The sequence below is a fragment of the Vibrio proteolyticus NBRC 13287 genome, from assembly GCF_000467125.1.
In the GTDB taxonomy this organism is placed as follows: domain Bacteria; phylum Pseudomonadota; class Gammaproteobacteria; order Enterobacterales; family Vibrionaceae; genus Vibrio; species Vibrio proteolyticus.
The window spans coordinates 173015-230685 of record NZ_BATJ01000002.1 but is presented as its reverse complement, the minus strand read 5'-3'; the positions used below and the strand labels follow the sequence as shown (position 1 = coordinate 230685).

The 57671-nt window shown below is 50.9% G+C and carries 55 protein-coding genes (2 of these 55 running past the window's edge); 25 read left to right on the top strand and 30 right to left on the bottom strand.

Features of this window, described 5'->3' with window-relative positions; translation table 11 throughout:
* Positions 1–238, bottom strand: the beginning of a protein-coding gene (yoaA, locus tag VPR01S_RS03655; protein ID WP_021703952.1) for a DNA repair helicase YoaA. The gene continues 1691 nt to the left of window position 1, outside the view; 238 of the gene's 1929 nt are visible here — the first part of the coding sequence; the start codon lies at positions 236–238; its stop codon lies beyond the left edge, outside the window.
* A gap of 296 nt (positions 239–534) precedes the next feature.
* Between yoaA and purU the strand changes: the two genes are divergently transcribed.
* On the top strand, positions 535–1368 hold the full coding sequence (gene purU, locus VPR01S_RS03650; RefSeq protein ID WP_021703951.1) for a formyltetrahydrofolate deformylase: 834 nt from the start codon (positions 535–537) through the stop codon (positions 1366–1368).
* A gap of 58 nt (positions 1369–1426) precedes the next feature.
* On the opposite strand, the gene VPR01S_RS03645 is transcribed toward purU, so the two are convergent.
* Positions 1427–3430: an NADPH-dependent 2,4-dienoyl-CoA reductase gene (locus VPR01S_RS03645; protein WP_040902255.1), complete on the bottom strand. Its 2004-nt coding sequence runs from the start codon at positions 3428–3430 to the stop codon at positions 1427–1429.
* 204 nt (positions 3431–3634) lie between these two features.
* Between VPR01S_RS03645 and sppA the strand changes: the two genes are divergently transcribed.
* Both sppA and ansA read left to right on the top strand, forming a co-directional pair.
* Positions 3635–5485 carry a signal peptide peptidase SppA gene (sppA, locus tag VPR01S_RS03640; RefSeq protein ID WP_021703949.1) on the top strand — a complete coding sequence of 617 codons (1851 nt, stop codon included), beginning with the start codon at positions 3635–3637 and terminating at the stop codon, positions 5483–5485.
* 117 nt (positions 5486–5602) lie between these two features.
* The gene (gene ansA / locus VPR01S_RS03635; protein ID WP_021703948.1) at positions 5603–6616 is read left to right on the top strand and encodes an asparaginase; all 1014 of its coding nucleotides are present in this window, start codon (positions 5603–5605) and stop codon (positions 6614–6616) included.
* A 59-nt stretch (positions 6617–6675) separates the two neighbouring features.
* Here ansA and VPR01S_RS03630 read toward each other — a convergent pair whose 3' ends face one another.
* Complete coding sequence (locus tag VPR01S_RS03630; RefSeq protein ID WP_021703947.1) at positions 6676–6960, bottom strand: YeaC family protein; 285 nt, start codon at positions 6958–6960, stop codon at positions 6676–6678.
* A 101-nt stretch (positions 6961–7061) separates the two neighbouring features.
* Between VPR01S_RS03630 and VPR01S_RS03625 the strand changes: the two genes are divergently transcribed.
* Positions 7062–7880 carry a DUF2989 domain-containing protein gene (locus VPR01S_RS03625; protein ID WP_021703946.1) on the top strand — a complete coding sequence of 273 codons (819 nt, stop codon included), beginning with the start codon at positions 7062–7064 and terminating at the stop codon, positions 7878–7880.
* Between the two features lie 115 nt (positions 7881–7995).
* Here VPR01S_RS03625 and msrB read toward each other — a convergent pair whose 3' ends face one another.
* Positions 7996–8415 (bottom strand): peptide-methionine (R)-S-oxide reductase MsrB, encoded by a 420-nt coding sequence (gene msrB, locus VPR01S_RS03620; RefSeq protein WP_021703945.1) that lies wholly within the window; start codon positions 8413–8415, stop codon positions 7996–7998.
* A 337-nt stretch (positions 8416–8752) separates the two neighbouring features.
* Here msrB and gap point away from each other — a divergent pair, with 337 nt between their 5' ends.
* The 11 genes from gap to VPR01S_RS03565 all read left to right on the top strand — a co-directional run bounded on the left by gap (position 8753) and on the right by VPR01S_RS03565 (position 20570).
* Entirely contained in the window at positions 8753–9748 is a 996-nt protein-coding gene (gene gap / locus VPR01S_RS03615) for a type I glyceraldehyde-3-phosphate dehydrogenase (protein ID WP_021703944.1), read from the top strand.
* A 129-nt stretch (positions 9749–9877) separates the two neighbouring features.
* Complete coding sequence (locus VPR01S_RS03610) at positions 9878–10762, top strand: D-hexose-6-phosphate mutarotase (protein ID WP_021703943.1); 885 nt, start codon at positions 9878–9880, stop codon at positions 10760–10762.
* Positions 10763–10988: 226 nt separating this feature from the next.
* Positions 10989–13025: a methyl-accepting chemotaxis protein gene (locus VPR01S_RS03605; protein WP_021703942.1), complete on the top strand. Its 2037-nt coding sequence runs from the start codon at positions 10989–10991 to the stop codon at positions 13023–13025.
* A 93-nt stretch (positions 13026–13118) separates the two neighbouring features.
* Positions 13119–13940, top strand: coding sequence for a 23S rRNA (guanine(745)-N(1))-methyltransferase (gene rlmA, locus VPR01S_RS03600; protein ID WP_021703941.1), 822 nt, complete (start codon positions 13119–13121; stop codon positions 13938–13940).
* Positions 13941–14014: 74 nt separating this feature from the next.
* Positions 14015–14941: a ChaN family lipoprotein gene (locus VPR01S_RS03595; RefSeq protein WP_021703940.1), complete on the top strand. Its 927-nt coding sequence runs from the start codon at positions 14015–14017 to the stop codon at positions 14939–14941.
* A gap of 132 nt (positions 14942–15073) precedes the next feature.
* A complete protein-coding gene (locus tag VPR01S_RS03590; protein ID WP_021703939.1) occupies positions 15074–15568 on the top strand; it encodes a hypothetical protein in 495 nt (164 codons plus the stop codon).
* A gap of 33 nt (positions 15569–15601) precedes the next feature.
* On the top strand, positions 15602–17224 hold the full coding sequence (locus tag VPR01S_RS03585) for an ABC transporter ATP-binding protein (RefSeq protein WP_021703938.1): 1623 nt from the start codon (positions 15602–15604) through the stop codon (positions 17222–17224).
* Between the two features lie 304 nt (positions 17225–17528).
* Positions 17529–17888 carry a hypothetical protein gene (locus VPR01S_RS03580; protein WP_021703937.1) on the top strand — a complete coding sequence of 120 codons (360 nt, stop codon included), beginning with the start codon at positions 17529–17531 and terminating at the stop codon, positions 17886–17888.
* 211 nt (positions 17889–18099) lie between these two features.
* A complete protein-coding gene (locus tag VPR01S_RS03575; protein ID WP_021703936.1) occupies positions 18100–19677 on the top strand; it encodes an alkaline phosphatase in 1578 nt (525 codons plus the stop codon).
* A gap of 116 nt (positions 19678–19793) precedes the next feature.
* Positions 19794–20099 (top strand): ribbon-helix-helix domain-containing protein, encoded by a 306-nt coding sequence (locus VPR01S_RS03570; RefSeq protein WP_021703935.1) that lies wholly within the window; start codon positions 19794–19796, stop codon positions 20097–20099.
* Positions 20100–20171: 72 nt separating this feature from the next.
* Positions 20172–20570, top strand: coding sequence for a glyoxalase superfamily protein (locus VPR01S_RS03565; RefSeq protein ID WP_281169116.1), 399 nt, complete (start codon positions 20172–20174; stop codon positions 20568–20570).
* A gap of 46 nt (positions 20571–20616) precedes the next feature.
* Here VPR01S_RS03565 and VPR01S_RS03560 read toward each other — a convergent pair whose 3' ends face one another.
* The 9 genes from VPR01S_RS03560 to VPR01S_RS03520 form a co-directional block, all read right to left on the bottom strand.
* Positions 20617–22290 carry a mechanosensitive ion channel family protein gene (locus VPR01S_RS03560; protein ID WP_021703933.1) on the bottom strand — a complete coding sequence of 558 codons (1674 nt, stop codon included), beginning with the start codon at positions 22288–22290 and terminating at the stop codon, positions 20617–20619.
* 175 nt (positions 22291–22465) lie between these two features.
* Positions 22466–23740 (bottom strand): 4-aminobutyrate--2-oxoglutarate transaminase, encoded by a 1275-nt coding sequence (gabT, locus tag VPR01S_RS03555; protein ID WP_021703932.1) that lies wholly within the window; start codon positions 23738–23740, stop codon positions 22466–22468.
* 15 nt (positions 23741–23755) lie between these two features.
* A complete protein-coding gene (locus tag VPR01S_RS03550) occupies positions 23756–25183 on the bottom strand; it encodes an NAD-dependent succinate-semialdehyde dehydrogenase (RefSeq protein ID WP_021703931.1) in 1428 nt (475 codons plus the stop codon).
* Between the two features lie 84 nt (positions 25184–25267).
* A complete protein-coding gene (gene aguA / locus VPR01S_RS03545) occupies positions 25268–26350 on the bottom strand; it encodes an agmatine deiminase (protein WP_021703930.1) in 1083 nt (360 codons plus the stop codon).
* Between the two features lie 11 nt (positions 26351–26361).
* Positions 26362–27228 carry an N-carbamoylputrescine amidase gene (gene aguB / locus VPR01S_RS03540; RefSeq protein WP_021703929.1) on the bottom strand — a complete coding sequence of 289 codons (867 nt, stop codon included), beginning with the start codon at positions 27226–27228 and terminating at the stop codon, positions 26362–26364.
* Between the two features lie 36 nt (positions 27229–27264).
* The gene (locus VPR01S_RS03535; protein WP_021703928.1) at positions 27265–28542 is read right to left on the bottom strand and encodes an NAD(P)/FAD-dependent oxidoreductase; all 1278 of its coding nucleotides are present in this window, start codon (positions 28540–28542) and stop codon (positions 27265–27267) included.
* A 31-nt stretch (positions 28543–28573) separates the two neighbouring features.
* Entirely contained in the window at positions 28574–30058 is a 1485-nt protein-coding gene (locus VPR01S_RS03530; protein ID WP_021703927.1) for an aldehyde dehydrogenase, read from the bottom strand.
* 28 nt (positions 30059–30086) lie between these two features.
* A complete protein-coding gene (puuR, locus tag VPR01S_RS03525) occupies positions 30087–30641 on the bottom strand; it encodes an HTH-type transcriptional regulator PuuR (protein WP_021703926.1) in 555 nt (184 codons plus the stop codon).
* Positions 30642–30658: 17 nt separating this feature from the next.
* A complete protein-coding gene (locus VPR01S_RS03520) occupies positions 30659–31405 on the bottom strand; it encodes a gamma-glutamyl-gamma-aminobutyrate hydrolase family protein (RefSeq protein WP_021703925.1) in 747 nt (248 codons plus the stop codon).
* A 339-nt stretch (positions 31406–31744) separates the two neighbouring features.
* Here VPR01S_RS03520 and VPR01S_RS03515 point away from each other — a divergent pair, with 339 nt between their 5' ends.
* On the top strand, positions 31745–33088 hold the full coding sequence (locus tag VPR01S_RS03515) for a glutamine synthetase family protein (RefSeq protein ID WP_021703924.1): 1344 nt from the start codon (positions 31745–31747) through the stop codon (positions 33086–33088).
* An 18-nt stretch (positions 33089–33106) separates the two neighbouring features.
* Positions 33107–34582, top strand: a complete 1476-nt coding sequence (locus tag VPR01S_RS03510; RefSeq protein ID WP_021703923.1) for a Na+/H+ antiporter NhaC family protein — start codon at positions 33107–33109, stop codon at positions 34580–34582.
* Between the two features lie 128 nt (positions 34583–34710).
* Here VPR01S_RS03510 and VPR01S_RS03505 read toward each other — a convergent pair whose 3' ends face one another.
* Together VPR01S_RS03505 and VPR01S_RS03500 are read right to left on the bottom strand one after the other, a co-directional pair.
* Positions 34711–35211: a GNAT family N-acetyltransferase gene (locus VPR01S_RS03505; RefSeq protein ID WP_021703922.1), complete on the bottom strand. Its 501-nt coding sequence runs from the start codon at positions 35209–35211 to the stop codon at positions 34711–34713.
* A gap of 221 nt (positions 35212–35432) precedes the next feature.
* Entirely contained in the window at positions 35433–35873 is a 441-nt protein-coding gene (locus VPR01S_RS03500; RefSeq protein WP_021703921.1) for a YcgN family cysteine cluster protein, read from the bottom strand.
* Between the two features lie 174 nt (positions 35874–36047).
* Between VPR01S_RS03500 and VPR01S_RS03495 the strand changes: the two genes are divergently transcribed.
* The 3 genes from VPR01S_RS03495 (at position 36048) to aqpZ (ending at position 37562) form a co-directional block, all read left to right on the top strand.
* Positions 36048–36296: a GlsB/YeaQ/YmgE family stress response membrane protein gene (locus VPR01S_RS03495; RefSeq protein ID WP_021703920.1), complete on the top strand. Its 249-nt coding sequence runs from the start codon at positions 36048–36050 to the stop codon at positions 36294–36296.
* A gap of 137 nt (positions 36297–36433) precedes the next feature.
* A complete protein-coding gene (locus tag VPR01S_RS03490; protein ID WP_021703919.1) occupies positions 36434–36682 on the top strand; it encodes a YkgJ family cysteine cluster protein in 249 nt (82 codons plus the stop codon).
* 184 nt (positions 36683–36866) lie between these two features.
* Complete coding sequence (gene aqpZ / locus VPR01S_RS03485) at positions 36867–37562, top strand: aquaporin Z (protein WP_021703918.1); 696 nt, start codon at positions 36867–36869, stop codon at positions 37560–37562.
* Positions 37563–37628: 66 nt separating this feature from the next.
* Here aqpZ and recR read toward each other — a convergent pair whose 3' ends face one another.
* The 7 genes from recR to VPR01S_RS03450 all read right to left on the bottom strand — a co-directional run bounded on the left by recR (position 37629) and on the right by VPR01S_RS03450 (position 43303).
* Positions 37629–38228, bottom strand: a complete 600-nt coding sequence (gene recR, locus VPR01S_RS03480; RefSeq protein WP_021703917.1) for a recombination mediator RecR — start codon at positions 38226–38228, stop codon at positions 37629–37631.
* 15 nt (positions 38229–38243) lie between these two features.
* On the bottom strand, positions 38244–38573 hold the full coding sequence (locus VPR01S_RS03475) for a YbaB/EbfC family nucleoid-associated protein (RefSeq protein WP_021703916.1): 330 nt from the start codon (positions 38571–38573) through the stop codon (positions 38244–38246).
* A gap of 76 nt (positions 38574–38649) precedes the next feature.
* A complete protein-coding gene (gene dnaX / locus VPR01S_RS03470) occupies positions 38650–40785 on the bottom strand; it encodes a DNA polymerase III subunit gamma/tau (protein ID WP_021703915.1) in 2136 nt (711 codons plus the stop codon).
* A 7-nt stretch (positions 40786–40792) separates the two neighbouring features.
* A complete protein-coding gene (gene apt / locus VPR01S_RS03465; protein WP_021703914.1) occupies positions 40793–41338 on the bottom strand; it encodes an adenine phosphoribosyltransferase in 546 nt (181 codons plus the stop codon).
* A gap of 146 nt (positions 41339–41484) precedes the next feature.
* Positions 41485–41850, bottom strand: coding sequence for a YbaN family protein (locus tag VPR01S_RS03460; RefSeq protein ID WP_052035725.1), 366 nt, complete (start codon positions 41848–41850; stop codon positions 41485–41487).
* Positions 41851–41904: 54 nt separating this feature from the next.
* Positions 41905–42036, bottom strand: coding sequence for a hypothetical protein (locus tag VPR01S_RS23135; RefSeq protein ID WP_021703912.1), 132 nt, complete (start codon positions 42034–42036; stop codon positions 41905–41907).
* Between the two features lie 166 nt (positions 42037–42202).
* Positions 42203–43303, bottom strand: a complete 1101-nt coding sequence (locus VPR01S_RS03450) for a response regulator (protein ID WP_040902232.1) — start codon at positions 43301–43303, stop codon at positions 42203–42205.
* A gap of 283 nt (positions 43304–43586) precedes the next feature.
* On the opposite strand from VPR01S_RS03450, the gene VPR01S_RS03445 reads away from it, so the two are divergent.
* On the top strand, positions 43587–44462 hold the full coding sequence (locus VPR01S_RS03445; protein ID WP_040902254.1) for a LysR family transcriptional regulator: 876 nt from the start codon (positions 43587–43589) through the stop codon (positions 44460–44462).
* 49 nt (positions 44463–44511) lie between these two features.
* Here VPR01S_RS03445 and VPR01S_RS03440 read toward each other — a convergent pair whose 3' ends face one another.
* The 3 genes from VPR01S_RS03440 to fadI all read right to left on the bottom strand — a co-directional run bounded on the left by VPR01S_RS03440 (position 44512) and on the right by fadI (position 48624).
* On the bottom strand, positions 44512–45060 hold the full coding sequence (locus tag VPR01S_RS03440) for an NAD(P)H nitroreductase (RefSeq protein WP_021703909.1): 549 nt from the start codon (positions 45058–45060) through the stop codon (positions 44512–44514).
* A gap of 142 nt (positions 45061–45202) precedes the next feature.
* A complete protein-coding gene (fadJ, locus tag VPR01S_RS03435) occupies positions 45203–47317 on the bottom strand; it encodes a fatty acid oxidation complex subunit alpha FadJ (protein WP_021703908.1) in 2115 nt (704 codons plus the stop codon).
* The gene (fadI, locus tag VPR01S_RS03430; RefSeq protein ID WP_021703907.1) at positions 47317–48624 is read right to left on the bottom strand and encodes an acetyl-CoA C-acyltransferase FadI; all 1308 of its coding nucleotides are present in this window, start codon (positions 48622–48624) and stop codon (positions 47317–47319) included. The genes fadJ and fadI overlap by 1 nt, the downstream gene beginning before the upstream one ends.
* A gap of 517 nt (positions 48625–49141) precedes the next feature.
* Between fadI and VPR01S_RS03425 the strand changes: the two genes are divergently transcribed.
* The 4 genes from VPR01S_RS03425 to VPR01S_RS03410 all read left to right on the top strand — a co-directional run bounded on the left by VPR01S_RS03425 (position 49142) and on the right by VPR01S_RS03410 (position 53554).
* Entirely contained in the window at positions 49142–49705 is a 564-nt protein-coding gene (locus tag VPR01S_RS03425; RefSeq protein ID WP_040902231.1) for a sigma-70 family RNA polymerase sigma factor, read from the top strand.
* Entirely contained in the window at positions 49698–50423 is a 726-nt protein-coding gene (locus tag VPR01S_RS03420; RefSeq protein ID WP_021703905.1) for a DUF3379 domain-containing protein, read from the top strand. The genes VPR01S_RS03425 and VPR01S_RS03420 overlap by 8 nt, the downstream gene beginning before the upstream one ends.
* Positions 50424–50667: 244 nt before the next feature.
* Complete coding sequence (locus tag VPR01S_RS03415) at positions 50668–51963, top strand: outer membrane protein transport protein (RefSeq protein ID WP_021703904.1); 1296 nt, start codon at positions 50668–50670, stop codon at positions 51961–51963.
* 292 nt (positions 51964–52255) lie between these two features.
* Complete coding sequence (locus VPR01S_RS03410) at positions 52256–53554, top strand: outer membrane protein transport protein (RefSeq protein WP_040902230.1); 1299 nt, start codon at positions 52256–52258, stop codon at positions 53552–53554.
* Positions 53555–53598: 44 nt separating this feature from the next.
* Here VPR01S_RS03410 and VPR01S_RS03405 read toward each other — a convergent pair whose 3' ends face one another.
* The 5 genes from VPR01S_RS03405 to VPR01S_RS03385 form a co-directional block, all read right to left on the bottom strand.
* Positions 53599–54354 carry an MlaA family lipoprotein gene (locus tag VPR01S_RS03405; RefSeq protein ID WP_040902229.1) on the bottom strand — a complete coding sequence of 252 codons (756 nt, stop codon included), beginning with the start codon at positions 54352–54354 and terminating at the stop codon, positions 53599–53601.
* Between the two features lie 73 nt (positions 54355–54427).
* Positions 54428–55645: a c-type cytochrome biogenesis protein CcmI gene (ccmI, locus tag VPR01S_RS03400; protein ID WP_021703901.1), complete on the bottom strand. Its 1218-nt coding sequence runs from the start codon at positions 55643–55645 to the stop codon at positions 54428–54430.
* Positions 55642–56127, bottom strand: a complete 486-nt coding sequence (locus VPR01S_RS03395) for a cytochrome c-type biogenesis protein (RefSeq protein ID WP_021703900.1) — start codon at positions 56125–56127, stop codon at positions 55642–55644. Before VPR01S_RS03395 ends, ccmI begins: the two co-directional genes overlap by 4 nt.
* Positions 56124–56678, bottom strand: coding sequence for a DsbE family thiol:disulfide interchange protein (locus VPR01S_RS03390; RefSeq protein ID WP_021703899.1), 555 nt, complete (start codon positions 56676–56678; stop codon positions 56124–56126). The genes VPR01S_RS03395 and VPR01S_RS03390 overlap by 4 nt, the downstream gene beginning before the upstream one ends.
* Positions 56679–57671: the 3' portion of a heme lyase CcmF/NrfE family subunit gene (locus VPR01S_RS03385; protein ID WP_021703898.1), read on the bottom strand. The gene runs 966 nt beyond the window's last position; 993 of the gene's 1959 nt are visible here — the last part of the coding sequence; its start codon lies off the right edge, out of view; it ends in the stop codon at positions 56679–56681.

The following is a 57671-nucleotide window of genomic DNA, read 5'->3' as shown; positions in this document are numbered from 1 at the left end:
GCTGTTCCTGTAGGTTCTTGGAGCCGGTGCTGATGATGGTCTTCTTGCCGCTCAGCAAAGCAGGGACCAGATAGGCAAATGTTTTACCCGTTCCTGTTCCGGCTTCCACGACCAGTTGTCCTTCGCCACGAATGGTCTGGGCAACGGCTTCGGCCATATCTAACTGAGCCTGACGGGGCTGAAAGCCCGGAATGGCTTTGCCGAGTGCGCCTGTGGCGGAGAAGACTTTTGAAATCATAACAAAGTGTGCAGTGAATCGAGTTGGCAGCGATTATGGCAGTTTTACACCGGCAGCGCGACCTGCAATCAGCGAAGCCTCCAAGCCGCTGGCTAAACTGCGACCCGACGAAATGATACTCTGTTGACTGAGTATGAGTTGTCGCCTCCGGCACACGCAGGCACAAGGCAAACGGTTGGCACGGATATTTTGTTGAAACCAAATCCAAATTCGATTACTTATTAAATCAACTCACCGCATGACTGTCGTTGTCATGCGGCCACAAATAACAATGATATGCATGGAAGTTGTACTCAATGGAAAAGAAAACCTTGCTGACCCACTGCACTGATGCCCCGGGTCTGATCTCAAAAATCACCAACATCTGTTACAAACACCAACTCAACATCATCCATAACAATGAGTTCGTGGATAACACCAGCGGCCACTTTTTCATGCGTACTGAACTGGAAGGTTATTTTAACGATCAAACCTTCCTCGCCGATTTGGATCATGCGCTGCCTGAAGGCACCAAGCGCAAACTGATCGATTCATCACGCAAACGCATTGTGATCTTAGTCACCAAAGAAGCTCACTGCCTTGGTGACATCCTGATGAAAAGTTACGATGGTAGCCTGGATGTCGACATCGCCGCAGTGGTCGGCAACTACGACAAACTCCAGAGTCTGACGGAAAAGTTTGATATCCCGTATCACTGCGTGTCACACGATGGCCTGACCCGCGAGCAACACGAGCAACAGGTTCTGGCGGTGATCGAACAATATCAGCCCGATTATCTGGTGCTGGCGAAATACATGCGGGTACTGACGCCAGGCTTTGTGGAGCGCTATCACCATCGTATTCTCAATATTCACCACAGTTTCCTGCCTGCGTTTATCGGTGCGAAGCCGTATCAACAAGCGTACGAACGCGGAGTGAAGATCATCGGTGCAACGGCACATTTTGTGACCAACGATCTAGATGAAGGTCCAATCATTAAGCAGGATGTGATTCCGGTCGATCACAACTTCAGTGCCTCAGACATGGCCCAGGCTGGCCGCGATGTTGAGAAAACGGTGCTGAGCAAAGCACTGACGAAAGTGATCAACGATCATGTCTTCGTGTACGGCAACAAAACCGTTATCCTGTAAGCCACGATGAAAAAAGGCGCTCTGATGAGCGCCTTTTCTTGGTCAGCATACCAACAACTCAGAGCTTGATGGCCAGCTCAACACCCTGACGAATGGCGCGCACAGCATCGAGCTCCCCGGCGTGATCCGCCCCGCCGATCACGTGCAGTTTATCACCCATCTGTTCCCATTGGTCCTCAAATGGACGAACCGATTCCTGACCGGCACAGATCACCACTTTATCGGCCTCAAGCAATTGTGGTTTACCATCCACCGAAATATGCAGCCCTTGCTGATCGATTTTTTCATAGCTGACGCCACCGAGCAGATTCACCCCGCGGTTTTCCAGAGTGCGTTTGTGGATCCAGCCCGTGGTTTTACCCGGCCCTTTGCCGACCCGACCTTTACGCCGCTGTAATACCCACACGGTTTTATCACTGAGTGAATGAGGGTACGGATACAAACCGCCCGGATGAGTAATTTCCTTATCGATGCCCCATTCGTGCAACCAGTCATCCAAATTGTGACCTGCCGGCTCCGTTAGCATGGTCGCAATATCGACCCCAATACCTCCGGCTCCCACGATCGCGACTTTCTCACCAACGGGGGTTTTCTCTTTGATCAATGTCTGGTAATCGACCACTTTTTCCGGTGTGTCTATGCCGTCAATCGTCACTTTACGTGGCTCCACGCCCGACGCCATCACCACTTCATCGTACTCCTGCAACAAATCAAACGTCGCGTCCGTACTGAGGTGCAGATTGACCCCGGTGAGGTCGATCTGGTTGGCAAAATAGCGAATGGTTTCGCGAAACTCTTCTTTGCCCGGAATTTGCATCGCCAAACGGAACTGTCCGCCAATGCGATCATTGCGCTCAAACAAATCCACCTTATGTCCGCGGCGTGCCAGCGTCGTCGCGCAGGACAGCCCAGCCGGACCAGCGCCGACCACGGCGATGGTTTTAGGATTGTCACTCGGCGTGATCACCAGCTCGGTCTCACGACAAGCGATCGGGTTGACTAAACAACTGGCACGCTGGCCTTTAAATACATTGTCCAAACACGCCTGATTACAACCGATACACGTGTTGATCAGATTGGACTGGTTCTTTTCGGCTTTCGCCACAAAATACGCGTCCGCGAGGAATGGCCGCGCCATGGACACCATGTCGGCCTGACCGGATGAAAGAATCTTTTCCGCTTCTTGCGGCGTATTGATCCGGTTACAAGTGACAACCGGCACATTGAGGTGCGGTCGGATTTTTTCGGTCACCCAGCTGAATGCCGCCCGTGGCACCTGCGTCGCGATGGTAGGAATACGCGCTTCGTGCCAGCCGATCCCCGTGTTGATGATCGTCACTCCCGCCTCTTCCAGCCCTTTGGCCAGCATCAGGACTTCCTCAAACGTACTGCCTTCTTCAACCAGATCTAACATCGACAAACGGAAGATGATGATGAACTCCTCGCCAACCGCTTTACGGATCGCTTTGACAATTTCCAGCGGCAGACGCATTCGGTTTTCATAGCTGCCACCCCATTCGTCGTAGCGCATGTTAGTACGCTTACAGATAAACTGGTTGATCAGGTAGCCTTCTGATCCCATGACCTCGACACCGTCATAGCCGGCCAGTTGTGCCAGTGATGCACTGTTGGCAAACGCGTCGATAGTTTTGCGAATTTGACGTGTACTCATCTCACTTGGCGCGAAACGGGCAATCGGAGCTTTAATCGCGGAAGCGCTCTGAGCAAACGGATGCATTGCATACCGACCGGCATGCAAAATCTGCAACGCAATTTTACCACCATGGCGGTGCACGGCCTCTGTCACCACTTTATGTGACTGCGCGTGTTTGGGTTTGCTGAATTCGGCACTGAGCGGATGCAGACGCCCGCGTAAATTGGGCGAAAAGCCGCCGGTAACGATCAGTCCGACGCCACCTTTGGCACGCTCTTCATAAAAAGCCGCAAGTTTGTGCAGCCCTTCTTTATGTTCTTCCAGACCCGTGTGCATGGATCCCATCAGCACGCGGTTTCTTAATGTTGTGAAGCCTAAGTCGAGAGGCTGTAACAGATTTGGGTACATGGCAGACATCACTTTCATTATTATATCCTTGTGGTCTGACCACAATATGCCTGAGTCAAACAAAAATCAAACAAGCGTTTACATTTTTGTAACACCGATCAATCTTACGGTTGTTCGCATATAATAAGTAACGTAGGATGTAAGCTACTAATAATACTAAATTTACCGTTTAACACGAGTGGCCGTAGCCACTGTGGGGATACGATGAAAAAGATTTTTAAATTTATCGGCCTGATATTTAAAGGGATTTGGAAACTCATCACTTTTTTCCGTCTCGCCATCAGCAACCTTTTCTTCCTCGCCTCTCTTGCCATCATTTACTTCATCTATGTACATTCCCAAGCACCGACACCGGGCATTACTCAGGAATCCGCTCTGGTTCTGAACCTGTCTGGTCCAATTGTGGAGCAAAGCAGTTACGTCAACCCGATGGACTCCTTTGCCGGGTCGCTGTTTGGGCAGGATTTACCACGTGAAAACGTCCTGTTTGATGTTGTCGATACCATTCGCCACGCGAAAAATGATCCGAAGATCAGCGGTATCGTGCTGGCCCTGAGTGAGTTACCTGAAACCAACCTGACCAAACTGCGTTACATTGCCAAAGCGCTGAATGAGTTTAAATCGTCAGGTAAACCTATCTATGCCGTGGGGGATTTTTACAACCAGAGTCAGTACTACCTCGCCAGCTACGCCAATAAGATCTTTTTGGCACCGGACGGGGCCGTGATGATCAAAGGCTACAGTGCATACACACTGTACTACAAAACGCTGCTTGAGAAGCTGGACGTCAATACTCACGTCTTCCGCGTCGGGACATACAAGTCCGCGATTGAACCTTTCATTCGTGATGATATGTCAGACGCCGCGCGTGAATCAGCTTCTCGCTGGCTCGGTCAGTTATGGGGCGCCTACGTTGAAGACGTTTCAACGAATCGCCAGATTGAGCCTAAGACGCTCACTCCGAGCATGGACGAGTTCCTGACCGAACTGAAATCCACTCAGGGTGACCTGGCGGCGCTGTCGAAGAAACTCGGCCTGGTGGATGAGCTGGCCACTCGCCAACAAGCCCGCAAGGCGATGATTGATGTATTTGGCAGCGATGGTGAAGACAGCTACAACTACGTGGATTACTACCAGTACGCTTCCAACGTCAAGCCAACGTTCAACGCCGCCAACGACGACATCGCCATTGTTGTGGCGAACGGCGCCATCATGGACGGTTCACAACCTCGTGGCAGTGTCGGTGGCGACACCACCGCGGCCCTGCTGCGTGAGGCGCGCAATGATGACAAAGTCAAAGCCGTTGTGCTGCGCGTAAACAGCCCGGGTGGCAGTGCGTTTGCTTCGGAAGTGATCCGCAATGAAATCGACGCGCTCAAGGCCGCAGGCAAACCTGTTGTGGTCTCCATGTCGAGTGTGGCAGCCTCTGGTGGCTACTGGATCTCAATGAGCGCCGACAAGATCGTCGCCCAACCGACCACCCTCACCGGCTCAATTGGTATTTTCAGCGTGATCACCACGTTTGAGAAAGGCCTGAACAAGCTCGGGGTGTACACCGACGGTGTTGGTACCTCACCCTTCTCTGGTGTTGGCCTCACAACCGGTTTGAATGACGGCGCGTCACAAGCTCTGCAACTGGGCATTGAACACGGTTACCAACGTTTCATCAGTCTGGTGGGCAAACACCGCGGGATGAGCGTTGATCAAGTGGATGAGATTGCTCAAGGGCGTGTGTGGACTGGTCAGGATGCCATGCAGCGTGGCCTGGTTGATCAAATGGGTGACTTCGACGATGCGGTGATTCTGGCGGCCAAACTGGCCAATATGGAATCATACAACCTGTACTGGGTAGAAGAACCGCTCTCTCCGGCACAGCAGTTCCTGCAGGATCTGGTTGGTCAGGCCAAAGTGCATCTTGGTCTGGATATCAGCTCGGTACTGCCGGCCTCTCTGGCACCGGTCGCCCGTCAGATTACCCAGGATGCGAACTTGCTGAGCAGCTTCAATGATCCAAAAGGTCAGTATGCGTTCTGCCTGAACTGCGACGTCCAGTAAAGACCACGCAAGCACTGGTACGATTAGGGGCATCTCTGTGCGAGATGCCCCTTTTTCTTAACCAATTATTAGTTATAATCGCCCGCTCTGTTCCCCCTACAATTATGGTTTCTAGCAATGGCAAGAAAACACATATACATCGCCTACACCGGCGGCACCATCGGCATGCAAAAGTCGGATCACGGTTACGTGCCCGTCGCTGGCTTTATGGAAAAACAGCTGGCCAGCATGCCGGAATTCCACCGTCCGGAAATGCCGGAATACACCATTCACGAATACGAGCCACTGATCGATTCTTCGGATATGACTCCGGCTGACTGGCAACAAATCGCGGATGATATCCGGGATAACTACGATAAATACGACGGGTTTGTCATTCTGCACGGTACCGACACGATGGCGTACACCGCATCCGCACTGTCATTCATGTTGGAGAATCTGGGCAAACCGGTCATCGTGACGGGTTCACAAATTCCTCTGGCCGAGCTGCGATCTGACGGCCAGGCCAATTTGTTGAACGCACTGCACATTGCGGCCAATTACCCGATCAATGAAGTGACGCTGTTTTTCAACAACCAGCTGATGCGCGGCAACCGCAGCACTAAATCGCACGCAGACGGTTTCAATGCCTTTACATCTCCAAACCTGCCGCCACTATTGGAAGCAGGGATCAATATTCAGATCAGCAGCAACGTCACCGTTGGCGCTCAGCCTGTCGGTGAATTCAAAGTACATAACATTACGCCTCAACCTATCGGTGTGATTACTATGTACCCGGGCATTTCACATGAAGTGATCCGCAACACACTGCTCCAGCCAGTTAATGCCATGATTCTGCTGACCTTTGGTGTGGGCAACGCGCCGCAAAATCCGGAGCTACTCAGCCATCTGCAAGAGGCTTCAGAACGAGGTGTGATCGTGGTGAATCTGACTCAGTGTCTGGCAGGAAAAGTGAACATGGGGGGGTATGCTACTGGTTGTGCTTTGGCGGATGCCGGCGTGATCAGCGGCTTTGATATGACTCCGGAAGCTGCTCTGGCTAAACTGCATTACCTGCTAAGCCAGAACCTCGGCTATGAGGAAGTAAAAGCCAAAATGCAGCAAGTCCTGCGCGGTGAAATGAGCTTATAACGGCTTCCCGCGTCCGATAACAAAGCCCCTGCAGGAATGCAGGGGCTTTTTAGTTACACTCAGTTTTCGTTGGGGTTCACCCGGACAATATCGCTTTGCCCCGGCTGAAACTCTTTTTTTAGCTCTGCTTTTGACTTAAATTTTATCTCTCCACCGGCCGCAATAGACATGTGGTCTGCTGCCGTGTTGTGTTTTGATTGATACAACATCACAGCTTGCATACAAGAGTCTCGCTGCTCTTGTGAAAGTGGTGTACCTTCAGGCCACTTACCTGTCTCCACCGCATAGGTTAGCCGCTCATAAACCTCAGGTGTGATGGCATTAATTAACTGTTCTGCGTCCATGGTGTATCCTTAAATCATCATTCTTGCACAGAAAATAACGTCTCGGCTTTGTCAGTCAAGGTAGCACGAGCAAATAAGCGTATTTGATCACAAGCAAAAATATGAACCTTCATCGAATTGTCTCTATTACCCTGATAAGTGCCGGCTTGACCGGGTGCTTTGACAGCAGAAAAAACACGGAGCAGCTGTGTAACGATTACCCGGCGCTGCGATGTGAACAGCTGAATGTGGATGACGGCCAGTGCCGGGTGCCCAGAACTAACCTGATTTGGCACCGTTTTGACGTCCTCAAAGATCCGACGGAAAGCCACAAAATCACCGAATACCAGATGGTCACGGAGTACCGCCGCTGTCTTGAACTGGCGGCACAAATCCAGCCCATCGATCAGAGCGCTCTCAAGCGCAAGCGTTTTGAAGCTCTCGTGCACTCCGGTGAAGAACAGGAACGCATCGTACAGGAACTGAGTGACTCCACCGAACCGGAAACACTCTACTTCCTATGGAGTCAGATTGGTGACAATAATGCACGCCGTCAGTTTCTTCAGTTGGAAGGTTCACCAGAACTGGAAACCGCCCATCTGCAGTACGCGTTAGCGACGTTTTATACCAGCCGCGACAGCGCCAAAACCGTTACCTTGCTCAATCACTCACTGGAGTTATCCGGTGCCGATGATGTCAACACCGAAATTTTCAAATCGCTGGCCAGTACTTACTACAAGCTCAATCAGAAAGAGAAGGCTTATATCTGGACTCGGGTCGCCGAGCGGTTTGATATCAACGTGGCCTCTCAGTCAGAACTGCAACTGTTGTACGGGTTCGACCAGGCGACTTACACTCGTCTGGATATGCTGGCCAACGAGGTTGAAGATGCCATCAGACAGGGCAATTATCGCTCAAGCCTTATCCCCAATACCTTTTGAGGTCTAAAAAAGCCGCTCTGTTTGGAAGCGGCTTTTTGTTGGCTTGCGAGCGGAAGTGTCAGTTCCTCCCGCTACCCCGTCGATAAAATGAAAGGATTTAACACTAAGGTGTCATTCAGCGACAGGTTTGATCACTTTTGTTGAAAATTAACGACACGGAATTGACACAAAATCGGTCCCCTGTCGTCTTGGGTCCATCAGGGAAAACATGCCCCAGATGGCTGTCGCAAGCCGCACAGCGAATCTCAGTTCGCACCATTCCGTGACTCAGATCTTCCAGATATCGGATTGCATCCGGATCGATCGGCGCATCAAAACTAGGCCAACCGCATCCCGAATCGTACTTGTTTTCGGAGTGGAACAGCGGTGCCTGACAACAGGTACATTCGTAGATGCCAGTATCTCGGTTGTGGAGTAGCTTACCGCTGAACGGGGCTTCGGTGCCTTGCTTGCGGCACACGTTATATGCCTCTACTGACAGGGTCTCACGCCAGTATTCATCAGGCTTCTCTATTTTCTCGACACCAGGTTTCACGTAACACTTTCTCCTAATTCTCGATTGTTGTATGGAATGATTCGGCGAAAAACTTGTCTACAATTACGTTTGTAGCACATACTTTTTCGTTATGAAAAGTGGGCAACCCATCCCCCGTAATACTTTCGCCGTCTAAGGTATTTTACGGAAACTGGTGCACAGATAAACCAGTGCTGAGTTTAAAAAACCACCATTTGTAGCTGATTGTGAAAAAAAGCGACGCTTTTTTTTGACTTTAAACAAGTTAAGTCCGATTATCTATTGCAGATGTTTACTGGATTCTGTAATTTTACTACCAGTTATCTTTAATCAGAAATTAAGTTGTGGAGCAACTATAATGACTATCAAAGTAGGTATTAACGGTTTTGGCCGTATCGGTCGTTTCGTATTCCGTGCAGCGCAAGAGCGTAACGACATCGAAGTTGTAGGTATCAACGACCTGATCGACGTAGAATACATGGCTTACATGCTGAAGTACGACTCAACTCACGGCCGTTTCAACGGTACTGTTGAAGTTGAAGGCGGTAACCTGATCGTTAACGGCAAAACTGTACGTGTAACTGCAGAACGCAACCCAGAAGACCTGAAATGGGACGCAATCGGTGTTGACGTTGTTGCTGAAGCAACTGGTATCTTCCTGACTGACGAGACTGCGCGTAAGCACATCACTGCTGGTGCGAAGAAAGTTGTTCTGACTGGTCCTTCTAAAGACGCAACTCCAATGTTCGTTAACGGCGTAAACTTCGACACTTACGCAGGCCAAGACATCGTTTCTAACGCTTCTTGTACTACTAACTGTCTGGCGCCTATCGCTAAAGTACTGAACGACAAGTTCGGTATCGAATCTGGCCTGATGACAACTGTTCACGCAACAACTGCAACTCAGAAAACTGTAGACGGTCCTTCTGCGAAAGACTGGCGCGGTGGTCGTGGTGCTTCTCAGAACATCATCCCATCTTCAACTGGTGCAGCTAAAGCAGTAGGCGTTGTACTTCCAGAAGTAAACGGCAAACTGACTGGTATGGCTTTCCGCGTACCAACTGCTAACGTTTCTGTTGTTGACCTGACTGTAAACCTGGTTAACGGTGCTTCTTACGAAGACATCTGTAAAGCAATGAAAGACGCGTCTGAAGGCGAACTGAAAGGCGTTCTGGGCTACACTGAAGACGCAGTTGTATCTCAAGATTTCATCGGCGAAACTTGCACTTCAGTGTTCGATGCTAAAGCAGGTATCGCACTGACTGACAAATTCGTTAAAGTTGTATCTTGGTACGACAACGAAATCGGTTACTCAAACAAAGTTCTTGACCTGATCGCTCACATCTCTAAGTAATGTAAGCATTAGCGATAAGCTTGTCTTTGAAAGATAAGACGTAAAGAAAGGCGGCTCTCGAGTCGCCTTTTTAGTATCTGTCGTTCTCGGGCATGCTTCGGTCCGAGCACAGTTTCAGGAGTTCAGAGTATGGATTTGAAAACCCTCCCCGCCTTAACCGTTCTGTCAGACAGCGTAACAATCGTCGAACTTGACGGGGTTAAAGTCGTGCGCGTCCTGCACGAAAAAGCCACCGCTGGAATTGCCTTACATGGCGCACATGTGCTGTCATTTGCTCCGGCCGGACAACCCGATGTTATCTGGATGAGCGACCAAGCCGTATTTGACGGTAAAGCGGCATTGCGCGGCGGCATCCCGGTGTGCTGGCCTTGGTTTGGTCGCATTGCTGCTCCGTCGCATGGCTTCGCACGCAACAGCGAATGGACGCTGCTTGAACATCGTGAAAACGAGCAAGGCGTTATCATCGAGTTAGGATTACGCCCCAACGAACAAACGCTCACGCTGTGGCCACACCAATTTGATGCACGTTTGATCATAGAAGTCAGTGATACTCTGAAAGTCACCCTGGATGTCGTGAACACGGATCAACACGCCTGGACCTTCTCCGGCGCGCTGCACACTTATCTCAACGTCGCTGACATCCGCGAGGTCTCTGTTCGTGGCATGGGCAGTGATTACATTGACAGTTTGCAGAATGAAAAAGCGTGTCAGGGTGGCGATGTCCTGCAACTGAGCGACACCATCGATCGGGTATACACGCAACCAGAGGCTCACATTAAGGTGGCCGATAGCCGTTTTGAACGCACTTTGGTGGTGGAAAACAGCGGTCACAATGCCGCAGTCCTGTGGAATCCTTGGGCGGCAGGTGCGCAGGCGATGGCCGATATGGCCGACGACGGCTATCTGACCATGCTGTGCGTAGAATCCACCCTGCATGCACCTAGCCTGGAGCAAGGTAAAATATTGCAACCTGGCGAGCATTACCAGCTCTCAACCCTCTTATCAGTAGCATAACCATTCAGGCCAGCACTCGCTGGCCTCTTCTTTGCCTGTCATTTTTTCATCCTCGTGGGTCTTGATAAAGCCAGCCGGTGGATTTTGGTGCTTTTCATCTGTTTCATTAATAAGAATCAAACAAGCACTCGGGGGAACTTTGTAGTATCCGTGGGTTAAATTTATGCGTCAGACGGATTTAACCGCCTACATTACTAGGTGTCACGTCAACCAGGAATCACGAAGAATGATAGAAAAGTATAAAAATCAAAGTGTCGGTTTTCAGCTCAAGCTGGTTATCACACTCTGCCTGCTGGTCGCCTTTACCAGTATTGCCGTATTGGTGTATCGCAACGCGTCGCAGGTTCTGCTGGAGAACACACTGAAAGAACATCAGTCAAAAGTCGAAACCATGGCCAAAACCATTGCCGGTCAGTTTGATGCTTATCTGCATACGGCCGAAGTCTTGGAGTCCACGTTTCGAAACGGCTATCTCGCAGGGGTCTACGTTGAAAATTACACCGTGGATTTTGAAGGCAAACAAATCCCCAACATGACTCAGTACGGGGAAAGCTTGATCAATGACACCAAACTGGTCGACAGTTTTACCCGTGACACAGGTGCGGTCGCAACGCTGTTTGCGCCGCTGGGCAACGACTTTATCCGCGTATCGACTTCACTGAAAGATCCGAGCGGCCAGCGCGCCATCGGCACTACGCTGGGACCGGATCATCCCGGCTATCAACAACTGGTCAACGGCCAGCCTTACTATGCTCAGGTAACCTTGTTTGGTGAGCGTTATGTGACCTACTACGCCCCGATTACCGATGCCAATGGCAAAGTCAATGGCCTGTCGTTTATTGGGCTGCCGGTGGAAAATGCCACTCAGGAACTGTTTACTGCGCTGAAAACCGTCAGTTGGGGCGAAACGGGGTACACCATCATTGTCGACAATGCCAAAGACAATCAGGGTCATTACCTGCTTCATCCCGTGCGTAAAGAGAGTGATGCGCCCATTCAGGACGTCCGTGACTACAATGGCGACACGCCGTTTCATCAAATCTTTACTCAGCCAAGTGGCCTTATTCTCTACCCGTTTGCGAGTCAGGGCACGATTGGTGAGAAATACCTGGTGTTTACCGAGGTTCCGGGCTGGAACTGGAAACTCCTCGGTGGCACCTTTATCAGCGAAGTCACTCAGGGCAGTCAGATACTGCTTAAACTGATCATCATTATCTCGCTGCTGGTAGCGCTCGCTACATTTGTGATTCTGACTCTGGTGCTCAACCGTACCCTGAAACCCTTGACCATACTCAACGGCTACATGGGTCGGTTGGCGAAAGGCGAAGTGAGTATTCGCATTCCTGCCTCGGACCACAGCTCCAAAAATGAAATCATCAACCTGAATAACGGGGTGGCCAATATGGCCGGTCAACTGAATGAGCTGGTGAGTGAAATCCGCGCCACAAGCGATGAAGTGGAACACAGTTCAAACAGTGTCGCTCAGGATGCGCGTCAAAACCTCGCCCAGTCTGATCGTCAGCAAGAGCAGGTCGAGCAGGTGGTTACCGCCATTGAAGAAATGGCCTCGTCCGCTCAGTCCGTCGCCCAGCAAGTGGAAAGCATTGCGGAAAACGTTCGCCTGGCCAATACCGACAGTCAGTCCGGCCTGGAAATGGTGGAAGGCGTGTGCATTGATGTCGCGCAGCTCAACGATCAACTCGACAATTCGGCGAGCGCGATTGAACAAGTAAATCGTGACAGCGAAAGCATTCAGACCGTCACCAAGATGATTGATGAAATCGCCGAGCAAACCAACTTGCTGGCATTGAACGCCGCGATTGAAGCAGCCCGCGCCGGTGAGCAGGGACGCGGTTTCGCCGTAGTGGCCGATGAAGTGCGCACTTTGGCTCACCGCACTCAAACCTCAGTGCAGGATGTGGTCGAAATCATCGAAAAACTCAAAGGCTCAACCCATAACGCCGTCAATCTGATGAACCAGAGCCAAACCAGCGCCAATCAGGTGCTTAACAAAGCTCAGGATGCCGGTACGGCACTGGAAGCGATAGCCGTTCAGGTGCAATCGATCGCCTCTCAGGCTGAGGCCATCGCCGCCACTTCGGAAGAGCAGGCACAGGTCTCTCAGGAGATCGCTGCCAATGCCCATTCCATCAGTGACCTGAACCGGGCAAGTCGCGATACCAGTGCGAAAACCACCGACAGTGCCGCAGAGCTGCAACGTCAGGCTCAATCACTCAAGCAACAAGTGGACTTTTTCCACTAATCCCACCAGAGCCGGTCTGTCCGGCTCTTTTTATTTCGCCTGATCGGGCGGTTTTTGGTAGACTTGCCGCCCTGCTTAACCGTTGAGGTCGTTATGAGTTACCAGTGCCCCCTTTGTCATCAAACCCTGTCCCTGAACGAACGGACTTACCAGTGTGAGAACAACCACCAGTTCGATATGGCAAAGGAAGGTTATGTCAATCTGATGCCGGCCCATCATAAGCGCTCCAAAGATCCAGGCGACAACAAAGAGATGATGCAGGCACGCCGCCGCTTCCTGGAAGGCGGTCACTACGACCCAATGCGTCAAGCTGTCGCCCAGTTGTGCGCAGAATACCTGGAAGAGGGTCAGGCTCGATTGCTCGATATCGGTTGTGGCGAAGGTTACTACACTGATCAGGTTGAACGGACACTGTCGGCATGCTCGCCAACCGCATGCACGTTCGGTCTCGATATCTCAAAAATCGCGATTCGTTACGCTTCAAAACGTTACCCGAACTGCCACTTTAGCGTGGCATCCAGCCACCGTTTACCCTTCGCAGACGGCAGCCTGGACGCCATCCTGCGTATTTACGCGCCATGTAAAGCCGAAGAGCTGAATCGCGCCCTCAGCCCAGAAGGTGTGGTGATTACCGTGACACCCGCAGCTCGCCATCTCTACCAGTTGCGTGAACACATATATCAACAAGTACGCCTGCACAACGAAGAGCCAGAACAGATAGACGGCTTTGAACTGGCCGCTCAGCAGACACTCAATTACATCATGCAACTGCCAGGTAATGACGCCTTTGACCTGCTGCAAATGACGCCTTTTGCCTGGAAAGCCAGTGATGAACTCCGCGAAAAGCTGAAGTCATCTACACTGTTTGAGTGTGAGGCCGATTTCATGCTGCGCGTATACCAAAAAGTCAATTGATAATAATTTTCATTTTCATTGAATCCTAATCAGGCCTCCGGTAAGATTCCCCGGTCATTTTTGGAGGCCAATCAATGCGAACCCTTTTTACCTCTGTTTTCAGTGCATTATTGCTCAGCGGCTGCGTCAGTAGCACAACTGAACTCAACACCACTTATTACGACTACCAACTGTATTCCCCTCAGGGAAAGCAACTCAGCGTCGATAACTTGCCCGCAAACATTCTGGATGCGGATGTGGTATTGGTGGGCGAATGGCACACACATGCCGGGGTTCACCGTTTTCAGACCGATTTGCTGCAAGCGTTGAGCCGCACTCCCAAGGCCATCACCTTGTCGATGGAACAGTTTGCCCGCCCAGCACAAAAAGTACTCAACGACTACCTCAATAGCCGCATTGGTGAACAGCCACTGATGTCAGAAGGCGACGCCTGGCCAAACTATGAAAGCGACTACAGGCCGCTGGTCGAGTTCGCCAAAGCCAACGATATGGACGTGCTCGCTGCCAACGCCCCCAAACCTATGGTGCGCTGCATCGGTCGTGAAGGCCTGACCTATCTCGACAAGCTGTCTGCGGAGCGTCGTCAGCAAGTGGCCAGCGAAATCAATACCGGTCCCTCTGCTTACAAAGACAAGTTCATGGCATCGATGCACCACGGCAAGCCAGAACAAACCGAACGCCAATATGCCGCACAGGTGACCTGGGACGAAACCATGGCCGAAAGCATTGTCAATTATCTCAAAGACAATCCGGAGACCCAAATCTTACATATCGCGGGAAAATTCCATATAGAAGATGGTCTGGGGACCAAAGCGTCGATTCTGCGGCGCAACCCGACCTTGAAGGTGGTTGTGATCACCCCCGTGACAAAGCCAACACAGGCGAAAGCCGACTACCAGTTGGCCGTGCTTGAGCCGCCGGTACGTTTTGTTCAACGTGATAATCGCCTCAAAGCGATCCATGCACTGACACAACGCAATGACGATTTGATCTGCGAATAACACCACGCCAACCTGCCGGGCGAATAGCCCGGCACTTCTCTTTCCCTTTCATACATAACAATAATTATTATTTGCAATTGATAATTAATTGCATTTAAATACTACTGTTTGACGTCATCGGAGAAGAGATTCATGGACCTACAACAATGCTGGTCGAGCTACCTCAAAGCGGAACAACTTCTGGATCAGGGCCATTGGCCTCAGGCACACTATCTCTATGAAGACGTGCTTTCTTCACTGCCAGGACACATTCAATCCGCGCTGCGCTCCGATGAGACTAAGCCCTGTCAGTTTGTCTGCTTACTGTCTGGCCTGCGTGATGCCGCGGTATCTCAGTCCGAAATCCTCAACCGTATGGGCCAGCACCAGCGCGCGTTTGACGTACTCAATCAAGCCTACGCCTTACTCCAGTTTATCGCCATAGAACCGAACGCCCTTGTCCGCAGTACCGATAGCGTACTGGAGAAACAGAGTGAGGATCTCCTGCGTCATCTGGGTGTGTTTTGCAGCGCGCAGCGCAATGCGCAGTGGATGCTGGAATATGAGCAAGTAGAAAAGGCGCACCATTATTTCACCAACCTTAAGCTGATGAACGGGCTTATGACCACACCTCAGGTGGTGAACTGACACCGTCTGACTCCCCATTGATAAGGAAGTACAATGTCCAATCCAATCCTTACGGTACGTAACCTGTCCGTTAGTTTTACCACCAACGACGGAATCGTTGATGCGGTAAAAAATATCAACTTTGACCTGTATGCGGGGGAAACGCTGGCAATCGTCGGCGAGTCCGGCAGCGGTAAGTCCGTGTCCACCAACGCGCTGATGCAATTGTTGCCTAACAATGCCATTGTTCATCCGGACTCCAGCATTGTGTTCGAACGCCAGGAACTTCTAACGCAAAGCGAAAATTCCATGCGCAAAGTTCGCGGCGACCGCATTGCGATGATTTTTCAAGAACCGATGACGTCATTAAACCCATACATGCGGGTCGGTATCCAGGTGGCGGAAGCCCTGATGTGTCACCGTCGGCGTTCATTGAAACAAGCCAGACAACGCGTACTGGAACTGTTTGAACTGGTGCATCTGCCAGAACCTGATCAAGCCTACAACAAGTACCCGCATGAGTTTTCCGGCGGGCAGCTGCAACGGATTATGATAGCCATGGCGCTGATCAACGAACCAGATATTCTGATCGCCGATGAACCCACCACCGCACTGGACGTTACCGTTCAGGCTGAAGTGCTGAATCTGATTCAAGAGATTCAGACGAAAATGGGCATGGCGATCTTGTTCATCACACACGATCTGGGTGTGGTGAAACACCTGGCCGATCGAGTGCTGGTGATGTGTCAAGGTGACGTGGTCGAAGAGGGACAATGCCGAGATCTGTTTACCTCACCGCAACACGAATACACGAAGATGCTGATCAACTCCATCCCCAACGGGCGTAAAGACGCCATTGAAGACAGCGCCCCAGCGCTGCTGAGCGCACAAGACATCCGGGTCAAATTTCTGGTTAAATCGCATTTTATCTCTGCCAGAAATCAATACTTTGAAGCGGTAAAAGGCATCTCGCTTGAACTTAAACAAGGGGAAACTCTGGGCATCGTGGGGGAATCCGGATCTGGGAAATCGACTCTGGGCCGGGCATTGATTGGCCTGTTGCCATCAAGCGGGCAAATTGTATTTAAAGGCCAGGATGTTAGCCAACTGACCGACAAGCAGCGTTTCGACCTGAAAAAAGACATTCAGATGGTGTTTCAGGATCCTTATGGGTCGCTATCGCCACGAATGACGATCGGCGAAATCATTACTGAAGGTCTGACCGTGCACCAACCTCATCTCAGCCGCAGTGAGCGTTTGCAGCGCGCACGCAAAGCGCTGCAAGAGGTGCGACTGGATCCTCATTCAATTAACCGCTATCCGCATGAATTTTCCGGCGGTCAGCGTCAACGGATTGCGATTGCCCGGGCGCTGATCCTTGAACCCTCTTTTATCTTATTGGACGAACCGACATCGGCCTTAGATCGTTCGGTTCAGCTAACGGTTATCGACTTGCTCAAGGATATCCAGAAAAAGCACAACATCGGTTTCCTGTTCATCAGTCATGACCTCAGTGTGGTTAAGGCCTTGTCAGACAGGGTGATCGTGATGCAAAAAGGGGAAGTCATGGAACAAGGCAGCGCAGAAGTCATCTTCCAGCAACCTCGTCACGATTACACTAAAAAGCTCATCCGTGCCTCATTCGATCTTGAGGAGAGCGATGAGGTTGCCGCATGAACCTGCATGAAATTGTCATCTTTTTCTCCTAAACTGTAACCGCTCCTAAAAATCGGTTTGGCCGCCGACCCGATTACGCCGCAAGGATGCGGCGTTTTCATTTCCCCCTCGTCCCCCATAACTGGCACAGATGTTGCTCACGTTTTTCTACCGATCGATTACGCCGTTCATAAGCTGAGAAAAGCCGGCAGCAATCGGGCGCACTTTTTGCTATGTTATTTTTTGAACAAATAAGTAAGATTTCTGCAAAAGTTTTTTATCGCCTGGCCGATATAGCTAATGTGGATAGATTCAGGAGAAGAGTATGACGCCAGTAGGAATGGATTCGGTCAGAGTGACCCCAAGCCAGACTGTCTCTCCTCAGGCTAAAACCGGAGAGCAGGACACTTCCTCTGCCCCTCTTAAAGTCGAACAGACTAAGGTGACACTCTCAGACGAAGGCAAAGCATTGCTCGCCGCTCTGAAAGACATCGAAAAAGAAGAAAAAGCAGCTGAACAAGGCGAAAAAACCGTCGGAGATAAAGTTAACTCATTCACCCGTGGTGCTTTGGGAATGGAACACCCAGACAAAGCGAAGGAACAAGAAGAAGACGTTTCCTATTCCGCGGGGCAATATCTTTCCGCTGCGGCAACCATTGGCGGCCTGCTGCTCGCCTTAGTTTAAGTCGCTCAACGACACGACACTCAGATGGCAACGCAACCGCGTTGCCATTGGCGTATTCTTGCCTTCTCGCCACGCTTCCCCCCCACCTTCGACCACGCGAAGTTGTTCATTAAGCTCAAAGAGTTACAATTTTATTAACATTTTATGTCTGTCACTTAAGTGTCACAATTCAGTGATGAAATGTCGCCGACCTAATAAAAAAGGATATAAAATGAAACACATAATAAAGCCGGTCGTAACGGCAGTGGCGACATCAGTGCTCTCCTTCAACGCACTTTCAGCAGAAATTAAAAATGTCATCCTGATGATTGGTGATGGCATGGGACCACAACAAGTCGGCCTCTTGGAAACCTACGCCAGCCGCGCTCCTCATTCTATTTATCAGGGCAACACCACAGCGTTGTACAAACTGGCCAATGAAGGCGTGATCGGTTCATCGCTCACCCACCCTGAAGACGCGATTGTCGTGGATTCCGCCTGTTCAGCAACCATGCTGGCCACCGGGATCTACACAGGCTCGGAAGTGATTGGTATTGATGCCGATGGTCATCACGTTGAAACCGTCCTTGAGCAGGCCAAACGTTTAGGCAAAGCCACGGGCCTGGTGTCGGATACCCGTATGACGCACGCAACCCCCGCCGCGTTTGCTGCCCATCAGCCGCATCGCTCTCTAGAAAATGACATTGCCGCGGACATGCTCAAAACGGGTGTCGACGTGATGTTATCCGGCGGACTGCGCCACTGGATCCCTCAATCTGCTAACGATAAAGGTGACACTTACCAGCAACTGGAAACACTGACGCACGGCGATGTGGCACTGAAGTCGAAGCGTAAAGACGAGCGCAATCTTCTGACCGAAGCACAGAAAAATGGTTACCAATTGGCGTTTAATAAAACCATGCTGAACGACGCCCAAGGCAGTAAAGTTCTCGGGCTGTTTGCCAGCTCAGGTATGAATGACGGCATCGCTTACAGTCAGAGCAAGGACGATCCCAAGCGTACCCAACCCACGCTGAAAGAGATGACGGCAAAAGCCCTGAACGTGCTGGCCAAAGATCAGGATGGCTTCTTCCTGATGGTCGAAGGTGGACAAATTGACTGGGCGGGTCACAGCAATGATGCGGGCACCATGCTACACGAAATGGTCAAGTTTGATGAAGCCGTCAACGAGGTTTACCAGTGGGCGAAAGGACGTGATGATACTCTGATCATCGTCACGGCGGACCATGAAACCGGTTCATTTGGTTTTAGCTACTCCTCAGCCAATTTACCTGAACCGCAAAAACGCTCTGGCGAAGCATTTAAACAGCAGGATTACGCACCGAATTTTAACTTTGGCAAATTTGAAATCCTTGATGGCTTGTACAACCAGAAAATGAGCTACTACGGCATGCTGGACGCGTTTGGCAAGCTGGACAAGAGCCAGCAAACTCCGGCCAAATTGGCTGAAATCATCAACGCGAACAGTGATTTTCCAATTACCGAAGCTCAAGCCGCCAACATTTTGCAGGACAAACCAAACCCTTACCATAAAGACGGCCACAGTTACCTGTCCGCCAAAGAGGTACCGGCGATTCACGACTTTGACGCTTTCTTCCCGTATAACGACCGTACCAACTTGATCGCCCGCGAGCAGGCCACTGGTCAGAACACGGTCTGGGGTACCGGTACTCACACCCACACTCCGGTTAACGTATTTGCCTGGGGACCGGCAGAAACCATTCTTCCGGTGTCGAAAATCATGCACCATTCAGAATTGGGTGAATACATCAAGTCGATGGTCAAATAACACCACAGACCAAAGCGCTCCTTGGGGGCGCTTTTTTCTTTTAGCTCATATACCATTGACGTTCATGACATTTAGCGGCAGGATCATGCCACTCCCTCATTCAAACTTGTTTGACCATGTGCCAGATTTTTGCCAATCAGCCCGCTGAAACCTATCAGTATATCACTCGTTCAATCCGTATTGACGGGCATGTCACCAGCGTCAAGCTGGAAGCCAGTTTCTGGACCATACTGGAAGAAATTGCCGCCCACCAAGCGATGAGCATGCCTAAATTTCTCAGCCGCATTCACCAGGAAGCGCTGGCATTGAACGGTGACGTCACCAATTTTGCTTCTATGCTACGCTGTGCCTGTCTGATCTATCTGCGCCAGCCCAGCCAAACCATAAAGACAGCTCAGGCCGAACTGTGCGACAGCCTGTAATGCTTGTCGTACTCAGGTACTACCCTTTTTGCTTCACGTGGCGTTAGTCTGGTTTGCTCAGCAGTAGGAGCAATCATGACAAAATTAATTCACAGCATGATCCGGGTCAGCGACCTGGAAAAATCCATTGAGTTTTACCGTAACGTTCTTGGCTTGACTGTACAAAACCAGTATCAGTTTGACGGCTTTACGCTGGCCTATCTGGCCAATGAAGAAAGCGGCTTTGAACTGGAACTGACCTACAATCACGATCAGCGTGACGCATACACTCATGGCAGTGGCTACGGTCACCTGGCGGTCAGCGTGGAAGACATCGAGCAAGTGCACCAGAACATCACGGCACAAGGTGTGGAAACCACCGACATCAAAGCGCTTGACCACCATCAGAAACATCTGGCGACGTTTTTCTTCGTCACCGACCCTGACGGCTACAAAATCGAGTTTCTTCAGCGTCAGGGACGCTACCTGTAGGCGGCATGCGATAACAATAAGGCACTCAACTGAGTGCCTTGATTGATTATGCGTCGCCTTTGTCGACCATGTGCAGATGCACATCCTGCTGTGGGAACGGAATCGAGATACCTTCGCGATCAAAACGCAGCTTCACTTCTTTGGTAACATCCCAGTACACATCCCAGTAATCGTCCGTTTTCACCCATGGGCGGACAATAAAGTCCACCGACGAGGTATTGAGTGTATGCACACGAATGTTGGGCTCTGGCGCTTTCAGCACAGCCGGATGCTCAGTAACAATCTCTTTTAGCACCCGTTCCGCTTTCAGTAAATCATCGGCGTAACCGATGCCAAACACCATATCCACCCGGCGCACTCGTTCATGCGTCACATTCTTAATCACATCGCCCCAGATTTTACTGTTGGGCAGGATAATGATCTGATTATCAAAGGTTCGAATGGTGGTGTTCACCAGGCTCATGTGGCTCACTTTCCCCTCCACACCACCAGCGTAGACAAAATCTTCTACATCAAACGGGCGGTAGATCAACAGCATCATCCCCGCCGCAAAGTTGGACAGCGTATCTTGCAATGCGAAACCGATGATCACACCCGCGATACCAAAACCGGTCAGCACCGGCGTCAAATTCAGGCCTAATTGTGACAGGCCGACCATAAAACCGATAAACCAGACCGCTTTACCCGACATCGAGATAAAAAAGTCCTGCATTAACTGCGAGAACTTCAGGTTACGTGAACCGACCGTTTTCTTGACGACTTTACGAGTGACTTTTGCCAGCGCTCCGGAGATAAGCAGAATCAGCACGAACACAAACAGTTGAAACAGGTGCTGAGGCGCATTCACGATGAGCCAGTCCCAGGCACTGTTTGACCAATGACTGACGATCGACATGGCCACGTTCCAGTCGAGCAGATCGTGAGTCACACTGCCCGTCACCTCAAAAATCATCCGTTTATATTCCGAGGTTTCCAACCCGATATTGTCGCCAATATTTAACAGCGAACGCAGACTGTCAGTGGCAATGTCGAGACGCTGTTTCAGTACCAGTTGATTGAGTTGCAATGACGCCTTTTCTGACTCAGGACTGGAGCTGAGCTGCGTGGCAACCACGTCCAACTGTTGATTGAAATATTCAACCGACGCCGACAGAACCCGTAAACGCTTGTTCACCTGATCTTTCAGCGCCGCTTCAGCCGCCTCATCCTGTTCACCCAGTTTTTTTAGCCAGTTGAGGTTTTGCCAGTTGGCTTCATACACCACATCCAGATAATGCTGTAACTCGCGGTAGTTATTGAGCAGTGACAGTTTCTCTTCATCTTTAGCGCTGTTGAGTGATTCATTGAGCGACTTAATTTTCGCTTCCAGATACGCGGTCGCATCGTTGCCATATTTCTGCTGTAGCCGGACCTGTGCAATCAACTCAGTTTTATCGAAAGATTGCTTATTGATCGCATCAGCCAGTCGCTCTCGCAACTCTTCATTTTTCTGGAATAGCTGCAACTGAATCGCGTCTTTCTCATCGCCGCTGGCCGTTCTGAGGCTATCGGTCAGGGCAATAATTTCTGTGTTGACCGCTTCAATCGCCACTTGCGCTTTGGAGGGCTGGGGCTCTTCCGTCGCCCACGCGCTGCTGATAACAACCAGGCTCAGTAGCAGCGCTAACCACCATCCACCCAACAGGGAGCGGCCTGGCCGCAGACAAGACAATGTCGTCATATTTACCTCGTATCGTACAACGGCCGTCGGAATGATGGCGCATAACTGTCTCAATGTATTCTGTATTTTATATCAAGATGAGACGTCTTTCTGTGCCGTATTGTCAGCGGGGTGTCCGTTTACATAAAAAAAGCCCCGCGACACAGCGCGGGGCGAAAAGCCAAGAACACTCAGATTACTTGGCGACCTGGAGGAGGACGTTTTCCAGTCGATCGAGACCTTCGCTCAAGACTTCCGGTTCAATCGTCAGAGGGGGCAGCAGACGGATCACGTTTCCTTTCACCCCGCACGACAGCAGAATCAGACCATTTTCCTGCGCTTGAGCGATCACCGCTTTGGTCACTTCCGGTAACGGCTGGCCGGTCTGGGGGTCGCTGAACTCAATCGCCATCATGGCGCCCAGCGTGCGCACGTCGGCGATCGCCGGAACCGATGCCTGTAATGCCGTAAGGCGGGCATTGACCACCTCACCAATCCCGACGGCTTTATTGCACAGATCTTCTTCAGCAATGATGTTCAATACTTCCAACCCCGCCACGCACCCCAGAGCAGAGCCCGCATAGGTCCCCCCCAGACCGCCAGGCGCCGCTGAGTCCATAACATGGGCTTTCCCCACCACTGCTGAAATCGGGAAGCCGCCCGCGATGCCTTTTGCCATGGTCATTAAGTCCGGTTCAATGCCGAGGTACTCGGTCGCAAACATTTTCCCCGTTCGGGCAAAACCGGTCTGAATCTCATCGGCAATCAGCACAATCCCATGCTTATCACACAGTGCCCGGAGCGCCTGAGCAAACGCCGCTGGCGCCTGATAAAAGCCGCCTTCACCCTGCACCGGCTCAAAAATCATCGCCGCCACACGCCCAGGTTCGATATCACAGGCAAACAGATCTTCGATCGCCTGCAGGCTGTCTTCCACACTAATACCATGCAAGACGTTCGGATAAGGTGCGTGGTAAATCTCGTTCGGGAACGGACCAAAACCCGCTTTGTAGGGGGTGACTTTTCCGGTCAGCCCCATGGTCATATTGGTCCGGCCATGAAAACCACCTTTGAACGCAATTACGCCGCTGCGTCCGGTATGCGCGCGAGCGATTTTCACCGCATTTTCCACCGCTTCAGCACCGGTTGTCAGAAAGATCGCTTTTTTGTCACTGTCTCCGGGGGCCAGAACGGTCAGTTTTTCCGCCAGTTCAACAAACGAGGCATACGGCGTGACCATCGCACAGGTGTGCGAGAAATGATCAATTTGCGCTTTCACCGCTTCAGTTATGCGTTGGTGGCTATGGCCGGTGTTGGTCACTGCGATCCCTGCCGCGAAATCAATGTACTGATTACCTTCAATGTCCCACACGTAGGCGTTTTCCGCTCGCTCGACGTACAGCGGATACAGCGCGCCCATCCCCTGAGCAATCACGTTGTTTCTTCTTTGGTGCCATTGTTGATTTGTCATGATTCGGTTCCTTGATTAATTTCCGCCAAAGCAGAGGTATTTCACGTCCATATATTCATCAATCCCTTGCTTGGCGCCTTCACGGCCTATGCCGGACTGTTTCACACCGCCAAACGGGGCGACCTCGGTCGAGATGATGCCTTCGTTAATGCCGACCATGCCGTATTCAAGCGCTTCGGCAATCTGCCAGACCCGGTGAATGTTCTGACTGTAGAAATAAGAGGCCAGGCCATAGATGGTGTCGTTGGCCATTTCAATCAGTGCCTCGTCGCTGTCAAATCGCATCACCGGAGCAATCGGACCAAAGATCTCTTCCTGAACAATCTCCATGTCATGCGTCACGTTTTTCAGTACCACCGGCTGCATGAACAGCCCGTCGAGCGCCTGTGGCGCGGTCACGGGTTCGGCGCCTTGTTCAATGGCGCGGTTCAGTAACGCCTGAATGCCCTGTTTAGCCGATTCGCTGATCACCGGGCCGATGTTCACTCCCGTTTCCAGGCCATTCCCGATCTTGAGTTGTTGAACCGCCGCATCAAACTTGGCAACAAACTCGTCGTAAACCTTGCTGTGTACGTAGAAACGGTTGGCGCACACACATGTCTGACCGGCGTTGCGAAATTTCGACGCGATGGCGCCTTTCACCGCAGCATCCAAATCCGCATCATCGAAAACAATAAACGGAGCATTCCCACCCAGTTCCATCGACGTGCGTTTGATGTCTTTGGCGCTTTGCTCCATCAGAACACGCCCGACCTGAGTCGAACCGGTGAACGACAACTTGCGGATCAACGGATGAGAAGTAAAAATGGCTCCCACCTGACGTGAACTTTCGCCCAGCACCACTTGCAGCACATCGCGTGGTACCCCGGCCTGATAGGCCAGCTCAGCGACAGCAAACGCTGACAGTGGCGTTGATTCGGACGGCTTAACCATAAAGGTGCAGCCCGCCGCCAGCGCCGGACCAGCCTTGCGAGTGATCATCGCAATCGGAAAGTTCCACGGGGTGATCGCACACGCCACACCAATGGGCTGCTTGATGGTGACAATACGCTTGTCGGCGGATGGCGCCGGAATCGCATCACCGTAAGTGCGCTTGGCTTCCTCAGCAAACCATTCGATAAAACTCGCGCCATACAGTACTTCACCCTGCGCCTCTGCCAGTGGCTTCCCCTGCTCCAGCGTCATCAGCCTGGCCAGATCGGATTTATTCTCGACGATCAGCTGGTACCAGCGTTGTAAAATGGCCGCACGCTGTTTAGCCGACTGTTTCGCCCAGGATTTTTGCGCGCGATGTGCCCGCTCGATACCATTAATGATCGCCGAATCCGATGAGACGGGCGCATAACCGATCGATTCACCCGTTGCCGGGTTGGTCACCTCGACCGAGGAGTTGTCGCTATTGACCAGAAACGAAAGTAAGCTTTGATTGTGAATCTGCTGCATGGTAGTTCCTTTTTACCTCGCTCTCTTTGATTGTCCCGCGATGCAAGAGAGCCGATGAATTGATGCCTGATCGAACGGCGTACATCAGGCTGGTATTTGTTGGGTGATACAGTGTATGTTGCCACCGCCGAGTAACACTTCCCGGGTCGGGATACCGATGATCTGATAATCCGGAAGTGCACGCTGCAAAATGGCCATCGCATCGGCATCTGTCGCTTCGTCCAGCAAAGGCAGAAACACATGCCCATTCACCATTAGGAAATTGGCGTAAGACGCGCTGAGACGTTCACCGGCGCTGCGGTTCATACCGTCGCTGTTATCAATGCCTCCCGCCTCCACATCACTGTAGTAGAGAGGCCCGGGGATCGGCAGTTTGATGATCTCGATTTGCCTCCCCTTTGCGTCGTGTTCGCTGCTCAGTACGCGTTCGGCTTCCCGCGACAGTTCAAATTGGGGATCGGAGGGATCGTCGGTCCAGCTGAGTACCACTTTGCCCGGAGCAATCACGTGCATCAGATTATCCACATGCCCGTCCGTTTCATCGTTGTACAGTCCCTGTGGCAACCAGATAACTTTTTCAATGCCCAGATAGGTTTCAAGCTGTGATTCCAGCTCTGGTTTGCTCAAATCCGGATTGCGTCCCGGACTAAGCAGGCACTCTTCGGTGGTGTATAATGTGCCTTGACCGTCGGTGTGAATCGATCCACCTTCCAGCACGAACGGAGCCTGATAATAGTCAATCCCTACAATATCGCACACGTTCGCCGCCACCTGGTCATCAAACTGCCAGTTGTCATACAGGCCATTAAATTCACCGCCCCAGGCATTAAATTGCCAACTGATACCGCGACGTGCACCGCGACCATTCACCAGAACAGTCGGACCAATATCACGCATCCAGGCATCGTTATACGGCATTTCCACCAAACGCACTGACGGATGCAATAAGTGACGTGCGCGATCAAACTGACGTGCACTTACCGCGACATAAACTCGCGTCACTTCTGCGATCGCGTTCGCCACGCGGGCAAACGTCTGCTGCGCGGGTCTGGCACCATCACGCCAGTTGTCCGTACGTTCCGGCCAGGCCAGCCAAACCTGGCAGACCAGGTCAAACTCGGCTGGAAAGCGGAAACCATCTTCTTTAGGAGTGGTCGTCAGTTGCATACCTCACCCCACTACACAGCCAGCTTGCCCACACTGGTATACAAATCCGGTCGACGGTCACGGAACAATCCCCACGCATGGCGCGCTTTGGCCGTGGCCTGCAGGTCAATTTCCGCATAGATGATTGCCTCTTCATTACGTGGCGCTTCTGCCAACTTGGCGCCAGTGTGGTCGGTAATAAACGAAGAGCCATAGAACGTCGTTTCGATACCGTCATCGACCTCAACGCCCGTTCGGTTAGCCGCAATCACTGGCACCAGATTGGCCGCCGAATGCCCCTGCATGGTTCGTTGCCAGTGATCACGTGAATCGAGCGTTGGATCCTGAGGCTCACTGCCAATGGCGGTGGGGTAAAAAATCGCTTCGGCACCATTCAGCGCCAGACTGCGTGCCAGCTCTGGGAACCACTGGTCCCAACAGATGCCCACACCAAATTTTCCAAAGCGGGTCTGCCACACTTTGAATCCGGTATCGCCCGGGCTGAAGTAGTATTTTTCACTGTAACCCGGTCCATCCGGAATGTGTGACTTGCGGTAGTTCTCCAGTACACGGCCGTCTGCGTCGATCATCACCAGGGAGTTAAAAAATGTGTTGCCGGCTTTTTCAAAGTAGCTAACCGGAATCACCACGCCCAGCTCCTTCGCCAAAGCGCTCATCTCCTGGATAAGACGGCAGTTTTCCGTCTCTTCCGCCAGTTCAAAATATTTGGCTTCCTGCTTTTTACAAAAATAGGGCGCCGCGAACAGTTCCTGAGGCACGATAACATTGGCACCATTGGCCGCCGCGTCGCGGATGGCGGCCTTCGCTTTAGCAAGGTTATTGTCCAGATCCCAGCTTTTGGTCAGCTGAAGGGCTGCAAATTTGACGACATGACTCATGAGATTTTCTTTCTCTGTATTTGTTTCAATAACCGATTAGATCGCCAGCTTATCGCGCAAGTTGTAGTAAGCCGCGCCGATGGCAGTAAATGGGATTTGGAAATGACGACCGCCCGGGAAGGCGTAATGTTTCAGCGATGCAAATGCATCAAAACGCTCTGCATGCCCTGTCAACGCTTCCGCCAACAACTTCCCTGCCAGGTGAGTACAGGTCACACCGTGACCACTGTAGCCTTGCAGGTAGTAAATATTGTCTGCAAATGAACCGAATTGCGGCATACGGGAGTAAGTCAGCAAGAAGTTGCCGGTCCAGGCGTAGTCAACCCCGATGCCCTTAAGCTGAGGGAACACTTTTTCCAGCTTGGGGCGGATCAAAGCCTCGACGTTGTTCGGATCGCGAGCACCGTATACCACACCGCCGCCGAACAACAGGCGTTTGTCCGCGGTGAGACGGAAGTAATCAAGCAGATAATTGCAGTCTTCGACACAGTAATCACTGGGCAAAATTTCTTTCAATTGTGCGTCGGACAACGGCTCTGTGGTCACCACTTGCGTTCCACATGGAATTGCTTTGTTACTGATATTCGGGGCCAGGCCGCCCAGGTACGCATTGCCTGCCAGTACCAGATATTTGCATTTCACGCTCCCTTGCTCTGTCCGAGCCACAGGGTTGAGGCCTTTCTCTATCGAAGTCACACCCGATTGTTCGAAGATCTTGCCGCCCAGAGCCGTCACGGCAGCGGCTTCGCCCAGCGCCAGTTTTAATGGGTGAATATGACCGCCACGCATGTCCAGTAAGCCCCCCACGTAAGCCTGCGTACCGACTTTCTCTTCCAGCTCCGACGCATCCAGCATGCTCAACTGATGATTGCCGTAACGCTCCCAGTGTTTTTTATGCTCTTCCAACCCTTTGAGCTGCTTATGGTTCAATGCGGTAAACAGCCCGCCATGTTTGAGGTCGCAGTCAATGTCATACTTATCAATCAAGCCGCGGATTATGTCGCCGCCTTCAAATATCATGTCGCACAGTGCTTTGGCCTGAGAAGGCTCGTAGCGGCTTTCAATCACATCCACATCCCGGCTGTAACTGTTGACGATCTGGCCTCCATTACGACCTGTGGCACCAAAGCCGACTTTTGCGCTTTCCAGCACCACGACATTAAAGCCTTTCTCAGCCAAGTGCAGCGCCGAGGACAGCCCTGAAAAGCCAGCGCCAACGATACACACGTCACACTCGATATCATCACGCAGTTGTGGGTACTCACTTACATTCTCAATCGAATGAGCATAATATGAATCTGTATGTTTATTCATTGTGGTCTTCCTTGTTTAATCGGCGTCAGGCTTAAGGTTGGAGACGAATCCAGGTGGTTTTGGTTTCGGTAAACTTCTCTATGGCGTGCAGTGATTTATCACGGCCGTTACCGCTCATTTTGAAGCCACCAAAAGGCACGGTCATATCGCCTTCGTTGTAGTTGTTGACCCAGACAGAGCCTGCTTGCAGTTGCTTGGCCACACGGTGAACGCGATTGATGCTGTCGCTCCACAGCGCCGCACCCAGCCCATATTGAGAGTCATTGGCGATAGCAATCGCTTCCTGTTCAGTTTTGAAGGTAATCACACACAGTACCGGGCCGAAAATTTCTTCTTGCGCGACCTGCATCTGATTATCGACGTTATCCAGGATCACCGGTGCCACAAACGCACCTCGCTGTCCGGTATCACCGCCACAGCGCTGGACTGCTCCGGCTTGCTTGCCCAATTCGACATAACTGAGGACTTTGGCTTTGTGTTCCTGATCGATCAGCGCGCCCATGCTGGAAGTAGGATCAAGTGGATCTTTAGGCGCAAAGCGCTGCGCGGCCGTGATCACTTTATCAATGAACATGTCTTTAATGCTTTCATGAACCAGCAAACGCGTCGCAGCAACACAGACTTCCCCCTGGTTATAGAAGCATCCGGCTGCGGTTTCCGCCGCCGCATTGTCTAAGTCAGCGTAGTCCTCGAACACGATGTTGGCGTTCTTCCCCCCGGCTTCGGCCCACACACGTTTGAGGTTCGTTTCACCGGAGCAGACCATAAGATGGCCAGCGACACGAGTTGAACCGGTAAACGCAATGCAGTCGACATCGGTATGACGCGCCAGCACCTCACCCGCTTCATGTCCGTAGCCTGTGATCACCTGGAAAACACCGTCTGGTAGCCCCGCCTGCTTGGCCAATTTGCCCAGAAAGATGGCGGTTAAAGACGATTTTTCTGATGGTTTGAGGATCACGCTGTTACCAGCCGCCAGCGCTGGCCCTAGCTTCCAGCAGGCAATCCACAACGGGAAGTTCCACGGAACCACGGCCGCTACCACCCCGATGGGTTGATGAGAAATATAAGCGTGAACATCTTTTTCGGTCGGCGCCACTTCGCCGTACACTTTGTCGATGGCTTCTGCATACCAACGCAAAGATTTGGCGGCACCTGGAATGTCGGTGCTAACACTATGAGCAATCGGTTTTCCCGTATCCAGCGTTTCCAGTAACGCCAGCTCATCGACGTGTTGATCAATCAGATCCGCAAAGCGGTACAGTGTGGCTTTACGCTCCGCTGGGGCACACTGGCTCCAAAGTCCAGCATGAAAGGCTTGACGAGCGTATGTCACCGCAAGATTTACGTCTTCTTCCTGACAACGGGCAATCTCGGTCAGGGTTTCATCCGTGGCAGGGTTGACCACTGCCAGTGTCTGCTGGCTCAGCGCCGCGCAGTATTCTCCATTGATGAAGGCCCGATTTTCGATTGTCAGTTGATCTCTCAGTTCAATCCATTGCTCCTGCGATTTCATACGCTCTCCTTGGTCACCGCCAGGGAAGCTAGAATGTCGTTGGCGTATGTGCGCTGATCATCCTGCAAGCCTTGTCGGTATGATTAGTAAATTTATGCGGAACCGTCGTGTCAATGACGTACGACTCCCCTTGCGTGAGAAGATAGATCTGACCGTTATACTCAAGCGTGATTTCACCCTCTAGTACGGTACCGACTTCTTCTCCCTCATGTTTGATTTCTGCAGCACCTGTCGTACTGTGAGGCTGATACTCTTCAATCAGAAAGCCAATAACCTGATCCTTGGTTCCATTGCTTACCAGCTTCATCGAGACAGATTCACTGCCCATCTCTATTAACTCTTCTGCTTTCAGTACCACTTTGGCTTCTTTATTGTGTTGCTCAAAAGTGAAAAACTCCGACAGAGACAGTGAAAACACATTCACTATTTTTTGCAGCGAACTGACCGAAGGGCTGACTTTGCCATTTTCAATCGACGAAATGGCACTGTGTGTAATCCCGGCTTTTTCGGCCAGCTCGCGCTGTGACAATCCATGTGATTTACGTAGTTGAACAATATTTTTACCAACCAGTTGATTGTCCATTCATGCAACTCCTACTTTTAGTGAGAAGCTGACATGATAAATTCTTTGAATAAAATCTGTGAGAAATGATTACTTTTCGCTTGCCATTCTGGGTGCCACTGCACGCCAACAAAGAATTTGTGCTCCGGTAAACTGAAGGCTTCCACCAGACCGTCAGGCGCTTTGGCTTCCACGCGCAAACCAGGAGCCAGTGCATCGACCCCCTGGTTGTGCAAAGTATTCACTTCAAAATAACTGACATTTTCCCAGCGATTGTCCACCAGCCACTGTTCAAACAAGCTGTCTTTCTGAACCAGGACTGCATGCGCCGGCGCGTATTTCTCGGCAAAATCACTGGTCTGGCGCTCACGATGATCGGCGTATCCGGATTCATGAACCGCCGGATTGAGGCTTCCACCCAGTGCGACGTTCATTTCCTGAAAACCACGGCAAATTCCCAGACAAGGAATGTTTTTGTCTATTGCCAGACGCAACAGGTGCAGTGACAGCTCATCACGCGCTTCATCGGTTTTGCTTTCTTGGTGCTGGGCCTGATAGCGGTGTGGTGCGACGTTCGAATGGCTACCCGGAAACAACAGTCCGTCACACAGTGCCAGTGCAGCGTCAAGATCGTCACCGGCGATAGCGGATGGCAAAATAACCGGAATCCCACCAAAATCGGTGACCGCGTCCAGATAGAAGGCATTCAGTGCCTGAATTTGATAACCGGCCAGTTCCTTACTGCAACTCACCAGACCGATGATTGGCTTTCTTTTGTCAGACATCTTTCCACCACGTTCGATTTATTTAACAAAAAACCTACAAGTCACGTACAAAATTTTCAACGATAGAGCGTAAATGATGCGTAAAAGCGTGACAGTCACCTCCTTTTTGGTCAAAAAAAGCATAAAAACCGCTCGAAATATTGAGCAAAATAAAATCAACTGTTAAAAAATAGTTAACACACGAAATAAAAATAAAGAAACAAAACACACAAATAACAGTTTATCCATTTGTTTTATAAGCAATTTAAAATAAATTCTCATTTTAAAAGGTTAGAAGTGTAGTGTTTTTGTTAACATTCAATTTCGGTTGGCGCACGAGCGAAACCAGGAGCGGAAATCATGGAATCATTTTTACAGGAAGTTAAAAATTTTAGACAAACCTGGCCAGACATTGAGTTTGTGGATCTGATATTCACTGACATTAATGCCACACCACGTGGCAAACGCATTCCGGTAGAGGCTCTGGAAAAACTGGCGAAAGGCGTCGCACTTCCTGTGTCGACAATTACGCTGGATACCAAAGGCAATGTTGTCGAATCTGCCGGACTGGGTGAAGATCTGGGCGAGCCGGATAATTTATGTATGCCTATTGCGGGTTCACTGTTACCCACCGCCAAACCCCACACTGGCCAACTGTTGTTGACCATGATGGATGACTCAGGCGAGCAACCCAACCCGCTGTTTATCCGTAACATCGTCGAGAAGATGCTCAGTCAGTTACAGCAGCGCGATATGTACCCTTGTGTGGCGCTTGAGCTGGAGTTTTATCTGATAGATAAACAGCGCGGCGAGCACGGGCAGCTGCAAACTGCCATCAATCCAACTAAGCACACGCGAGAAAAAGACACCGAAGTGTATGACATTGATGGCCTGGACGACTATGCCGACTTTTTGCGGGATTTGAACGCCGCTGCCGATGCACAAGGGCTGAACACCGCTGGCGCACTTTCAGAATCGGCACCGGGTCAATTCGAAATCAACTTTAACCACTCTGGTGACGTGCTGCGCGCCTGTGATGAAATCATTCTCGCGAAGCGCCTGATCCGCCAGATGGCACACAAGCACGGGTTTGACGCCACCTTTATGGCCAAACCCTTTAATGAAGAAGCCGGCAATGGAATGCACATTCATCTCAGCCTGACCGATTCCGCCGGCAACAATCATTTCAGCGCATCAGATGGCACCGCCAGTCCGCTGTTCTACCAAACTCTCGCCGCCATGCTGGCCCAGTCTGCCGGCGCAATGGCGCTCATCTGCCCCAACGTCAATTCATACCGACGCTTTGTACCCGGAGCCTACGTGCCAACTCGCGCCGACTGGGGCGAGAACCACCGAGGTGTGGCATTACGGGTGCCCGTCAGCGACGCCAAAAACCGCCGGATTGAACACCGAATTGCGGGGGCAGACGTCAACCCTTACATTCTGGCAGCCGTGGTACTGTCTGCCGTGCTGGCAAGCGACAAATATACACCGGAGCAGTGCCCTCCACCGCTCAGCGATGACGCTCCAGAGCTACCGGTAAGGATGTCCGATGCTCTGGATCAACTGGCTCAGAGTGAACTGACTCAGTATTTGTCCTCCGCGTTTATTGATCTCTATCTTGCATGCAAAAACAGCGAACTGGCCGACTTTGAACGGGTGATCACCCCTTTGGAAATCGACTGGATGTTGCACTCGGCTTAACGAAAGGAACTCAGCTTTATGACTACGCAAACCAAGGCGCTGGATACGCCGCTTAAGTTTAACACCTCACATCTACTCGTCAGCCTGTTGGTGGTTGCAACCTTTGTACTTTTCACGACCCTCGGCCTGAACCACACTGATGGCGAAGCCTACGGCTGGATTAGCCTGCTACCAACAGCCCTGGTGCTGGTCTTTGCACTCACCACTCACCGTACTGTCGAAGCTTTGTTCAGTGGCGCCATAGCTGGCGTGCTGCTGCTGAACCCGGCCGAAGCCGTTGAGCAAATCGTGACCATTTCGATGGACGTCATGATGAATGAAACCATTGCCTGGATCATTCTGGTGTGTGGCTTAATGGGCGGCCTGATTGCCATTTTGGAAAAAGGCGGCAGCATTCTGAGTTTTTCCGACCTTCTGGTCACTAAAGTGAAAAGCCGTAAACAATCCATGGTAATGACGTTCGTTCTGGGTATCGTGATTTTTATCGATGACTACCTCAACGCGATCGCCATCTCCTCCTCGATGAAGAAAGTCACTGATGGCTATAAAATTTCGCGTGAGAAGCTAGCGTATCTGGTGGACTCCACCGCCGCTCCAATCTGTATCATCGTACCAATTTCGACCTGGGCGATTTTCTTCAGCTCCCTACTGGAAGCCAACGACGTCGCGGAACCAGGTAAAGGCATCACCGCTTACATCGAGGCGATCCCGTATATGGCCTACGGCTGGATCACGCTGGTGATTGTCCTGTTGGTAGCCTTGGAAAAGATTCCAGATCTGGGGGCGATGAAGCGTGCAGAACAACGCGCCCGTGGAGGGCAGGTTCGCCCGGATGGCGCCACCGACATTGACTTTGGTTCTGAGGTCAAAGCACACTCGAATCCGACCATGGGACTGGTGAATTTCTTGTTACCAATGGTGGTTCTGGTGGGCGCGAGCTGGTACTTCGGTATTGACCTGCTGGCAGGCGTTTTCACCGCAATCATCTTTACTATCTGCTTCTACGGCCTGCAGAAACTGGTGTCGATGAACGACATGTTTGAAGCCATTTACGACGGTATTAAAGTGATGTTGCTGCCGTTGGCGACCGTGATTGGCGGCTTTATGCTAAAAAGTGTCAATGATTCTCTCGGGGTGACCCAGTTTGTGATCGAAACCGTCAGCCCACATTTGTCAGCGCAATACTTCCCGGCCATCATCTTCCTGATCACCGGTGGACTGGTGTTCTCTACCGCCTCTTCCTGGGGCGTGTTTGCGGTCGCCATGCCAATCGTGTTGCCTCTGGGCGAACAACTTGGCGTGCCACTGCATCTTACCGTTGCTGCGCTGTTGTCAGCGTCGGCGGCTGGCAGTCATTCATGCTTCTTCAGTGACTCCACTGTCCTGTCGGCTCAAGGTTCCGGCTGTACGTCCATGCAACACGCGATCACGCAGTTCCCATACGCGCTGATCGGTATCGTCGCGACCGCCATCTTCTTCCTGGTTGTCGCCTGAGTTTTCCAACCCTCAACCCTTTCACTCTGTGGTTTTGGCGGCTTTCCCAGCCGCCTTTTTTATTGCGCGATGACCCACCTCTCGGAAATGCAGGTGTTAACCCTCCCCCGCAATCACTCAAGTGCTCGCTAGGCCTGCGTATTGACCTCAAAACGAAGTCCGAGCATGGTGCATCCATCTTCCTGATAACGGTCAGTGATGACATCAAACCCCAACCGGCCGTAGTAGTCTTTCAGGTGTGCTTGCGCGGAAATAAAAATTGATTTTTCTGGGTAGAGTTCACGGGTGGTTTCAAAACTCACATCCATCAACACATTCCCCAGTTTTTGGCCGCGATATTGTTTGTCTACCACCACCCTGCCAATCGAAACATCGTTGTCCTCGGATTTTATTTGATCCATCACTTCGGCGGGGTATCCCAAGCGCTCAGGCATAATGCGACTGTAAGCGACCAGTTTTTCAGAATCATACCCCATCACATGTAAGGTTTCAGGATGGGTGTCTTTGCCGTCTAAGTCATTGTATGGAGTATTGAATTCAACGATGAAAATTTCACATCTCAGCCTCAACAGCGTGTAAAGCTCATCAGCGGTCAAATCTTGAAATTTTTTGACTTTCCAATGGATCATTAATTTCTCCTTATATGGGGAAACTAAATTTACGTATCGATGAGTTCAGAATCATTAACCTTTGTTAATAAACAGCAGAGATGTTCAAAAAGCAGGCATTGGGGTACATTTAACCAAACGACAACGGCACGCCGTAATGGCGACCAAGCCGCATGAAAGCGTTTTTTGGCTGTTATAGACCGGGTTTTCAGCATCTTCAGTCAGCTGAAAACCCTGCCTGTCTAGTTGCGACCGGGATGATTGATGATGTGATCTTCCCAGTCCACCACATCGATTTCATACACGACTTTATTGCGCACGCTTTCTCCGGCGGCATGCATCGCGGATTTTGAACCGGTAATAAGCGGATGCCAGGCAGGAAGCGGCTGTTGCTCCGATAATAGACGATACGCACAGGTATCCGGCAACCAGTGAAACTCATGAATCTTCTCACGCGTCAGTTTCAGGCACTCTTCGCCTGAGCTGAAACGGTTCGGATAATCTTTGCAAGAGCACGTTTTGTCATTCAGCCAACTGCACGCCACGTTGGTGTAGTACACTTCGTCCGAGTCTTCATCCATCAATTTGTGCAGGCAGCATTTACCACAACCATCACAAAGGGATTCCCATTCCTCTTCGGTCATTTGTTCCAGGGATTTGCTTTGCCAGAATGGACTGTTCATAGGACGACTTCTTAATCTTTAAACGGGGGGCGATTTATACCGCTCTCAGTACAAAAGTGCAAGCATGAACAAAAAATCGCCACTCGTTCCCTGCGTCTCACAAAACTGACTCATTACCTTTGTCTTGTAGTCTATCCTTATAAAGTCTTAATAAGCTGCATAAAAGGAGTGCACATGGGCATTATTTCTTGGATCATTCTTGGTCTGATCGCAGGCGCACTGGCAAAGTGGCTGATGCCAGGTAAAGATGGTGGCGGCTGGATTGCCACTATGCTACTGGGTATCGGTGGTGCGTTTGTCGGTGGGTTTGTCGGTCAAATGCTTGGCTTTGGTAAAGCCGATGGTGTCAACATTGGCAGTATTGTAACCGCCACATTGGGTGCATTTATTTTGCTGTTTGTCTACAACCGCTTCATCAAATAGCCCTTTGATTCAGTCACCTGGCGCACAAAGCCTTTGCTTGCGCGCCAGTGTGCTCCCTTTCCCGACCCGGGCAAGACTTCCATTTCAAGCAAAAATCCTGATAATAGCGCCCTTATTTGACGTTTAAGGGGATTATTATGGATTGTCGTTTGGGCTGTGGCGCCTGTTGTATCGCTCCAAGCATCTCTTCCCCGATCCCCGGCATGCCAGATGGCAAGCCTGCGGGTGTGCGCTGCGTGCAGCTGAACGAACAGAATCTGTGTAAGCTGTTTGGTCAGCCTGAGCGGCCAAAAGTCTGCCATGAATTCAAACCATGCCCAGTGGTGTGCGGTACGACCAATCAAGAAGCGCTAAACAACATCACCGAACTAGAACAGCTAACCTGAATTGCGTCGGCTCAAGCTATACCATACATGCGATCCTGTCTCATTCACTGACTCGTGTTCCAACAATAAGACTTCCGCGACTTAAGCGGCTTGCGCCGACGTTCGTAGCGGTTCCCTCACACTGCGCTGACATTTCTCCACTATGTTCTCCGGGTTCTTTCACTACACACGATTAGGAATACTGATGAACAAATATTTAGCCGAAATGTTCGGTACCTTCTGGCTGGTACTTGGTGGCTGCGGCAGCGCTGTTCTGGCTGCGGGGTTTCCGGATGTCGGTATTGGCTTTTTGGGCGTTGCTCTCGCGTTTGGCCTGACCGTTCTCACCATGGCATACGCGATTGGCCATATTTCAGGCTGCCATCTTAATCCGGCAGTCACCATTGGCTTGTGGGCTGGCGGCCGTTTTGCAGCCAAAGAAATAGCCCCTTACATTATCGCACAGGTAGCCGGTGGTCTTATCGCCGGCGGTGTGCTGTTCCTTATCGCTTCGGGCCAGCCTGGTTTTGATGTTGTCTCTTCAGGTTTTGCGACCAACGGTTACGGTGAACACTCTCCGGGTGGTTACTCCATGGTTGCCGCACTGATTACCGAAGTCGTCATGACCATGATGTTCCTGTTGGTGATTCTGGGTGCGACAGACCAGCGTGCGCCTCAGGGCTTCGCCCCCATCGCGATTGGTTTGTGTCTGACACTGATCCACCTTATCAGCATTCCGGTCACCAACACCTCCGTTAACCCTGCACGAAGCACCGGTGTTGCGTTATACGTTGGCGATTGGGCGACATCGCAATTGTGGCTGTTCTGGGTTGCTCCAATTATCGGTGCAGTTCTGGGGGCGATTGCGTACAAGGCGATTGCTGGTCAAACGCAAAAATAACGTGACTGACCCGCACAAAAAAGCCGCTGATGAATCAGCGGCTTTTTTATATATCACTGGTAGTGCTTACAGCTTTTGACGTCCAAGCAAAGAGTGTGACAACGTAGTGCCGTCCACCAGCTCCAGCTCGCCACCAACTGGTACACCGTGCGCGATTCGGCTGGCTGCCACTTCATGCTCATGACACAATTCAGCGATGTAATGTGCCGTGGCTTCGCCTTCTACCGTCGGGTTGGTTGCCAGGATCACTTCTGTGACGTCTCCGCGACGCAGACGATAATCCAGAGCATCCAGACCAATATCGCTTGGTCCAATCCCATCCAAAGGAGACAGATGCCCCATCAGCACGAAGTAACGTCCAGAATACTGACCAGTGGCTTCCACCGCCGCAATATCTGCCGGGCTCTCAACCACACAGATCTGGCCATTCTCCTGACGCTTGGGATTGGTACAGATATGGCAGACTTCTTCTTCGGTAAACGTGCGGCATTCAGAGCAGTGACCGATTTCAGTCATGGCCTGACTGAGTGCATCAGCCAGCTGTAAACCACCTTTTCTATCCCGCTGTAACAAATGAAAGGCCATACGTTGAGCCGACTTGGGACCTACCCCAGGCAGACAACGTAAGGCCTCCATCAAATGCTCCAGCATATGACTGGTACGCATTAACGAATCACTTATTTAGAATGGCATTTTCATGCCTGGTGGCAATTGCATTCCACCAGTCACGCCCGCCATTTTTTCTTTCTGGGTTTCTTCAACGCGACGAGCCGCATCGTTAAACGCAGCAGCAATCAGGTCTTCCAGCATCTCTTTGTCGTCTTCCATCAGGCTTTCATCGATGTCAACGCGACGCACGCTGTGGCTACCGGTGATGGTCACTTTTACCAGACCGGCACCAGATTCACCTGTTACTTCCATATTAGCGATTTCTTCTTGAAGCTTTTGCATGCGCTCTTGCATTTGCTGGGCTTGCTTCATTAGATTGCCCATACCGCCTTTACCAAACATGTTTATCTCTCTGGTTAATCGATGTTTCACTGTTTATGGGGCCGAAAACTCGCGTTTTCAACCCTATGCTTTAATTCTAGACCGGACGGACACTCTCGCGATCTAATTGTGCGGCAAATCGGCGCTCAATAAACTGAACGTGCGGATCGTTATCCAGACTGACAAACGCCTGCTCAAGCTTTTCTTTGTACAGACGATCGCGCACTTCCAACGGGGTTTCTCCATCCTCACTGATCACAACGCTCAGATGACACTCTTCACCCAGCTCGGCGTTCAGGGCGGCCAATAGCTCCTGCTGCGCTTTGTCGGTGTTGAGATGAGCCTGATGCTGCCGCAGTGCAAGCTCTATCGTCGATCCGTCTTTACGAAACGACGAGTTCAGCGCCAATTGTTGAACCAGCTTGGCGGTGTGCAGTTTTTCAATCAAGGCAGTCCATTCATCCTGACGGATGGATTCCTCAACCAGTTTCTGCGCCATTTCCGGCGTCTTCTCGTGCTCAAGCGCCTTTTTGATCTCGGTCGGTGTCAGTTCCTGTTTCTTCACTTCCACCACCGGGTTGGCCGGCTTCCACTGATAAGGTTCATCCTCGGCCGGAGCCTGCGGCACCGCCGCGTGCTTAGCGAGTTGAGCTGGCGACATCCGCACCGTGCCGTGTTTCTGCGCAACACGATCAAGGACTGATTCTTTCTTGGCTGATGCCGCACTAGACTTTTTTACGCCCGGCTCCGCTTTGGTGTCCGGAGATGGATGAGGCTGATTGCCTTTGAGTCCCTGACGCTGTGAACGCAGTTGATGCCGTAAACCGCTCAGTGAAGACCCAGAGCGCTCCTGAGGCGCTGTCGATGGTGTCGGCGACTGTACCGGTTCAGGTGAGGACGCGGGCGTCATCTGACGCGGCGCATCATAAGCCGGCGGCACTTCACTTTCACCATAAGGTTCGTAATCGGTTGGAGGTAAATCGTATTCCGGTGCAACATTCACTGTATGTGGGGCGGCCGTCGGTTGGTTAGGCTGTACCGGTTGCTCAGCGACAGGTTGAGGCTTGGCCGGCGCCGCCAGACTCTGGCCTGAATTCGGAATGGCAGCTTGCAGCGTGGCTGTACTGATGCTGTTTACAATCGCACCGGACGCCGGGCGAAACGCCATCATCCGCAACACCACCATTTCCAGCCCGATTCGCTCGGTTGGTGCCAGTGGCAGGTCATCTCTGCCTTTCAACGCAATTTGGTAGTACAACTGGACATCCTGAGGAGACAGTGTCCGGCTTAGCAACTCGATCTTTTCCGCATCAGGCTGCGCTTTATCCAGCGTGGATGGCAATGCCTGGTACATCGCAATCCGGTGTAACTGTGTGGCCAGTTGCTGAAGCAAACCATCCCACTCTACGCCGTTTTGCGCCAAAACCTGGATGGCATCCATCGCCGTTTGCGCCTGCTTACTGCTGATGGCTTCCAGCAGATGAATGGCCTGATCGGTATCCAGTGTCCCCAGCATGTGCGCGACGCTGTCGGCTTCCACTAAGCCATTGCCCAACGCGATCGCTTGGTCGGTCAGACTGAGGGCATCTCGCATACTGCCATCTGCCGCGTGGGCGATCATACCCAACGCACGTGCATCGGCCTCTACGCCTTCGGCATCGAGAATATGTTCCAATTGCTGGTGAATGTTATCGACACTGATGGGCTTTAAGTGAAACTGCAAGCAGCGTGACAAAATGGTCACCGGCAATTTCTGCGGATCCGTAGTGGCGAGCAAGAATTTCACATACTCCGGCGGCTCTTCTAAGGTTTTCAACAGAGCATTAAAACTGTGACGCGAGAGCATGTGAACTTCGTCTATCAGATAGACCTTAAAACGACCTCGTGCCGGTTTGTATTGCACGTTGTCAAGCAGTTCACGAGTATCTTCTACTTTGGTACGCGAAGCCGCATCAATTTCCAGCAGATCGACAAAGCGCCCTTCGTCAATCTCCTTACACGTTGCGCACTCGCCACATGGTGTGGCCGTTATACCAGTCTCACAGTTGAGGCCTTTGGCAAACAAGCGACCTATGGTGGTTTTTCCCACACCACGCGTCCCACTGAACAGGTACGCGTGATGGATACGGTTTTGTGCTAACGCATTTTCCAGTGCCGTCAATACGTGCGCCTGTCCCACCACTTCTTTAAAGCGGGTCGGACGCCATTTTCGCGCTAAGGCAAGATAACTCATGAATTACTCAGTGTCCTTCAAACTCACAAATGCTGTAGACGTTCAGGCCCAGGCCTTCCAGGCGTTTGTCTCCGCCAATTTCAGGCAGGTTGATCACAAACGCCGCATGCTCCACGTGTCCACCCAACTGGCGAATCAACTTAGTTGTGGCTTCAATGGTGCCACCCGTCGCCAACAAATCATCGACCACCAGCACTTTATCACCTGCTTCAATCGCATCAACGTGGATTTCCAGCGTGTCTACGCCATATTCCAGTTCATAAGATTGGGCAACAGTTTCACGCGGAAGTTTCCCCGGCTTGCGTACCGGAACAAACCCGACCCCTAGCTCCAGTGCTAAAGGCGCACCGAACAAGAAGCCGCGGGCTTCTGTCCCGACCACTTTAGTGAAACCCATATTTTTATAACGGTCTACCAGCAATTGAATGGTTGCCTGATACGCCTTGGCATCTTCAAGCAAGCTGGTGACATCACGGAATAAGATGCCTGGCTTTGGGTAGTCCTGAATAGATTTGATGCTTGATTTGATGAAAGAGATTGTGTCTGTAGTCATAATTTCATTTACTTCAATGGGCGAGAGCTTCTCCACTTTCAAAATTGTCGTTATCGGGAGTTGTAAAGCTGAACTGAGCGGTGCCAAGACCACTTCGCCTAAAAAACAAACGCCCACTCGAAGAGCGGGCACACTTCCACACAATGCTAGTGATTTTCTTCCTGCTTAGCAACAGACTCATGGACTGGCAGACGCAGAAACCAGGTGATCAGCAGCACAAGAAAAATGACCAGACCCATTTTTAGCCACAGATGGGGCACAAACCAGATTGAAAAAGAAAAACTGGCGAGAATAAACAACGCACCTCGCTGCTTCACTTTACGCGTGACAGCGCGATGCTGATGCCAGTTGTCCAGCAGAGGGCCAAACGTGGGGTGAGTATGCAACCAACGGTGAAAACGGGGACTGCTGCGCATGAAACACGCGCTGGAGAGAAGAATAAAAGGTGTGGTGGGTAACAGAGGCAAGATTATGCCCAGAATACCTAGGCATAAACTGATGACACCAACAATATTTAATCCAAGACGACGAATACTGATGGTGAGCTCCTGAAAACAACGGGCGGCTTAGTATCCCGCGTAGCCGTTGAATACACGAATCCAGGTTAAGGTCGCTGGGAGCGTCGGGATCAACAGTGCGGCGATAAAGCCAAGAAAGTAAAAGATATTATAAGGTTCTTTAAAATCTTTGTCTGCCATTGGGAGCTTCTCTAGTGTAGGTGACTTGACTGTTGTCGCCCCAAGGTTAACTCGACGTTAATGTTTTGGGACTTTTTTGTTTGAGGTGCAGACTATACCTCAAACAAAAAGCCACAAACACGGATAAAAAGAAAGGTTATATTGATGATTTTATCGTCACGTCCAATCAGGTCGCCGAGCCCTGGAAAATATCCAGGCTAAAACTGCTCGAACCAAGCCGGCTGAGTGACAATTGACACCCGGAATGTATTGGCAATTCTTTGGTAGTGAAATTTTTCACGCAGTTGTGCCCAAGCAATTCGCCAGCGGCAATGTTCTGGGTGTGGTAGCCATTGGACCAACGCGCGCCCAAACCAGCAGGCAAGATAGCAATTGTGCCTTCCGCCATGTCAGCAATACCAAAGAGCGCCTCAATCGGTCCAGCACAATCCGAGCACTCGATCCCTTTTTCCAACATGAAGGCCAGATCTTTCAGATCGGCATTGAAGCTTTTCAAGTTGCGCAAATAATCGTGGAACAACGCTCTGACCATCAAAGTGGTTGCTACCCCCGCCTCGTCGTTCGACGTGGAGTCGACTAAATAAAAGGCAAACTGGCCGTTCATTAACCAGGCATAATCAAACACCAACGGCATGACATCGGTTGATTGCAGCATACGATAGCTGCATTTCCACGCGCCCTGGCTGGTGTCTTTCTCTGGCAACAAGGCATGCAACAAGTCTTTGGCTGCACTCGGGTGATGCTGGAGGTACTCCAGATGCCAATGCAGTTCTTGCTCTTCCGGTAGATCGCCGCCATCAACCCGAAACCACTGGCTAGAGAAGTCCCGCTGGTCTGCCAGATGATTGAAAGCATCATCCAACGTACTTTCTATCGCACACCCCAGATTGGCATGATTGCCGATCGGTTTAGGCAGAAAATCTTTGATGCCGTAGCGTAACGCTTTGGCCACATCGGACATTTCATCCGTACCCGAAACCACGATCAACGGCAGCGACGGATATTCCAGGCTCACTTCTTCGACAAATTCAATGCCACTGAGCACCGGCATCGACAGGTCACACAGAATCAAATCGGGCTCCGCACTGCGTAACTTTCGCAGCCCGTCCAAACCGTCTTCGGCTTCCAGCACCTGATAACCAATAGAAGACAAGTACCCGGAAGTCACTCGTCGAAAAATCGGGTCGTCATCGACCAACATAATCAATTTTTGGTCGTGAGCACTCTGTTGATGCGGCTCCGCAGCCGCATAATGCGTTTTATACATAAGCATTCGCCTCACACTTCCAATAAATACAGCTGTCGTGATTATTGTTATTACGCGCGCTCCCCTCATCACGTAAGGGTTGAGCTGCCTTCAGTCTTAAGTTTAGATGTTTATTAAAAAGTAGTCGCGAATCTATTTTTATACAAATGTTCCACTTTTCATTCGTGGCACATACTATATGTACGTAATATCGTAAAAATCACCAGTTGTTGATGTGACTCAAGCCTTAACATCTGATATACCTATAAATTACCGCAATTCGTAATAAGATGTGTCTGGAATGATGAAATTAGATGATCTCAACCTATTTCGACTGGTTGTCGAAAATGGGAGCTATACCGCAACTTCTCGCAAGACAATGATTCCTGTCGCGACCATCACCCGACGCATTCAGGCGCTTGAAGACGCTCTGAATCTGAGATTGCTCAATCGTCACGCGCGCAAGCTGTCATTGACCGAAGCAGGCGAACGCTTTTTTCAGGAATGTTCCCCGCTGCTACAACGTTTGTCTATGACCGCAGAAGAATTGACGGATGAATGCCGTGGCGCCGCAGGGAAAATCAAGATTTCTGCCCCATCGAACCTGACTAAACGCATGATGATGCCGATGTTTATTGAGTTCATGCGACAGTTCTCCGAGATCAATATCGAACTGACCACCAGCAATCACGCCGATCAGTTGGATCCAACCGAATGGGATGTAATTTTCCGCGTAGGTCCGCAACGTGACTCCAGCCTGATCGCCAGAAAAATTGGCGAAGTCAAAGACATTTTAGTGGCCAGCCCAGACTACCTAAAAAACAACCCGGCCCCCAAACACGCCGAAGAGCTGGCAAATCACTCGTTGTTGAAAGGCCATCCACTGATCAAATGGCAGTTGTCCAATTCATCGGGCGAAACCGTCGTCAACAACGATAATGGTCGTTTCCAGGCCAACGCGCTGAATGTCGTGCGTTCTGCGGTGTCTGACGGGCTTGGGATCACCCTAATGCCCGACGTGATGTTGCGTGAGTATATCGATGACGGCAGCCTGGTTCGCGTATTAGAAGATTGGAGCGCCAACCCGCGTGATATTTACATGCTCTACAACCACAAAGATCACCTGCCAGAGAAAGTACGTCTGTTTATCGATTTCGTCATTGCCTACAACATCCACTGACAAAAAGGCCTGTGAATATCACAGGCCTTTCTGATAGCGCTCTTACCAGTTACAGATACTCGACAAATTTGCCCAGCTCCCGCTCTGGCGCTTTCATTGGTGAGCAGCCCGGAGTGCCGAGATACAGGAAGCCAACGATCTGATCTTCACCTTGTAAGCCAAACGCTTTGTGCACCTCCGGATGGAACATCCACTTGCCTGAACGCCAGAAGCCCTGAAAACCTTGTGCCACCGCGGCCATCTGCATCGCCTGTGCAGCACAACCGGCGGACAAGTACTGTTCCAGTGGCGGCACTTTCTCATGTTCCGTTACTCTGGCAATCACCGCAATCACCATTGGGGCGCGAAACGGGGCATTTTTCAGTTTATCGATCACCGTATCTTCGCTGTTTTCCATTTCAGCAGCCTTGACCAGAATATCAGCCAGTTTCTGCAAACCCGACCCCTGGCAAATCACAAAACGCCACGGAGTCAAGCCGGCATGATCGGGCGCACGCAACCCAGCGCGGATAATGTTTTCCAAAGCTTTACCTTCCGGTGCCGGCGCCGAAAGCTTGGCGATTGAACGTCGGTTCAACAGCAGTTCAAGAGCGTCCATTTTGAATCCTTACTTCACTGATTATGCGCACATCATAGCAAACACGCCTCACAGTTGCAGCGCATCGCACAGCGATTTGCGTTAAGGCTAACAAACAAAAAAGCGGGCCTGTGGCCCGCTTTGTCATCAACGCATGTATGACTTATTCATAGAATGGCTTGTCCAGCCCGGCTCGGGTCAGTAACCCGTCACACGGTGCGAAACGATCACCGTATTTCTTCGCGTGATCGTTCATGATCTCGACCAGCCGTTTGATGCCAATCTGATCCATGTAACGGAATGGTCCACCGAGAAACGGTGGGAATCCGATCCCAAAGATCGCCCCAATGTCGCCGTCACGTGGGCTACGAATGATGCCCTCATCCAAACAACGTACCGCTTCATTGAGCATTGGCAATACACAACGCATCGCAATGTCGTTCGCGCCTAGTTTGGATTCCGGCGTCAGTTTCAGCAGCTTATAAATGCTCTTATCGACGTCTTTTTTCTTGCCTTTGTAGGTGTAGAAGCCCTTGCCACTCTTACGACCTTTGCGTCCGTCGTTCAACAAGGTGTCAAAAACGTCCGGCCCACGAAAACGAACACCCAGTTCATTGATCAGAATCGGCATGATCTTAGCGCCAATATCGATGCCCACTTCATCCAGCAGGGTTATCGGGCCGACCGGGAAACCAAAATCCAACAACGCAGTATCAAGATGGTCAATCGGCTCACCAGACATCAGCACCTGAGCAGCTTCATTCATGTATGGCGCCAAAATCCGATTCACATAAAAGCCCGCGCAGTCTTTGACGACAATCGGCGTTTTCCCCTGCTTCTTCGCCAGGGCTACCACGGTCGATACGGTTTCATCAGACGTCCCCGCATGCGGAATCACTTCCACCAGCGGCATCTTCTCTACCGGACTGAAGTAATGCAAACCAACCACATTTTCCGGACGCTTGGCTTGTGCTGCAATCTGGTGAATCGGCAACGACGACGTATTGGTCGCAAAAATCGTGCTCGGTTTGGCATTGGCCTCAATGTCCGCCACCATCTGCTGCTTCAGCTGTAAATCTTCAAACACCGCTTCAATCACCACATCCGTATGATTGAAGGTGGTAAAATCGGTTCCGCCCGACAACTGCATCATTTTGCCCTGAAGCTGAGCTTTGGACAAAATGCGGCGCTTACGTTGTTTCTCAAACAATTTGTAGTTGTACTGCAGTGCATTCAACACACCATCGTTAGCGACATCTTTGATGCGTACCGGTACGTTGGCTTTGGCAACGCTAACATGGCTGATGCCAGCGCCCATCAGACCGCCACCTAGCACAGCCACACGCGAAACCGCTTGCGGTTCGGCGTCGCTGCCGTGTTCCTTTTTCATCTCGGTTGTGGCAAAGAATATCGAACGCAGAGCCCTGGATTCAGCGGTCATCACCAACTCACCAAAGCGGCGTGCTTCAAGCTCCAGACCGTCTGTCATGCCCTTTTCTAAACCATGACGAATCACATCCAGGATAGCCTCAGCGGCCGGATAATTGCCGCGGGTTTTTTCGCGGGTTTTCTTCGCTGCCTGTTCAAAAATCAGTTTGCGTCCGACCCCGGTTTGAGACATCAGTTTCTCTTTGGTCGACACTTTTTTGTTCGGTTTCTTTTTCCCCTTTTCAAGGAAGCTCTTCGCAACATCAAGCAAGACAGTCTGTGGCACGCTGGCATCCACCACACCCAGTTTCTTCGCTTTCTTCGCGCGCAGCTGTTTTCCTGTCAGAATCAAATCCAGTGCAGGCAGCAAGCCAATCAGACGCGGTAAGCGCTGAGTACCACCAGAGCCTGGCAGCAGACCGAGTTGAACCTCAGGCAACCCAAGTCGGGTGCCATCTGCATCACTACAAACGCGATAATCACACGCCAATGCGAGCTCCAGGCCGCCACCCAGACATGGGCCATGAATGGCTGCCACGACCGGATACGGCAAATCAACCAAAGCCTGGAACATCTGTTGGCCTTGCTTGGCCAACGTTTCCGCTTCTGCCGCACTCTTACACGCTTCCAGCATGCGCACGTCTGCACCAGCCACAAAGTTGTCTGGTTTGAGAGAATGGAGAATCAGGCCTTTAATGCCTTTCTCATTTTTCAACTGCGTCAAAATATCGCTCATTTCATCAGCAAACGCAGCCTGAAGAGTATTCATTTTTTCGCCCGGGACGTCGATAGACAGCCAGGCAATATTCTGTTCGTCAACCGTCAGGTTAAACGCCTTTGCATCACTCATTATTCAACCTCCAGAATCATTGCCGCGCCCAGACCACCCGCTGCACACGCGGTATTCAGCGCCAGACCACCACCGCGACGTTTCAGCTCTCGCAGAGTCTGAGTCATCATTCGCGCTCCGGTTGCCGCAAAAGGGTGACCGTACGCAATGGAACCGCCCAGAACGTTAAACTTCTCCATATCGATCTCACCAATCGCCTTAGAACGACCCAGTTTTTCCTGCGCAAACTGAGTACTGGCGAACATTTTGACGTTCGCCAGTGTCTGCGCAGCGAAGGCTTCGTGCATATCGATCAAAGTCAAATCAGACAAGGACAGGCCGGCACGTTCTAGCGCCAGCGGCGTTGCGTATGAGGGGCCCATCAGCATGTCAGTCTCAACACCGATGGCAGAAAACGCATAGGAGCGAATGTAGCCCATGATTTCCAGACCCAGTTCTTTCGCCCGACCTTCTCGCATCAGCATGACCGCAGCCGCACCATCGGTAAGGGGCGTCGAGTTCGCAGCCGTGACACTGCCGTACTGACGGTCAAAGGCCGGACGCAGTTTAGCGTAACCTTCCAGCGTCGAGTCATGACGGACATTGTTGTCTTCCGCCAACCATTTTTTGTACGGTTCAGGGAAAGCCGTCATTACTTCACCGGCGATCTTGCCGTCTTTCCAGGCTTGTGAAGCCAATGTATGAGAACGATGTGCTAACGCGTCCTGATCAGCGCGACTGATGCCATGGGATTTGGCCATCTGTTCTGCGGTCTGCCCCATCGATAGCCCGGTCGAATACTCTGCAACCGCCGGCGGCACAGGCATCAGGTCTTTAAGGCTGAGATTTTTCAAAAGACCCAGCTTCTGACTGAGCGTTTTAGTTTTGCTCAGGGCAAGCAGGTTAGCCGCCAACGTTTTCGAGACACCAATAGGCAAAACCGAAGAGGAATCCGCACCGCCAGCAATCCCGATGTCTATCGTACCGGCCATGATGCTTTCCGCGACATTCACCGCAGACTGGAAACTGGTGGCACACGCACGCGTGACGCTGTAGGCGTCGGTATGGATGCTCATACCGGTGCCCAGTACGATTTCACGTGCAATGTTGGGGGCTTCCGGCATCTGAACCACCTGTCCAAACACCACCTGCTCAATCAGTGTCGGATCGATGTCGGTTCGGGCCATCATTTCACTGACAACCATTTTGCCAAGGTCCACGGCCGGAACTTGACTGAATTCAGTACTTTGACGTGCAAATGGTGTGCGCAGCCCCGCTACGATAGCGACACGTTCGCCTGAACGTGTTTTTACTTCCTGCTTGCCCATTATTTCTCCTTAAAGATAAGAGGTCTGACCTGATGTATTGTAACGAGATTGTTAAAACAATCAAACGCCCGTTTAAATAAACGTGATATTGGCATCGAAACACGCTGTTAGTGTAGTCGAAACCAATCATTCAAACGTTGGTAACAGGTTAATAATTCAGAAATTTTAGTGGAAGAGTGATTCGGCGGGCAAAAAAAAACCACACAAAATTGTGTGGTTGGAATATATAAAGCAATTAACTTACGCCAATTGAAAGTAATCAGTTTCCTGATTAGGAGAAAGTAAAGTCAGCCTTCAAAAGGAAGTGTCATCTTGCTCAACACGTTAGTCACAAAGACTAACTAGATGACAAGGTGTACTATAACCCCTACTCGGTATAAGATTTTGAATTAGATCAATTTTATGTTGATTTACTCAAACAAGGTTGCAAATCGCTTGTCAGCCGTTTGATTGACTTACACTTAAATATGTTCGACGTATATAACTATAAGATTCACAGGGCGATTCGGAGGCTCATGTGTCAATAATCAGATTTTTCGGAAAGAAAAAGTCCGATGATCCGGTCAACTCGGATATGGACAGACAAAGAAAATATGAAGCGCTTGTCAGAGCGTATCATCGCGATTTATACCGCTATGCGTTCTGGTTGTGCAAGGATCAGAGCGTGGCGGAAGATCTGGTGCAGGAAACCTGCCTCAGAGCCTGGAAATCGCTCGATAGCTTGCAAGACGACAAAGCGGCCAAATCCTGGCTGATTACCATTTTAAGGCGGGAAAACGCGCGGCGCTTTGAGCGCAAACAGCTGGACTTGGTGGACATTGACGATCACGGTAACGACGCCAAAATCAGCGATGATGCTCATCATCAGACGGAATGGGTTCAAGCCCAAATAATGAAGTTGGATGTCGATTATCGCGAACCTCTGTTTCTTCAGGTTGTCGGAGGGTTCAGTGGAGAAGAGATCGGTGAAATACTTAACCTCAACAAGAACACGGTAATGACACGCCTGTTTAGAGCCCGCAATCAACTCAAGGAGATGCTGGATTCTGAAGATAAACTAAGGGGGCATCAGAATGGATGATTTAGAATTTCGCCGCCGGATTATGTCGGATCCCAAAGACCGCGATAAACAAGTCCAGGACGCGATGAAAAGCAGCGACGCCAACAAGAAATTTGCTGACGACATTTTGGATTTGGATGCCAGACTTGCGAAAGCGATGACGGTTCCCGTTCCCGATGATCTGGCAGATCGCATTCTGTTCAATCAGTCGTCCTCACCGGATAATGTCGTACGGCCCAACTTTGCTAAACGCGCCATGGCGATGGCGGCGTCGATTGCCTTTGTGTTTGGTCTGCTGGTTGGGCAGATCAACTGGGGTAACCTGGTTGTGTCTCCTGCCCAGGCAAGCCTTGCTGATATGGCGGTGAAGCACGTAATTGACGAAAGCGCTTTTGTCGATAATGTCGACGAGCAAGTCAGTTCGACGCAAATTAACGCAAAGATGCAACCTTTCTCCTATCACATGGATTCGGCTTTTCCTTACCATGTGTACTACCTTAACCACTGTGGTTTTGGTCATTCCAACGCCGTTCATATGGTGTTTCAGGGCGACAAAGGGAAGGTCACTCTTTTCCTCACTGGTTTGCCAGCACCGAAGCAGGAAAGCTTCGAAAAAGATGGCATGTCAGGGGTCATCGAACCCATAGGTAACACCAGTTTGATACTGGTTGGAGAAAAAGGTGAAGATGTAACAAAAATCGCTGAAAAGATTGCCAAAATGATCAAACCTGCCGCTTAAAATGAATATAGCCCGAACGATAAGTTTGGGCTATATTTTTACCTCGCCAATAGAGTCTTAACTCTAAAAAATATCAAAATCGCGCATTTTCCTGCTAGATAACCATCATTTCTACAATTTTGTCACCCAATTAGACAATGGTCGGATTTCTATTATCTACACTAAAGCATAGTATCAGCCACCAACTGAGCATTTGCTCAAAAATAACGTCCACTTAGAGACGAAATAAAAAGGAAAAGCATAAATGAACAAGACGCGTCTGTTTAAAAAGTCGCTACTAGCAGTGACTGTCTCTCTCGCCACGCAGCAAGCAATGGCTGCAGGTTTCCAATTGAATGCACAATCTGCAACTGGCCTTGGCCGAGCTTTCGCCGGTGACGCTGTCATCGCAGACAACGCTTCGGTAATGGCACGTAACCCAGCAGCAATGGCTCTGTTTGACAAAACTTCTCTGTCACTGGGTTTTGAAACCATTACCACCAAAATTAAAGTGTCTGATGCCACCTACTACGGTGCGACCGGCGCTGTTGATCCAACTTACACTGGTGTCGATGCTGACTACGACGACGCTGGCGCGACGTCTGTTGCCCCTAACATTCACCTGATCGTTCCGATCAACGAAAAGTTCGCTGTTGGTGCCAATGTCTACTCAAACTTTGGTACCCGAACTGATTTCAGCAGCGGTTACGTAGGGGGTGAGTACGGTGGTGAAACCGAAATCATCAGTCTGAACTTCGGCCTGGCAGGCTCTTACCGCCTGAATGAACAGTGGAGTTTTGGTGCTGGTCTGGATCTGATCTACGGCCAAGGCACACTGAAACGTAACTTCAGCAACAAATTTTATGAAGGTCCGGTTTTACCACCAGCCGTAGACAATGGCCAAACTGCAACGCTGAACGCGCTTAACGGTCAATCCATCCTGGATGTCGAAGATGCCGATGGTTGGGGTGTCGGGTTCAATATCGGTACGGTTTACGAACTGGACAAAGACAACCGCTTTGGTCTGGCATACCGTTACAGCCCAGAGATTGAGGCCAAAGATGGCTCGAAAAAAGTCACGTTGCCCCTGCCGGATATCGCAGAGTTCTCCGGCTACCACAAAATTCCAGACACTAAGTTTGCGGTACACTACAGTGTGCAATGGATTGGCTGGTCAGATTTCGACAAAATTGAGTTTGATAACGTCGCCATCAGTGAAAAGGCCTATGAGTGGCAAGACGGCTGGCACTTTGCTCTGGGTGGAACCTACTACCTGAACAACGACTGGACACTGCGTGCAGGTTACATGTACGACACCAGCGCTCAGGATGACGTTACCTCCATTTCCGTTCCGGATTCGGACCGTCAGTGGTTCTCTGCTGGCTTTACCTACCACATCAGTTCAGCGTCAAACATCGACTTTGGCTTTACCTACCTGATGGGCGATGATGTTGATGTCAGTGAATCAACAGAAGTCGGCGGGCAAACTGTTTCGAGAATTACAGGCACAACTCACGCTGATGCCTATTTGGTTGGCCTACAGTACAGCCACACGTTCTAATTCAGAATCCACGTTTGATTCCAATCTAAAGGGCTGGTTTTCCAGCCCTTTTGCTTAACTCTTCATTACTTTCTGGCTTACATCTGTGAGCATAAAGGGCGTTTTCGTAACACGGGTGTTCGCTCAAAATCTTATACAGCTCAATAACAAACCACATTTATATCTAATAAAACACCAGTTTTAGGTGTTTTATCTTAAAAAAGAATCTTAAGGTGATTTTTATTTTTAAAGCTTTCGCTCTAACTTTAAGATCGTTCGACTTGATAGCATTCAGTTTCAGCGAACATTTACAATGAAAACAAATAAATCTCTTGTGTCACTGGCCGTGGCATTTGGCCTGACCGCATTCACCACCACCACTCAGGCCGCTGGCTTTCAGCTAGCAGAATACTCCGCAACAGGTCTAGGCCGCGCGTACGCCGGTGAGGCAGCAATGGCCGACAATGCCGGTGCTCAATGGCGCAACCCAGCCATGATGACCTACCTGCCAGGCACACAAACTTCAGCCGGTGTGATTTATGTGGATCCAAACGTCGATATCGACGGCCACATTAACGCAAGCGGACAGCAGTTGCCGGCATCCTCAGATGACTTTGCTCACGATGCCTTCATCCCAAGCTTTTACTTGTCGCACCAACTGAGTGAGCGCCTGTTCCTCGGCTTAGCACTAAACACCAACTACGGCATGGAAACCGAACTGTCGAATGACTTTTCCGGCTCCCACTTTGGCAATGAAGCGATGGTGAAAACCATGGAAGCGAACGTCAACATCGCATACAAAGTGACTCCGGCGGTGAGCCTGGGCGGCGGTTTGCGCTACGTACGTGGTGAAGGTCATTTCGGTGCAACAGTACCAGCCCAGACGGAACTGGCCACTCAAGGCATACTCAAGCAAGGCACGACGCTGAAGTACATGGAAGGTGATACCGATGCATGGGGTTGGCAGGCCGGGGCAGCATGGCAGATCAACCCAAACCACCGTATTGGCTTTGCCTATAAATCGGAAGTCAAACTGGATCTGGAAGGCCACGCGGAAGGCATCGGTTTTGGCCTGCAAAATGGCCAACGTCTGAGTGGCTCTATGGAGCTACCTATGCCTGCGACCGCGGAACTGGCCAGTTTCCACCAGCTGACTGATCGTCTGGCCATGCATGCCAGCATCAACTGGACCGACTGGAGCGCTTTCGAAAAACTGGAAGCGGACCTGGATGTGATTGGCAAGCAGATGGTGAAAGAAGAAAACTGGCGGGACAACTATCGTTTCGCTATCGGGGCCACGTATCAGCTTGATAGCAAACTGGCACTGCGTACTGGTGTGGCGTACGACACATCGGCAGTCAGCGATAAAAACCGCACCATCACCATTCCGGAAACCGACCGCACCTGGCTAAGTGTCGGCGCCTCATACGACGTCACGAAGAACTTCAACTTAGATGCGGGCTTTACTTATATCATCGCTAAAGACGCAGACATTGTTGAGTCGCGTGGCTACCCTTCGGATGACGCAGCTCAGGATGTCGGCGGCCAGTTTGTCGGTGAGATATCCGGCAGCGTCTGGTTGGTGGGTGTTCAGGCAAACTACCGCTTCTGATCCCGATCCAATAAAAAGGCTTGGTTTTACCAAGCCTTTTTTATTCAGAACTCTTCGTCCAAATATTCATCCAGATACTGCTCTTCGTCTTCACTGTATTCATCGCTTTGCGCTTCCGCAGTAAAATCACGACGTTGCAGGTAAACATCACGCGCCAGCGCGTACGGATCCGGTGAGTTTTCTAATACAGCTTCCTGAGAAACTAACGCGGCCCGAGTCTCCATGCCTTCCAGCGCCCATTTACCCGCTGCGGCCCAGATATTCAGGTATGACAGAGGCAGGTACAAACCGTCCACCACATCGGTCGATTCACGCACCGTCCATGGCCCATAGCCAGGCACCATCACGTAAGGACCATTACCCACCCCATAATGACCGACGGCATCACTGAATGCTTTGTCATCGTATTTGGTGATACCGGCTTCAGAAGCGATATCAAAAAGACCAAAAATACCAAATGTGCTGTTGAGGAAAAAGCGGGTGAAGTGGTCCACGGCCTTGCTGCCGTTTCCCATGATCAGGTTATTGATCACGCTGGATGGTTCATCCAGGTTAGAGAGAAAATTGGCAATACTGCTGCGCACCGGTGTCGGCACGTAATTGACGTAACCAAGAGATACCGGTCGGACAAAATAGGGATCCAGGTAGTCGTAGTTGAACGTCCACATGGTCCGGTTAAACCCTTCGATTGGGTCATTCACCTTAGGGTTGGGCTCGGCGTATTCAGGTGCACTGGTACAGCCCACCACCAGGAGACAACTCATTGCCGCTGACAAAAATCGTGACTTTTTAGTCATCATAATTATTCTATTCCATACAAAAAGGCCGATGCATGCACCGGCCTATTGGCTCATTAAATGCAATTGCTGGCTATTAATACTGTTTATTAATCTCAACTGCAACCGGTTCGCCTAATTTCACCGCTTGGCTCTCACCATACCAGTCACCATCACGCGTTGCGACATTGCCGTCTTCATCAATCCGGACCCGCACCATAATGTTGTCCAGATCCGACAGCTTGCGCCCCTGTACCATGCTGTTCCCGTCATCAAGAACAACCGTTCTCGGGAAAGCTCCCAGTGGATAGCGTGCTGCCGCAACTGGCATCGGCGCACCATCGGCACTGTGAATCGAAACAATCAAAGCCGCATCAGGGTTAGCACTGATACCCTGTGCCAATGAGATGGTCACCGAAACCGATTTTCCTTCGCCTACAGCTTGCCCCATCTGCTTTTTCGCATTGGCAATGCTGCGGGTCAGCATTTCATAACGCTCGTCGTCCGGCCCAATCATCTGCTGCATGATGGTCCAGTATTTCACTGCCCCAGCATAATCCTGTTGCTCGTATGCATCAAAGGCCAAAAGTGAGAATACCCGAATATCAACATAGTCTTTTTTGAGCAAGGTGCCCAATAACTCACGAGCTTTGTCTTGATCGAATTCATCCGGCGACAACATCAGTGCCTGTGCATAGCCCAGCTTGACGTCGTCGTTATCCGGCTCTAGATCATACGCGTGTTTCATCGAACCTGTAGCGGTTTCCACGTCACGGTTAGCCAGACCAATCCGTCCCAACAGTAACCAACCGGTCGAATCGTTGGGTTGGTAATGTAAGCGGGTACGCAGCGCCAGCGTCAGATCGTTCATCTCGTCTTCCGTCAGGGCTACGCCTTGTGGTGACATCAGTTTTTTTGATAATGCCGGCAGATTTTCACTCACCTGTTGCCAATGCTCGACCTGCTGACTCCCACCAAATTTGAAATACATCGCGTAGGACAGGCCCACCACCAACAGAATCGACGGGATCAGAATGGCCCGAGTCGATACCGTGTTGTCAGAGTTCGGTTTATCACCACCCGGAATATCATCCAGCAACGACTGTTTGAGGTCGGAAATCAAATCCTGTTGATCATCTACCAGCCCTTCCTCAGTTTCTTCTTCCAGTTCCGACAGACGGTCTTTATAAAACGCTTTGTTGAGTTCGTCCCGCAGCGCGGCATCGTTGTTGACTTTTTTCTTGATCATCGGCATCGCGATAAAGAAAACCGCGATCAGGACAAGCGCCACCGTGGAAATCCAAAATAGTGTCATGACTGCTTATCTCCGTCGTTCTTCTCTTCATCCAGCAAGGCTTTTAGCCGCGATTCTTTTTCGTCATCCCAAGTTTCCGTCTGAGTCACTCGTACTTTGCTACGTCGACTGCGCAGGACAATCACCCCAAAACCGATCACGATCACCACCAGCGGGCCAAGCCATAAAATCGATGTCGATGCTGTAAACGGGGGGTTATAGGTCACAAAGTTGCCGTAGCGTGCCACCATGTAATCCACGATTTCCTGCTTAGATTTGCCAGCTTTGGTCATCTCATAGACTTTCTGACGCAGATCCTGCGCCAGTTCCGCGTTGGAATCGCTGATGCTGTTATTTTGACATTTCGGGCAACGCAGAGTGTGGCTCAACTCTTTAAATTGCTGCTCTTGCTCTGGTGTATCAAATTCATATACCTGAATGGCAGCCATGGCCAGTGTTGAAATACTCAGGCTGGCAACGATAGCTAGGAGGAATTTTTTCATTGCTGCGCCTCCTCAAGCATTGACTGATAGATTGGTTGCAACTGAGTCTTCCAGTTTTGCGGATTCACATCCCCCACATGGCGATAACGAATCACACCGTTAGCATCGATCAAGAAGGTTTCCGGTGCACCGTACACGCCCAAATCCAGCCCCAGCATGCCGTCGCCGTCGAACAGGCTAATCAGATACGGATTGCCCAGTTCATTCAGCCATTTCACGGCTTTGTCACGCTGATCTTTGTAATTCATACCGATGATCTTAACGCCGTCGCCCGCCAGTTGATTCAGGTACTGGTGCTCGGCGTAACAAGTCGGACACCAGGTCGCCCAGACGTTCAGCAGCAGCGGCTCACCTTTAAAAATCGACTGGTCGTACAACTTGCCGGGTTCAGCCAGATCTTCCAGACGAAAATCGGGTACCGGTTGACCAACCAGTACTGACTCCAGTTTCGTTGGATCATCACCTTCTGAATTTTTCACCAGTTGAGTCGCAAACACTGCCACCAACCCCAGGAAAGCAAGCAATGGAATAAAAAGAATTTTCTTGTTCATTTACGCCTCCTGAGTTTTTACCGTTTTACGAAAACGGTAACGTTTATCACTGATGGCCAGAGCACCACCCAGCGCCATCAACAGGGCACCGGCCCAGATCCAACGCACAAACGGTTTATAGTAAATGCGCACCGCCCAAGATTTGTTGTCATCCAAGCGCTCTCCCATCGCAATGTACAGATCACGGGTCACGGCGCGATCGATGGCCGCTTCAGTCATCATTGAACGAGCCGTACGGTAAAAACGTTTTTCGGCGTGCAGCGTATTAACATATTGTCCGTCGCGAGTGACTTCGAAGTCGGCAATATAACCGTCGTAGTTCGGGCCGTCTTTGTCACGCAGCCCAGCAAAGTAGAAGTCGTAACCTTCAATCTGATAGTGCTCACCCGGAGCAAGGCGTACATCGCGTTCGATGCTGTAATTCTGCACCATGGCAATACCAATAACCGTCACCGCCAATCCGATGTGCGCCAGCATCATCGACCAATGGCTGCGCTGCAGTTTCTTCAGACCGGTGAAGAAATCATGACGGTGCGTCGCTCGCTCATACAGCTCCACGCCGTGCATCAGAATGATCCAGAATGCCATCACCCAACCAATGAACGCCATGTTACTGAAGTGAGGCGACAGCAGTTGGACCAGAGCGGCGGCGGCAGCCAGAGAAATCGCGCTGCACACCAGCATCGGCTTGACCAGCTTGGTCAGATTATCGCGCTTCCAGCGCAGCAGCGGACCAATCCCGAGCAGGAAGGCGAATGGAATCATCAACCAGGCAAACAACATATTGAAGAACGGAGCCCCAATAGACACAGAGCCTAAGCCAATTTGCTTGTGTACCAATGGCAGCAGCGTCCCTACCAGCACCACCACTAAGGCAGCAATCAGCAGGACGTTGTTGGCCAGCAGCGCGTTTTCACGCGACACCAGTTCAAAATTGCCTCGCACACGTACTGACGCACCTTTGAGTGCGAACAGAAGCAGCGAGCCCCCAAT

Excerpts from the sequence above, each read along its gene's own strand:
- purU (WP_021703951.1), top strand. The coding sequence starts at position 535 with ATGGAAAAGAAAACCTTGCTGACCCACTGCACTGATGCCCCGGGTCTG.
- VPR01S_RS03645 (WP_040902255.1), bottom strand. The coding sequence starts at position 3,430 with ATGTACCCAAATCTGTTACAGCCTCTCGACTTAGGCTTCACAACATTA.
- sppA (WP_021703949.1), top strand. The coding sequence starts at position 3,635 with ATGAAAAAGATTTTTAAATTTATCGGCCTGATATTTAAAGGGATTTGG.
- ansA (WP_021703948.1), top strand. The coding sequence starts at position 5,603 with ATGGCAAGAAAACACATATACATCGCCTACACCGGCGGCACCATCGGC.
- VPR01S_RS03630 (WP_021703947.1), bottom strand. The coding sequence starts at position 6,960 with ATGGACGCAGAACAGTTAATTAATGCCATCACACCTGAGGTTTATGAG.
- VPR01S_RS03625 (WP_021703946.1), top strand. The coding sequence starts at position 7,062 with ATGAACCTTCATCGAATTGTCTCTATTACCCTGATAAGTGCCGGCTTG.
- gap (WP_021703944.1), top strand. The coding sequence starts at position 8,753 with ATGACTATCAAAGTAGGTATTAACGGTTTTGGCCGTATCGGTCGTTTC.
- VPR01S_RS03610 (WP_021703943.1), top strand. The coding sequence starts at position 9,878 with ATGGATTTGAAAACCCTCCCCGCCTTAACCGTTCTGTCAGACAGCGTA.
- VPR01S_RS03605 (WP_021703942.1), top strand. The coding sequence starts at position 10,989 with ATGATAGAAAAGTATAAAAATCAAAGTGTCGGTTTTCAGCTCAAGCTG.
- rlmA (WP_021703941.1), top strand. The coding sequence starts at position 13,119 with ATGAGTTACCAGTGCCCCCTTTGTCATCAAACCCTGTCCCTGAACGAA.
- VPR01S_RS03595 (WP_021703940.1), top strand. The coding sequence starts at position 14,015 with ATGCGAACCCTTTTTACCTCTGTTTTCAGTGCATTATTGCTCAGCGGC.
- VPR01S_RS03590 (WP_021703939.1), top strand. The coding sequence starts at position 15,074 with ATGGACCTACAACAATGCTGGTCGAGCTACCTCAAAGCGGAACAACTT.
- VPR01S_RS03585 (WP_021703938.1), top strand. The coding sequence starts at position 15,602 with ATGTCCAATCCAATCCTTACGGTACGTAACCTGTCCGTTAGTTTTACC.
- VPR01S_RS03580 (WP_021703937.1), top strand. The coding sequence starts at position 17,529 with ATGACGCCAGTAGGAATGGATTCGGTCAGAGTGACCCCAAGCCAGACT.
- VPR01S_RS03575 (WP_021703936.1), top strand. The coding sequence starts at position 18,100 with ATGAAACACATAATAAAGCCGGTCGTAACGGCAGTGGCGACATCAGTG.
- VPR01S_RS03570 (WP_021703935.1), top strand. The coding sequence starts at position 19,794 with ATGTGCCAGATTTTTGCCAATCAGCCCGCTGAAACCTATCAGTATATC.
- VPR01S_RS03560 (WP_021703933.1), bottom strand. The coding sequence starts at position 22,290 with ATGACGACATTGTCTTGTCTGCGGCCAGGCCGCTCCCTGTTGGGTGGA.
- gabT (WP_021703932.1), bottom strand. The coding sequence starts at position 23,740 with ATGACAAATCAACAATGGCACCAAAGAAGAAACAACGTGATTGCTCAG.
- VPR01S_RS03550 (WP_021703931.1), bottom strand. The coding sequence starts at position 25,183 with ATGCAGCAGATTCACAATCAAAGCTTACTTTCGTTTCTGGTCAATAGC.
- aguA (WP_021703930.1), bottom strand. The coding sequence starts at position 26,350 with ATGCAACTGACGACCACTCCTAAAGAAGATGGTTTCCGCTTTCCAGCC.
- aguB (WP_021703929.1), bottom strand. The coding sequence starts at position 27,228 with ATGAGTCATGTCGTCAAATTTGCAGCCCTTCAGCTGACCAAAAGCTGG.
- VPR01S_RS03535 (WP_021703928.1), bottom strand. The coding sequence starts at position 28,542 with ATGAATAAACATACAGATTCATATTATGCTCATTCGATTGAGAATGTA.
- VPR01S_RS03530 (WP_021703927.1), bottom strand. The coding sequence starts at position 30,058 with ATGAAATCGCAGGAGCAATGGATTGAACTGAGAGATCAACTGACAATC.
- puuR (WP_021703926.1), bottom strand. The coding sequence starts at position 30,641 with ATGGACAATCAACTGGTTGGTAAAAATATTGTTCAACTACGTAAATCA.
- VPR01S_RS03520 (WP_021703925.1), bottom strand. The coding sequence starts at position 31,405 with ATGTCTGACAAAAGAAAGCCAATCATCGGTCTGGTGAGTTGCAGTAAG.
- VPR01S_RS03515 (WP_021703924.1), top strand. The coding sequence starts at position 31,745 with ATGGAATCATTTTTACAGGAAGTTAAAAATTTTAGACAAACCTGGCCA.
- VPR01S_RS03510 (WP_021703923.1), top strand. The coding sequence starts at position 33,107 with ATGACTACGCAAACCAAGGCGCTGGATACGCCGCTTAAGTTTAACACC.
- VPR01S_RS03505 (WP_021703922.1), bottom strand. The coding sequence starts at position 35,211 with ATGATCCATTGGAAAGTCAAAAAATTTCAAGATTTGACCGCTGATGAG.
- VPR01S_RS03500 (WP_021703921.1), bottom strand. The coding sequence starts at position 35,873 with ATGAACAGTCCATTCTGGCAAAGCAAATCCCTGGAACAAATGACCGAA.
- VPR01S_RS03495 (WP_021703920.1), top strand. The coding sequence starts at position 36,048 with ATGGGCATTATTTCTTGGATCATTCTTGGTCTGATCGCAGGCGCACTG.
- VPR01S_RS03490 (WP_021703919.1), top strand. The coding sequence starts at position 36,434 with ATGGATTGTCGTTTGGGCTGTGGCGCCTGTTGTATCGCTCCAAGCATC.
- aqpZ (WP_021703918.1), top strand. The coding sequence starts at position 36,867 with ATGAACAAATATTTAGCCGAAATGTTCGGTACCTTCTGGCTGGTACTT.
- recR (WP_021703917.1), bottom strand. The coding sequence starts at position 38,228 with ATGCGTACCAGTCATATGCTGGAGCATTTGATGGAGGCCTTACGTTGT.
- VPR01S_RS03475 (WP_021703916.1), bottom strand. The coding sequence starts at position 38,573 with ATGTTTGGTAAAGGCGGTATGGGCAATCTAATGAAGCAAGCCCAGCAA.
- dnaX (WP_021703915.1), bottom strand. The coding sequence starts at position 40,785 with ATGAGTTATCTTGCCTTAGCGCGAAAATGGCGTCCGACCCGCTTTAAA.
- apt (WP_021703914.1), bottom strand. The coding sequence starts at position 41,338 with ATGACTACAGACACAATCTCTTTCATCAAATCAAGCATCAAATCTATT.
- VPR01S_RS23135 (WP_021703912.1), bottom strand. The coding sequence starts at position 42,036 with ATGGCAGACAAAGATTTTAAAGAACCTTATAATATCTTTTACTTTCTT.
- VPR01S_RS03450 (WP_040902232.1), bottom strand. The coding sequence starts at position 43,303 with ATGTATAAAACGCATTATGCGGCTGCGGAGCCGCATCAACAGAGTGCT.
- VPR01S_RS03445 (WP_040902254.1), top strand. The coding sequence starts at position 43,587 with ATGAAATTAGATGATCTCAACCTATTTCGACTGGTTGTCGAAAATGGG.
- VPR01S_RS03440 (WP_021703909.1), bottom strand. The coding sequence starts at position 45,060 with ATGGACGCTCTTGAACTGCTGTTGAACCGACGTTCAATCGCCAAGCTT.
- fadJ (WP_021703908.1), bottom strand. The coding sequence starts at position 47,317 with ATGAGTGATGCAAAGGCGTTTAACCTGACGGTTGACGAACAGAATATT.
- fadI (WP_021703907.1), bottom strand. The coding sequence starts at position 48,624 with ATGGGCAAGCAGGAAGTAAAAACACGTTCAGGCGAACGTGTCGCTATC.
- VPR01S_RS03420 (WP_021703905.1), top strand. The coding sequence starts at position 49,698 with ATGGATGATTTAGAATTTCGCCGCCGGATTATGTCGGATCCCAAAGAC.
- VPR01S_RS03415 (WP_021703904.1), top strand. The coding sequence starts at position 50,668 with ATGAACAAGACGCGTCTGTTTAAAAAGTCGCTACTAGCAGTGACTGTC.
- VPR01S_RS03410 (WP_040902230.1), top strand. The coding sequence starts at position 52,256 with ATGAAAACAAATAAATCTCTTGTGTCACTGGCCGTGGCATTTGGCCTG.
- VPR01S_RS03405 (WP_040902229.1), bottom strand. The coding sequence starts at position 54,354 with ATGATGACTAAAAAGTCACGATTTTTGTCAGCGGCAATGAGTTGTCTC.
- ccmI (WP_021703901.1), bottom strand. The coding sequence starts at position 55,645 with ATGACACTATTTTGGATTTCCACGGTGGCGCTTGTCCTGATCGCGGTT.
- VPR01S_RS03395 (WP_021703900.1), bottom strand. The coding sequence starts at position 56,127 with ATGAAAAAATTCCTCCTAGCTATCGTTGCCAGCCTGAGTATTTCAACA.
- VPR01S_RS03390 (WP_021703899.1), bottom strand. The coding sequence starts at position 56,678 with ATGAACAAGAAAATTCTTTTTATTCCATTGCTTGCTTTCCTGGGGTTG.